At 66.8% G+C, this 47871-nt stretch carries 41 protein-coding genes and 2 tRNA genes (1 of these 43 cut by a window edge); 23 read left to right on the top strand and 20 right to left on the bottom strand.

Annotation, left to right across the window (positions count from 1 at the left end):
• Positions 1–81: 81 nt before the first annotated feature.
• Together AC13GF_RS19465 and crp are read right to left on the bottom strand one after the other, a co-directional pair.
• Complete coding sequence (locus tag AC13GF_RS19465) at positions 82–843, bottom strand: sulfite exporter TauE/SafE family protein (protein ID WP_054172646.1); 762 nt, start codon at positions 841–843, stop codon at positions 82–84.
• Positions 844–905: 62 nt separating this feature from the next.
• Entirely contained in the window at positions 906–1595 is a 690-nt protein-coding gene (gene crp / locus AC13GF_RS19460) for a cAMP-activated global transcriptional regulator CRP (protein WP_010482649.1), read from the bottom strand.
• Positions 1596–1744: 149 nt separating this feature from the next.
• Here crp and speD point away from each other — a divergent pair, with 149 nt between their 5' ends.
• Entirely contained in the window at positions 1745–2539 is a 795-nt protein-coding gene (gene speD, locus AC13GF_RS19455) for an adenosylmethionine decarboxylase (protein WP_006473908.1), read from the top strand.
• Positions 2540–2707: 168 nt separating this feature from the next.
• Positions 2708–3028, top strand: coding sequence for a DMT family transporter (locus tag AC13GF_RS19450; protein ID WP_005411314.1), 321 nt, complete (start codon positions 2708–2710; stop codon positions 3026–3028).
• Positions 3029–3113: 85 nt separating this feature from the next.
• Here the strand turns inward: AC13GF_RS19450 and coq7 are convergent, their stop codons facing one another.
• Positions 3114–3758 carry a 2-polyprenyl-3-methyl-6-methoxy-1,4-benzoquinone monooxygenase gene (gene coq7 / locus AC13GF_RS19445; protein ID WP_126929402.1) on the bottom strand — a complete coding sequence of 215 codons (645 nt, stop codon included), beginning with the start codon at positions 3756–3758 and terminating at the stop codon, positions 3114–3116.
• Between the two features lie 197 nt (positions 3759–3955).
• Between coq7 and rplM the strand changes: the two genes are divergently transcribed.
• On the top strand, positions 3956–4384 hold the full coding sequence (rplM, locus tag AC13GF_RS19440) for a 50S ribosomal protein L13 (protein WP_005414692.1): 429 nt from the start codon (positions 3956–3958) through the stop codon (positions 4382–4384).
• Between the two features lie 2 nt (positions 4385–4386).
• Entirely contained in the window at positions 4387–4779 is a 393-nt protein-coding gene (rpsI, locus tag AC13GF_RS19435; protein WP_005411311.1) for a 30S ribosomal protein S9, read from the top strand.
• A 324-nt stretch (positions 4780–5103) separates the two neighbouring features.
• Here the strand turns inward: rpsI and AC13GF_RS19430 are convergent.
• Both AC13GF_RS19430 and AC13GF_RS19425 read right to left on the bottom strand, forming a co-directional pair.
• Positions 5104–5178 (bottom strand) — tRNA-Gln (locus AC13GF_RS19430).
• Positions 5179–5233: 55 nt separating this feature from the next.
• Positions 5234–5310 (bottom strand) — tRNA-Met (locus AC13GF_RS19425).
• Positions 5311–5430: 120 nt separating this feature from the next.
• On the opposite strand from AC13GF_RS19425, the gene AC13GF_RS19420 reads away from it, so the two are divergent.
• The 3 genes from AC13GF_RS19420 to bfr all read left to right on the top strand — a co-directional run bounded on the left by AC13GF_RS19420 (position 5431) and on the right by bfr (position 7119).
• The gene (locus tag AC13GF_RS19420) at positions 5431–6054 is read left to right on the top strand and encodes an RNA pyrophosphohydrolase (RefSeq protein ID WP_010482644.1); all 624 of its coding nucleotides are present in this window, start codon (positions 5431–5433) and stop codon (positions 6052–6054) included.
• Positions 6055–6295: 241 nt separating this feature from the next.
• Positions 6296–6505 (top strand): (2Fe-2S)-binding protein, encoded by a 210-nt coding sequence (locus tag AC13GF_RS19415; protein WP_019336609.1) that lies wholly within the window; start codon positions 6296–6298, stop codon positions 6503–6505.
• 143 nt (positions 6506–6648) lie between these two features.
• Positions 6649–7119 carry a bacterioferritin gene (gene bfr, locus AC13GF_RS19410; protein WP_005419804.1) on the top strand — a complete coding sequence of 157 codons (471 nt, stop codon included), beginning with the start codon at positions 6649–6651 and terminating at the stop codon, positions 7117–7119.
• Between the two features lie 58 nt (positions 7120–7177).
• Here the strand turns inward: bfr and AC13GF_RS19405 are convergent, their stop codons facing one another.
• Genes AC13GF_RS19405 through AC13GF_RS19395 form a run of 3 tightly spaced genes read right to left on the bottom strand, consistent with a single transcriptional unit; the run spans position 7178 to position 11926 of the window.
• Positions 7178–9376 (bottom strand): ATP-binding protein, encoded by a 2199-nt coding sequence (locus AC13GF_RS19405; protein ID WP_483005705.1) that lies wholly within the window; start codon positions 9374–9376, stop codon positions 7178–7180.
• A gap of 1 nt (position 9377) precedes the next feature.
• Entirely contained in the window at positions 9378–11264 is a 1887-nt protein-coding gene (locus tag AC13GF_RS19400) for an EAL domain-containing protein (RefSeq protein ID WP_483005704.1), read from the bottom strand.
• Positions 11265–11308: 44 nt separating this feature from the next.
• Positions 11309–11926 (bottom strand): DUF4126 domain-containing protein, encoded by a 618-nt coding sequence (locus AC13GF_RS19395; RefSeq protein WP_005411305.1) that lies wholly within the window; start codon positions 11924–11926, stop codon positions 11309–11311.
• 179 nt (positions 11927–12105) lie between these two features.
• Here AC13GF_RS19395 and AC13GF_RS19390 point away from each other — a divergent pair, with 179 nt between their 5' ends.
• The 5 genes from AC13GF_RS19390 (at position 12106) to ampE (ending at position 15801) form a co-directional block, all read left to right on the top strand.
• A complete protein-coding gene (locus AC13GF_RS19390) occupies positions 12106–12849 on the top strand; it encodes a DUF6776 family protein (RefSeq protein WP_483005703.1) in 744 nt (247 codons plus the stop codon).
• 4 nt (positions 12850–12853) lie between these two features.
• The gene (locus AC13GF_RS19385; RefSeq protein ID WP_006398829.1) at positions 12854–13318 is read left to right on the top strand and encodes a bactofilin family protein; all 465 of its coding nucleotides are present in this window, start codon (positions 12854–12856) and stop codon (positions 13316–13318) included.
• Positions 13319–13349: 31 nt separating this feature from the next.
• The gene (erpA, locus tag AC13GF_RS19380; protein ID WP_483005702.1) at positions 13350–13742 is read left to right on the top strand and encodes an iron-sulfur cluster insertion protein ErpA; all 393 of its coding nucleotides are present in this window, start codon (positions 13350–13352) and stop codon (positions 13740–13742) included.
• A gap of 119 nt (positions 13743–13861) precedes the next feature.
• The gene (nudC, locus tag AC13GF_RS19375; RefSeq protein WP_483005701.1) at positions 13862–14767 is read left to right on the top strand and encodes an NAD(+) diphosphatase; all 906 of its coding nucleotides are present in this window, start codon (positions 13862–13864) and stop codon (positions 14765–14767) included.
• Positions 14768–14913: 146 nt separating this feature from the next.
• A complete protein-coding gene (gene ampE / locus AC13GF_RS19370; protein ID WP_483005700.1) occupies positions 14914–15801 on the top strand; it encodes a regulatory signaling modulator protein AmpE in 888 nt (295 codons plus the stop codon).
• Positions 15802–16329: 528 nt separating this feature from the next.
• Here ampE and AC13GF_RS19365 read toward each other — a convergent pair.
• From AC13GF_RS19365 to AC13GF_RS19320, 10 genes are all read right to left on the bottom strand, one after another.
• Positions 16330–16755 (bottom strand): DUF2752 domain-containing protein, encoded by a 426-nt coding sequence (locus AC13GF_RS19365; RefSeq protein ID WP_006473646.1) that lies wholly within the window; start codon positions 16753–16755, stop codon positions 16330–16332.
• 43 nt (positions 16756–16798) lie between these two features.
• Positions 16799–17077, bottom strand: a complete 279-nt coding sequence (locus AC13GF_RS19360; protein WP_483005699.1) for a CD225/dispanin family protein — start codon at positions 17075–17077, stop codon at positions 16799–16801.
• Positions 17078–17111: 34 nt separating this feature from the next.
• On the bottom strand, positions 17112–17399 hold the full coding sequence (locus tag AC13GF_RS19355; RefSeq protein ID WP_005419784.1) for a CD225/dispanin family protein: 288 nt from the start codon (positions 17397–17399) through the stop codon (positions 17112–17114).
• Positions 17400–17581: 182 nt separating this feature from the next.
• Entirely contained in the window at positions 17582–19471 is a 1890-nt protein-coding gene (locus tag AC13GF_RS19350; protein WP_483005698.1) for an MFS transporter, read from the bottom strand.
• A gap of 97 nt (positions 19472–19568) precedes the next feature.
• Positions 19569–20363: an SDR family NAD(P)-dependent oxidoreductase gene (locus AC13GF_RS19345; protein ID WP_071305944.1), complete on the bottom strand. Its 795-nt coding sequence runs from the start codon at positions 20361–20363 to the stop codon at positions 19569–19571.
• A gap of 155 nt (positions 20364–20518) precedes the next feature.
• On the bottom strand, positions 20519–22696 hold the full coding sequence (yccS, locus tag AC13GF_RS19340) for a YccS family putative transporter (protein WP_483005697.1): 2178 nt from the start codon (positions 22694–22696) through the stop codon (positions 20519–20521).
• 162 nt (positions 22697–22858) lie between these two features.
• Positions 22859–24916, bottom strand: a complete 2058-nt coding sequence (locus AC13GF_RS19335; RefSeq protein ID WP_483005696.1) for a TonB-dependent siderophore receptor — start codon at positions 24914–24916, stop codon at positions 22859–22861.
• A 336-nt stretch (positions 24917–25252) separates the two neighbouring features.
• Complete coding sequence (locus AC13GF_RS19330) at positions 25253–28375, bottom strand: efflux RND transporter permease subunit (RefSeq protein ID WP_483005695.1); 3123 nt, start codon at positions 28373–28375, stop codon at positions 25253–25255.
• Between the two features lie 31 nt (positions 28376–28406).
• The gene (locus AC13GF_RS19325) at positions 28407–31640 is read right to left on the bottom strand and encodes an efflux RND transporter permease subunit (RefSeq protein ID WP_483005694.1); all 3234 of its coding nucleotides are present in this window, start codon (positions 31638–31640) and stop codon (positions 28407–28409) included.
• 73 nt (positions 31641–31713) lie between these two features.
• On the bottom strand, positions 31714–32955 hold the full coding sequence (locus AC13GF_RS19320) for an efflux RND transporter periplasmic adaptor subunit (protein ID WP_483005693.1): 1242 nt from the start codon (positions 32953–32955) through the stop codon (positions 31714–31716).
• Between the two features lie 186 nt (positions 32956–33141).
• Here AC13GF_RS19320 and AC13GF_RS19315 point away from each other — a divergent pair, with 186 nt between their 5' ends.
• The 11 genes from AC13GF_RS19315 (at position 33142) to AC13GF_RS19265 (ending at position 44928) form a co-directional block, all read left to right on the top strand.
• The gene (locus AC13GF_RS19315) at positions 33142–34461 is read left to right on the top strand and encodes a M20 family metallopeptidase (RefSeq protein WP_126929675.1); all 1320 of its coding nucleotides are present in this window, start codon (positions 33142–33144) and stop codon (positions 34459–34461) included.
• 528 nt (positions 34462–34989) lie between these two features.
• The gene (gene queF, locus AC13GF_RS19310) at positions 34990–35808 is read left to right on the top strand and encodes an NADPH-dependent 7-cyano-7-deazaguanine reductase QueF (protein WP_483005692.1); all 819 of its coding nucleotides are present in this window, start codon (positions 34990–34992) and stop codon (positions 35806–35808) included.
• A gap of 219 nt (positions 35809–36027) precedes the next feature.
• A complete protein-coding gene (locus AC13GF_RS19305) occupies positions 36028–36321 on the top strand; it encodes a LysM peptidoglycan-binding domain-containing protein (RefSeq protein ID WP_005419771.1) in 294 nt (97 codons plus the stop codon).
• Between the two features lie 42 nt (positions 36322–36363).
• Positions 36364–36876, top strand: coding sequence for a hypothetical protein (locus AC13GF_RS19300; RefSeq protein ID WP_032130280.1), 513 nt, complete (start codon positions 36364–36366; stop codon positions 36874–36876).
• Positions 36877–37240: 364 nt separating this feature from the next.
• The gene (locus AC13GF_RS19295) at positions 37241–39463 is read left to right on the top strand and encodes an NADP-dependent isocitrate dehydrogenase (protein ID WP_483005691.1); all 2223 of its coding nucleotides are present in this window, start codon (positions 37241–37243) and stop codon (positions 39461–39463) included.
• Positions 39464–39771: 308 nt separating this feature from the next.
• The gene (locus AC13GF_RS19290) at positions 39772–40737 is read left to right on the top strand and encodes a hypothetical protein (RefSeq protein WP_483005690.1); all 966 of its coding nucleotides are present in this window, start codon (positions 39772–39774) and stop codon (positions 40735–40737) included.
• Entirely contained in the window at positions 40730–41278 is a 549-nt protein-coding gene (locus AC13GF_RS19285; protein ID WP_483005689.1) for a GTP-binding protein, read from the top strand. The genes AC13GF_RS19290 and AC13GF_RS19285 overlap by 8 nt, the downstream gene beginning before the upstream one ends.
• Complete coding sequence (locus tag AC13GF_RS19280; protein ID WP_483005688.1) at positions 41271–41687, top strand: roadblock/LC7 domain-containing protein; 417 nt, start codon at positions 41271–41273, stop codon at positions 41685–41687. Before AC13GF_RS19285 ends, AC13GF_RS19280 begins: the two co-directional genes overlap by 8 nt.
• A gap of 53 nt (positions 41688–41740) precedes the next feature.
• Entirely contained in the window at positions 41741–42100 is a 360-nt protein-coding gene (locus AC13GF_RS19275) for a hypothetical protein (RefSeq protein ID WP_005419760.1), read from the top strand.
• Between the two features lie 145 nt (positions 42101–42245).
• Complete coding sequence (aceK, locus tag AC13GF_RS19270) at positions 42246–43976, top strand: bifunctional isocitrate dehydrogenase kinase/phosphatase (RefSeq protein ID WP_483005687.1); 1731 nt, start codon at positions 42246–42248, stop codon at positions 43974–43976.
• Positions 43977–44037: 61 nt separating this feature from the next.
• A complete protein-coding gene (locus AC13GF_RS19265; protein WP_483005686.1) occupies positions 44038–44928 on the top strand; it encodes an energy transducer TonB in 891 nt (296 codons plus the stop codon).
• 34 nt (positions 44929–44962) lie between these two features.
• Here the strand turns inward: AC13GF_RS19265 and AC13GF_RS19260 are convergent, their stop codons facing one another.
• On the bottom strand, positions 44963–46537 hold the full coding sequence (locus AC13GF_RS19260; protein WP_483005685.1) for a sensor domain-containing diguanylate cyclase: 1575 nt from the start codon (positions 46535–46537) through the stop codon (positions 44963–44965).
• 210 nt (positions 46538–46747) lie between these two features.
• A protein-coding gene (rho, locus tag AC13GF_RS19255; protein WP_029379723.1) for a transcription termination factor Rho crosses the window boundary here: on the bottom strand, positions 46748–47871 show its 3' portion. 619 nt of this gene lie beyond the right edge of the window; 1124 of the gene's 1743 nt are visible here — the last part of the coding sequence; the start codon falls outside the window, past its right edge; the stop codon is at positions 46748–46750.

Here is a 47871-nt window from a genome sequence, read left to right as displayed (position 1 = left end):
TAACGCGCGGAATCCGCCGGGGATGGGATGACGGAGTGCCGGGCTGCGACCCGGTAGTGCCGGGCCATGCTCGGCAAACGCTCAGCGGTACAGGTGCCCGTATACCGCGTGGCCGATCTGGAACAGGCTGATCCCCAGCACCAGCACGCCAACGGCCACCAGCACCCAGCGCTCCTTCACCCGCTTGACCAGGATCGCCGCCACCGGCGCGGCCATCATGCCGCCGATCAGCAGGCCGGCGACGATCTGCAGGTGCTGCACGCCCATCGACAGCAGGAACGTGGCCGAGATGGTCAGGGTGACGATGAACTCGGCCGCGTTGACCGTTCCGATGGTGGTGCGGGCCTGGCCGCCACGGGCGAGCAGGGTGGAGGTGGCCACCGGGCCCCAGCCGCCGCCGCCGCTGGCGTCGAGCAGGCCGGCAAAGAAGCCCAGCACCGGCACCCGGCGGATCTCGCCCTTGGGCATCCAGCGCCCCGCGGCGCGGGCCAGGATGATGATCGCCAGCACCAGCAGGTACAGGTAGATGAGGGGGCGGATGATGTCGCCCGGGATCTGCGTGAGCACATAGGCGCCCACTGCGCCGCCCACCGCACCGGGCAGGGCCAGACGCAGGAACAGGCGTTTATCGACATTTCCGGCTGCCAGGTGCGACACGCCCGAGGCACCGGTGGTGAACACTTCAGCGGTGTGGATGCTGGCGCTGACCTGCGCCGGGGGCAGGCCCATGCTCAGCATCACCGACGAGGACACCAGGCCGAAGGCCATGCCCAACGCGCCGTCCACCAGCTGTGCGCCGAGGCCGATGAGGATGAACCACCAGAATTCGCTGCTCAGTTCCATGCACCGAGCCTAGCGCGCGAAGGAGTGCGGACCAAGGTCCGCACCCACCGGGTGCTCAACGATCAACGGGTGCCGTACAGCACCACGGTCTTGCCGCGGGCATGCAGCAGGCCGTCGGTCTGCAGCTTCTTCAGCACGCGGCCAGCCATTTCGCGCGAGCAACCCACCAGGCGTGCCAGCTCCTGGCGCGAGACGCGCAGCTGGCTGCCCTGCGGATGGCTCATGGCCTCCGGCTCCTGCGCCAGGTCGTGCAGGGTGCGCACGATCCGGTCGGTAACGTCCAGGAATGCCAGGCGGCTGGCCTTGCGGCTGGTGTCGAGCAGGCGCTTGGAGATCTGCTGGCCCAGCGCGTACAGCAGGCGCGGGGCATCGGCCGACAGCGGGCCGAGGAACAGCTGGTGCAGGCGCTCGTAGCTGATTTCGGCCAGCTCGCAGGCGGTACGGGTCCTCAGGATCACCTCGCGGCGGTCCGATTCAACGAACAGGCCCATCTCGCCGACGAACTCGCCGGCACCGAAGTAGCCCAGCACCAGCTCGCGATCGTCATCTTCCTCGGCCATGATCGAGACCGAGCCGCTGATGACGTAATACAGGGTTCCCGCCGGGTCTCCGGGGCGGAAGACGTCGGTACGGGTGGGGTATCGCCGCCTGTGGCTGTGCGCCAGGAAACGATCGATTGTGGCGATATCCAGGGCCAGTGGACTGCTAGCTAGGCGCACGGTTGACACGATAGGAGCGCTCCCTCTGCGCATGAACGGATTCACGGGGTCGATAGCGGAGCTTAACCAGCGCAATTGTTAAGGGCAAACAGTGTGCCAGATGTGAGCGATCTTCACGTTCCCCCCGGGGACAGTTTGCCCCATAATTCCCCCTTTCCCTTCTTACACAGGAATCGACCGCCGTGGTCAAGCCGTTGCCTCGCCTGAGGCTGCAGGGTTTCAACAACCTCACCAAGGCGCTGAGCTTCAACATCTATGACGTGTGTTACGCGCGCACCGAAGAGGAGCGTCAGCGTTACATTGAATACATCGATGAAGAGTACAACGCCGACAGGCTGACTCAAATCTTGACCGATGTCGCCGAGATCATCGGCGCCAACATCCTGAACGTGGCCCGCCAGGACTACGACCCGCAGGGTGCCTCGGTGACCATCCTGATCTCCGAAGAACCAGTGATCGACAAGAAGCAGGCCGGCAAGGAGCTGATCTCCGACGCCGTGGTCGCGCACATGGACAAGTCGCACATCACCGTGCACACCTATCCGGAAACGCACCCGCAGGAAGGTATCGCCACCTTCCGCGCCGACATCGACGTGGCCACCTGCGGCGTCATTTCGCCGTTGAAGGCGTTGAACTACCTGATCGAAAGCCTCGAGTCGGACATCGTGATCATGGACTACCGCGTCCGTGGCTTCACCCGCGATGTGAAGGGCAAGAAGCACTACATCGATCACAAGATCAACTCGATCCAGAACTTCCTGGCCAAGAACATCAAGTCGCGTTACGAGATGTTCGACGTCAACGTCTACCAGGAAAACATCTTCCACACGAAGATGCACCTGAAGGACTTCGACCTGGACCAGTACCTGTTCGAGGAAAAGGCGAAGAACCTGTCGTTCAAGGAACGCATGAAGATCGAAGCGCTGCTCAAGCGCGAGATCGAAGAGCTGTTCCACGGCCGCAACCTGTCCGAGTAAGCCCCGTGTGCGATGCCCGCAGGCATCGCCACCCTGGCGGGACGACCCGCCCCACGGAACTGGCATCGCGCAGGCGATATGGTTCCACGGTGATGTACCGACTCACGGCCCGGTGTGAAAACACCGGGCCGTTTCGTTTTTCTCAAAAAAGGTAAGGAGCCCCCACCCATGCCCTGGATCTACCTGCTGCTGGCCGGCCTGTTCGAGATCGGTTTTGCCCTCGGAATGAAGTACTCCGAAGGCTTCAGCAAACCCCTTCCCACCGCTGCCACGGTCGTTTCCGCGCTGATCAGCCTGTACCTGATGAGCCAGGCGATGAAGAGCATCCCGGTCGGCACGGCCTACGCGATCTGGACCGGTATCGGCGCCATGGGCGTGGCGGTGCTGGGCATCTACCTGTTCAACGACAGCGCATCGCCGGCCCGCCTGGCCTGCGTGGGCCTGATCGTGGCCGGTGTGATCGGCCTGAAGCTGGTCTCGCCGAACTGATTGGTGGCCCGACCAACGGTCGGGCCCCACCGTCGGACCCCACCGCACCTCCTGGTGGGCCCGCACCGTTGGTGCGGGCGACCCTTCAAAGGCGGTAGGCGATGGTCTTCATCACCTTGGAGGCCAGTGCCATCGCGCCCGGGATCGGGAACGGCAGGCGGCGTGCGCCGGCCTGCTCGGCGTGCTCCGCATGGCGGGCCTCGTCTTCCTTCATCACCTGGATGACCGCGCGGCTGCGCAGGTCGCCGGCCGGCAGGTCGACCAGGTGCTCGTCCAGGTGCGCCTCCACCTGGCGCTCGGTCTCGACCACGAAGCCCAGGTTCCAGCCATCGCCCCGCAGCCCGGCCAGGGTGCCGATGGTGTAGCTGCCGGCATACCACAGCGGATTGAACAGGCTCGGACGGCTGTCCAGCTCGCCCAGGCGGGTGGCGCACCAGGCCAGGTGGTCGGTTTCTTCCTGGGCCGCTTCCAGCAGGTGTTCACGCGTGGCCGGGTCGCGGGCCACGGCGGCCTGGCCGAAGTACAGGCCCTGCGCGCACACCTCGCCAACATGGTTGATCCGCATCAGGCCGGCCGCGTGGCGGCGTTCGGTACTGTCCATGCCCGGCTCGTCGGTGTCCGCAGCCGGGTAGGGGCGGGCCGCCGGCGGGTTGCCGAACACCGTGTCCAGGGCGCGCTGCGCCTCGGTCAGCAGGTGGTCCAGCGGGGTGATCTGGCGGAGCACGGTCATGGCGGTACACGGTGGGGCGGAAGACCCCGCGATTCTCGCCCGGCCCCGTCCCCCTGCCAACCCGGTCAGGGGCCGGCTTGCAACGGGGGGCTGACCTGCGTACAATCCCGCCTCTTACGCTTCACCTTTTCACAACGCGTGGCAGAGTTCCGGTGAGCCTTTCGCCGCAATGAGCCCGACCTAACCTAGAGTTCTTCATGAGCACTTTCACTGCCAAGAACGAGACCGTCCAGCGCGACTGGTACCTCGTCGACGCCGAGGGCAAGACCCTGGGCCGTCTCGCCACCGAGCTGGCCCGCCGTCTGCGCGGCAAGCACAAGCCGGTCTACACCCCGCACGTTGATACCGGCGACTACCTGGTCGTCATCAATGCAGAAAAGATTGCCGTCACCGGCAAGAAGCTGCAGGACAAGATGTATCACCGTTTCACCGGTTACATCGGCAACCTGAAGACCGAATCCCTGGCACAGGCGCTGGAGCGCCACCCGGAGCGCGTGATCGAGATCGCCGTGAAGGGCATGCTGCCGAAGGGCCCGCTGGGTCGCCAGATGTACCGCAAGCTCAAGGTCTACGCCGGCACTGAGCATCCGCACGCCGCACAGCAGCCGCAGGTTCTGGATATCTAATCATGGCTATCACTCAAAACTACGGCACTGGCCGCCGCAAGTCCTCCACCGCTCGCGTGTTCCTGCGCAAGGGTTCGGGCAACATCACCGTCAACGGCCGTCCGCTGGACGAGTTCTTCGGTCGTGAGACTGCGCGCATGATCGTGCGCCAGCCGCTCGAGCTGACCAAGAACACCGAAAGCTTCGACATCCTGGTCACCGCCGCTGGCGGCGGCACCACCGGCCAGGCCGGTGCGATCCGTCTGGGCATCGCCCGTGCTCTGGTCGAGTACGACGAAACCCTGAAGTCCGAGCTGCGCAAGGCTGGCTTCATGACCCGTGACGCCCGTGAAGTCGAGCGTAAGAAGGTCGGTCTGCACAAGGCCCGCCGCGCCACCCAGTTCTCCAAGCGCTGATTTACCGCGCCTGGTTGGGCTCCTTCGGGAGCCCGCTGGATGGAAAAGCAAAAGCCCGGCTTCGGCCGGGCTTTTGTCGTTCTGGGGTCGTGGATTTCCTGGTTGCCGGCCAGCGGCCGGCACTACCCGGGGCGTCGCATGTCAGCAGGGTGGGGTCAGAGCCTTTCCCTGCGGAAAAGGATCCGACCCCGGGGTTCTCTCTGGGGAAGAGCCCCCTTGTTGTTCAAGGGGGCGCGCCGACAGGCGCGGGGATAAGGTGGGATGCGTGACCAAACAAAAAAGAAAAAAGCCTGATCTTTCGATCAGGCTTTTTTCTTTTTTGTTTGGCTGCCCCGGATGGATTCGAACCACCGAATGCCTGAGTCAGAGTCAGGTGCCTTACCGCTTGGCGACGGGGCAAAACGTGTAACTATTTTCTCACTTTTCACACTGAAAAACAACTTGATTTTCAGTGTGGTGGCTATGGGTGGACTCGAACCACCGACCCCAGCATTATGAGTGCTGTGCTCTAACCGGCTGAGCTACATAGCCTTGGTGAGCCCGCTATTCTGCGGATGTGTATCGCCCCTGTCAACACTTTTGTATCGTGCTTGTGGGCCGACAGGCGGCATGGGATAGTCCCGACCAGTAGATTTTTTAGGAGTCCGCATCGTGATCGATCCGGACGGCTATCGACCGAACGTCGGCATTGTGCTGATGCGGCAGGACGGCCAGGTGTTCTGGGCACGACGTGTGCGCCGGGACGGCTGGCAGTTCCCGCAGGGTGGCATGAATACCGACGAGACGCCTGTCGAGGCCATGTATCGTGAACTGCAGGAAGAGACCGGCCTGCTGCCTGAGCACGTGGAAGTGCTCGGGGCAACGCCCGGCTGGCTGCGCTACAAGCTGCCGGCGCGGGCCATCCGCCGCAATGAACGGCAGGTCTGCATCGGCCAGAAGCAGGTCTGGTTCCTGCTGCGCCTGACCGGCGACGAATCGCATGTGCAGCTGGACCATACCGATTCGCCCGAGTTCGACCACTGGCGCTGGGTGGACTTCTGGTACCCGGTGGAGCACGTGGTGATGTTCAAGCGTGGCGTCTATGCGCGCGCTCTGCGACATCTGGCGCCGTTGGCGCGCGGGGTGGCCGGGCAGGGCGTCACCGCCATGCCCAAGAGCGCTGCAGAGGCCTGGATGCCGGGTCACGCGGCCGGCCACGACAGACCCCGCAAGCGCACGCCCAAGCGCGGTGGCTACTGGCCGCGCAAGGCCAAGGGTGAGCCGGGGGCGGTTTGACGGGGACGCCGCGCAGGCTGCGGGTCGATCCGTCACAACGCGCCCCCGCCGGGTGTTCACAGCAGGCCTTGGCTGTCCGACCGGCCGCCCTGCCCTGGATGGCGATGGGCGCTGCCCCTGCTGTATTCCACCGCACTCTGAACCGTATCGAGAATGGTTCAGGTCTTTGATTGACAACCATTCTCGTTTCCATTGGAATAGCCAACAGGCCACTCTTGGCCTGTCAGCCCGGTTCACGCCTGTGTACGTCTGCATCTGCAACGGAGTCACCGACCACCAGATCCGCGAAGCCGCCAGCAATGGCGTCAGCACGGTGGCCGAACTGACCATGCGTACCGGTTGTGGCGCGACCTGCGGTTCCTGCCTGGACATGGCCGGCGATCTGCTGGCCAAGGCGCGTGCCACCCACGATCTGCCGCTGCCGGTCCTCGGTCTGGCCCAGGTCGCCTGATCGTCTCTTTCGCGGCGCGTTGACGCCGCACTTTCGCATCCTTCACGCGTGGCCGCACAGGCCAATGCGCACGATTCGCGTTCCTTCACGGCCGCACGCAAGGCGTTAAAGTGCCTGCGTTTTCAGCGTGCAGGAGCACCCCCATGAAGGGCGACACCAAGGTCATCGAATTCCTCAACAAGGTCCTCTACAACGAGCTGACCGCGATCAACCAGTACTTCCTGCACGCCAAGATGCTGAAGAACTGGGGCATCAAGGAGCTGGCCGAACACGAGTACAAGGAATCGATCGACGAGATGAAGCATGCCGATATGCTCGCCGACCGCATCCTGTTCCTCGAAGGCCTGCCGAACTTCCAGGCGCTGGGCAAGCTGCGCATCGGCGAGAATCCGACCGAGATCCTGCAGTGCGACCTGTCGCTGGAACGCGACGGCGTGGTGACCCTGCGCGAGGCCGTGGCCTATTCCGATTCGGTCGGTGACTACGTCAGCCGCCAGCTGTTCGTGAAGATCCTCGACTCGGAAGAAGAACACATCGACTGGCTGGAAACCCAGCTCGACCTGATCGAGCGCATCGGCGAGCCGAAGTACCTGCTCAGCAAGCTGGAAGAGTGACGTAGGGTCGAGCGTGCTCGACTGTGACCAGCATGGCGATGGTCGAGCAAGCCCGACGCTACCGATGCTGTGCCAGGTAGCCCGTCAGCGCCACGCGCGCACGGGCGAATTCGGCCACCAGCAGCGCCACCGCCACCGCGGGGCGCTGCAGGCTGCCACTCCGGGCTTCGTGCTCGATCCGCTGCGCGATTGCCGACAGCGACAAGGCCCCCACGTTCGCGCTTGATGATTTCAGGCTGTGCGCGACCGCCTGCAGGCGAGGTTCGTCGCCGCTCTGCGCGGCCTGCTGCAGCTGCTGCACCATCGCCGGTGCATCCTCCAGGAACACCGAGACGATCTGGAGGGCGGTTTCGCCGATCACCGCGTGCAGTTCGTCCAGCACATCACGGTCCAGCACCGGTTGCGTCACCGCTTGGCTTTTCGTCTCTTGTAGAGCCGGGCCATGCTCGGTTGGCGGGATTCGACTGGCCCCGGATGCATCGCCGTCGAGCAAGCGCGACGCTACGACATCGCGTGATCGCTGCCCCCAGCGCTGCAACAGCGCATGCAGCGTGGCACGTGCGATCGGCTTGGACAGGTAGTCGTCCATGCCGGCCTGCAGGCAGCGCTCGCGGTCACCGGCCATGGCGTTGGCCGTCATCGCGATGATCGGCAGCCGCGTGCGCCCGCTTTCCGTTTCCTCCGCACGCCAGTGGCGCGTGGCGGCGTAGCCGTCCAGCACCGGCATCTGGCAATCCATCAGCACCACGTCCATGCCGCCTTCGCGAAGGGCGGCCAGCGCCTGCTCGCCATCGGCGGCGTTGCACACCTCGCATTGGAACACGCGCAGCAGATGCTCGGCCACCATCCGGTTGACCGTGTTGTCTTCCACCAGCAGCACGCGCAGGTGCAGTGGCGGTAGCGCAGGTGCGGGCAATCCATCTTCGGCATTGGCCAGCAGGGCGGTAGGGCGGGCAGGCGTGGCAGGCGCCGCCAGCAGAGCATGCAGGGCTGCATCATCGAAATGCGGGGGCAGCTGGCGTTGGCGCGCGCGTTGCGCAGGCGCGTCTTCCTGCAGCCACAGCACCTGCAGTGCATCATCGTCGCCGCGCTCGGCCAGTGCCTGCTGCAGCGTGACCTCGCCGTTGCGGCGCGTGCGGGAATCGACCAGCAGCCACGCTGGTGCCGGTTGCCCTGGCCGTGGCATCGCGCGCAGGCGTTCGACCACAACGTCCAGCTGGCTCAGCATCTGTACCAGCAGCCCATGGTGGGCGGCGATGCGCTCGATGCGTGCCTGCAGCGTTGCATCGGCGCTGAACAACAGCAGCGCTGCGGGCGCGCGCGCCATTGCAGGCAGGTCGCCGGGTACCTTCAGCAGCGGGATCTCGAACCAGAACGTTGCGCCCTGGCCGGGCGTGGACTGCACGCCGATATGCCCGTGCATCAGGTCGATGATGCGCTTGCAGATGGCCAGGCCCAGGCCGGTGCCACCGTAGATGCGCGTGGTCGAGGCATCGGCCTGGCTGAAGGACTGGAACAGGCGTGCCTGCAGTGCCTCATCGATGCCGATGCCGGTGTCGATGATCTCGAAGCGCAGCTGGTGCTGGGCCGCGCCTTCGCCCAGCCGCTGCACGCGCAGCTGCACCTGGCCGCGGGCGGTGAACTTGATCGCATTGGCCAGAAGATTGCTCAGCACCTGGCGCAGGCGTACCGGGTCGCCGCGCACCGGCAGGCGCACCGATGGGTCAAGCTGCAGGGTCAGGGACAGGCCCTTGGCGTCGGCGGCGCGCTGCATCAGCTGCACCACGCCATCGAGCAGGTCGCGCAGGTTGAAGCTGGTGATCTCCAGTTCCAGCGCCTGTGCCTCCAGCCGGGAGTAGTCGAGGATGTCGTCGACGATGCGCAGCAGCTGCTGTGAACTGGCCGAAGCGGTGGCCAGCATCTGCCGCTGGTCCTCGCCCAGCGGGCCGCGCGCGATCAGCTCCAGCATCGGCAGGATGCCGTTGAGCGGCGTGCGGATCTCGTGGCTCATCGTGGCCAGGAACTCGCCCTTGGCCAGCACGGCCGCTTCGGCGGCCTGCTTGGCCTGCAGCAGCTGCTGTTCCAGCTGGCCCTGGCGTTCGGTGGTGTGGCGCAGCTGGTCGCGGTCGGCGGCCAGCGCGCTGTGCTCGCGCTGCAGCTGGGCCAATGCGCGGCTGCGCGTGCGCAGGCGCAGGCCCAACAACAGCGCCATGGCGGCCGCGGCAAGGGCAACCAGCAGCACGCCCCACAGCGGCACGTCAGAGCACCGCGTTGTGGAAGTCGAAGTTCAGATCGCTGCCGGCCGACTGCACCATGTTGCCCTGGATGTAATCGACGCCGCCGACCCACATCGCTGCCGCGGCCTGCGGGTCCTCGATCTGCTGGCCGATGATCTGCAGCCCGGCCGCATGCGCCTGTTCGATCGCCTTGCGCAGTTCCTCGCGCGTGGCCGGGTTGGAATGGCTGCTGGAGAAGCGCGCGGCCATGCGCACGAACGACAGCGGCAGCTGGGTCAGCAGTGCATCGGCTTCGCCACTGGGCTCGAACTGGCTGAGGCAGAAGCGCACGCCGGCGCCGGCCATGCGCTGGCAGAACTGCTGCAGCGGCACGGTGTGGATCAGCGCGTCGGGCAGGCGTACGTCGATCACCAGCGCACTGCCGGGCAGGTCACGCTGCTGCAGCGATTCCAGCAGCCAGTCGCCAAAGGCATCGCGCTGCAGGGTGCGCAGCGACTGCGAGACGAACAGGTTCAGCGGCTGTGTGGCGTGACGGTACAGGTCCAGCAGGCCCAGCGCATGGTCCATCACCTGCTGGTCGAGGTCGGCGATGCGGCCTGCCGCTTCGGCGGCCGGAATCACCTGGCCGGCCGCCAGCACCGTGCCATCGGCCTGGCGCAGGCGCAGCAGCAGCTGGTACTGCGCGGTGTTGCCACCGGCGACGGCGACGATCGGCTGATAGGCCAGCTCCAGCTGGCCTTCCAGCAGTGCCAGGTGTTCCTGTTCGGTGACCGCCTGGCGGTGCACATGGCCCGCTACGCCGGCGCTGAGCAGGCGTGCCTGCAGGGTGGTGCGCTCGACTGCTTCCAGTGCAGCGTTGGCATCGTCGAAGCCCGGCGACAGCGGCGCGTAACCCACCACGCCGCGCAGGTGCACCGATTCATCGTCGCGGATCACGAAGGCGCGCGCCGAGAGCTGCTCACGCAGGGTCGCGGCGATGCTTTCCAGGCTGTCTTCATCGGTATTGCGGGCCAGCAGGAGGAAGCTGTTGTCGTTCAGGCGTGCCAGCAGGTGTGGATGGCCGGCCTCGGCCAGGCGCTGCCCGGCCTGCACCATCAGGCGCTCGAAGGCGGCGTAGCCATAGCGTTCGCGCAGGCCCAGCGCGCTGGCTACTTCAATGAAGAATACGCCGCCCCGGTCGCGATGGGCGAGGGTGGCATTGAGCTGCTGCAGCACGTGGTGACGCGTCGGCAGGCCGGTTTCCGGATTGCTGGTGGCCGGTGCGCCGGCCGCACCGGGCAGGGTTGCGGCCTGCGCACGTGCGCGACGGATGCGGTTGGCCACGGCGGCGATCAGGTGGCGTGGGCGGATCGGCTTGCTCAGGTAGTCGTCGGCGCCGCTGTCGAGCACTTCGAACTGGCGCTCCGGGTCCGGATCGCCGCTCAGGAATACGATCGGCAGCAACTGCAGGCCAGGCTGCTGGCGGATCAGCGCGGTCAGGCGCATGCCGTCCAGGCCGGGCAGGTGCAGGTCCATCAGGATCAGGTCGGGGCGATGCTCCTTGATCGCCTGCAGCGCACCGTCGGCATCGCTGTGCACGATGGCCTGCATGCCGGCGCCATGCAGCACGCTCTGTGCGAACAGGGCCTGTGCGCGGTCATCCTCGACGATCAGCACGCGGTAGGGCGAATCGGAGGGCGGCGGCGCCTGGTCGTTGTTGCCAGCCTCGGCCAGCATGGCCGGGCCCGGCAACGGCGGCGGTGCGCTGCCGATCGATGCGGGCGCGTCGGAGGCGGCCAGCGGCGCAACCGCCGCCGGTGCTGCGGCGACGGCGCTCGCCGGTTCAGCGGTCCAGCGTTGCCAATGATCGGCCGGAGGGGTTTCAGCGCGTCCCGGGCGGGCGCCCGCGGGGGATTCGTTTGCGGCCATCGGTGCTCCTGGTGTTCGCGTCCATTATGCGACAAGCCCGGCGATCAACCGGTGCCGGGCTGGCGTGGACTGTCGGGCGACGCACTGCGTGCCAGCCAGCGCACGCCCTTCCACAGGGTGCGCCAGACCAGCCACACCAGCAGCGCGCCCGCCAGGCTGCAGGCCAGCACCACGATCAGCGCGATCCATGGGTGTGCCAGGGCCAGGGCCAGGCCACCGACCACCACGGTGTCCTCGGCGGCGGAGGCCACCCAGTTGCTGGCAGGCTCGGGCGAGGTGTTGAGCAGGGCGCGGGTGCCGGCCTTCAGGCCGTGGCTGGCCAGCGCGACACCTGCACCGGCAGCAAGTGCGCCGGTGCCCAGCTGCCCATCCGGCGACAGCGTGGCGGCGGCAAGGAAGGCACCTGCGGGTACGCGTGCCAGGGTCTGCACCAGATCCCACGCCGAGTCGACGCCGGGAATCTTGTCGGCGAAGAATTCGGTCACCGCCAGCGCCGCCGAGGTGCCCAGCACCCACCACGATTCAGTGGCCTGCAGGGCCGGTGGCAGGTCGACCCAGCCGAGCAGGCCGGCCAGGCCGACACCGAACACGGTGAGGTAGACGCGGATGCCGGCCAGCCAGGCCAGCAGGATGCCGATCACGAACAGGTGGGCTTCGGTCATGGCGATGCTCCGGCGACGGAACTGTGCAGGGGACCACACTATCGACGATGGCATGCCTGAACGCCACAGACCGTGGCTCGCCACTGCGCAGGAAACCCACCCGTCCTGTCATACACTAGCCCGTCGTTTGCCACAGGGGCCGTACCGGTGTCGCCCTCGCGATGCCCCGGAATCCACCCATGACCAACCGTCCTCCCATGCGCGTGCAGGTCCGCCTGCCCGGCGCGCCGCAACCGCCGGCCGACCGTCGCCGCCTGCTGGTGATCGGCGGCATCTGGCTGCTCAGCCTGATGCTGGCCGTGCTGGGTGGCTGCTGGATGGCCACGCCGCGCGATGCACAGGGCCAGCGCCTGCAGGCTGCCGAGAAGCGCGCCGAGACGTTGCAGGTGCAGCTGACCGAACTGCGCCAGAAGCAGGCCACGCTGGAAGCCTCCGACCGTATCAGCCGCGCCGCCAACACCGAGGTGCAGTCCTCGCTGGCCGAGCGCGATGAGGAAATCGCCGGCCTGCGTGCCGACGTTGCCTTCTATGAGCGCCTGGTGGGTTCGACCAGCCAGCGCAAGGGCCTGAACACCCATTCGATCGAGTTCAGCCCGGAAGCGGCCGGTACCTGGCAGTACACCGCCGTGCTGACCCAGAACCTCAACCGTGGTGCCATCAGCCAGGGGCAGATGCGCTTCACCGTGGAAGGCGTCAAGAACGGCAAGCTGGCCACGATCAGCTGGGATGATCTGCACCAGCGCAGCAAGGTACCGGGACAGGATTACTCGTTCCGGTACTTCCAGCAGCTCACCGGCAGCGTGATGCTGCCGGCTGACTTCACCCCGCAACGCGTGCGGGTGACATTGGGGAGTGGTACGGGGGGTACCACCCAGGTATTCGACTGGAAACAGGCCGGTGCGCCGGCCGCAAAAGGGGAGTAGGCAGATGTTCGGAAGCAGCAAATCCAACCGTGAAGGCCAGCTGGTGGTGGATGCCCTGATCGGCAACCAGGTGGTGATCCGCGGTGATGTGGAATTCAGTGGGGGCCTGTATGTCGAAGGCCGCATCCATGGCAAGGTGATCGCCGCCGAAGGCGCCAGTGGCGCGACCCTGACGGTTGCCGAGCATGGCGTGATTGAGGGCGAGATCCGTGCCCAGGTGGTGGTCATCAGCGGCCGCCTGGATGGCGACGTGCACGCCACCGAGAAGGTCGAACTGACCCCGAGCGCGCGGGTCAACGGCAACGTCCACTACCAGGTGGTGGAGATGAATGCGGGTGCCCAGCTGAACGGTCGCCTGATCCATGCCAGCGCCCCGATGGCCGCCCTGCCGGCCCCGGAAGGTGATGAGGCCAATGGCGGCAAGGGTGACACCGCCGCACGCCGCAAGCTGGCCGAGGCGATGGCTTGAAAGCCATCGTCGGCACCCCCATGCTGACACCATGAGCACGCTAGTCTCCCTGCCCGGCGCCACCCCGGTTGCCGCGCCCGATTACCAGTCGCTGGAGCGCCCGCTGAACTTCACCGAGTCGGCGGCCTCCAAGGTCAAATGCCTGATCCAGGAAGAGGGCAACCCCGACCTGGCCCTGCGCGTGTACATCGAAGGCGGTGGCTGTTCGGGCTTCCAGTACGGGTTCGAGTTCGACGAGAACCGTGCCGAGGACGACCTGGCGGTACAGACCAGCGGGGTGACCCTGCTGGTCGACCCGCTGAGCCTGCAGTACCTGATGGGCGCCGAGGTGGACTACACCGAGAGCCTGACCGGTGCCCAGTTCGTGATCCGCAACCCGAACGCGAAGACCACCTGCGGCTGCGGCAGCAGTTTCAGCATGTAGGCGGGGCGCGGGGCCTGCGTCCCGCGCGACAAGGTGTGTGGAGCAAGCTCCACACCCACAGACGGCTTCGGCAAAGCCCGCGGCTTGCCACCCGCATCGATTGGCGGCACGCTTGCCGGATGCCCAATACTTCTTCGCCGCTTTCCGGTTTCGCCTTCGTTGGCGAACCGCTGGAGCGCGCCGATGCCCTGCGCGACGATGCCGATGCACTGGCGCGCCTGTGGCCGGGCGCGCGCATTCTCGTGCTCGATCAGGACGGCAGCGCCTTCACCGGCGATGACGACCAGCCGCTGGCGCTGACCGGCGCCGACATCGGGGGTGGCCCGGGGGCCGCGATCTTCCTCGGCCTGCGTGGCGAACAGGCCTGGTTCTCGGTCGAAGCCGCCAATATCACCGTCAGCGCACCGCGCCGCCTCGACCTGCGCCAGGCCGCTCTGCTGTGGCCGATGGCCGATGCGACCGCCTTCAGCTATGCCCGCGGCATGTCCTACTGGCACTCGCGCACCCGCTTCTGTGGCGTGTGCGGCGGCGCCGTGGCGTTTGCCCGTGGCGGCTTCGTCGGTCGTTGCGCGCAGTGCTCCACCGAGCACTACCCGCGTGTCGATCCCGCCGTGATCGTCGCCGTGGAAAACCAGGGCCGGCTGCTGCTGGGCCGGCAGTCGAACTGGGCGCCGCGGCGTTACTCGGTCCTGGCCGGCTTCGTCGAACCCGGCGAGACCTTCGAGCAGACCGTGGTGCGTGAAGTGCACGAGGAGAGCAAGGTACGGGTGACCGCCTGCCAGTACCTCGGTTCGCAGCCGTGGCCGTTCCCGGGCGCGCTGATGATCGGTTTCCGAGCACAGGCGCAGGATGACCTGCCGACCGTGGACGGTGAGCTGGAAGACGCGCGCTGGTTCAGTGCCGACGAGGTGGGCGCGGCACTGGCACGCGATGTGGAGGACGATGGCCAGGGCATCCGCCTGTCGCCGCCGATCTCGATTTCGCGCGGCCTGATCGAACACTGGTACCGCCAGCAGAAGGGCTGAACCCGATCCGCTGCCGGTCCGGTCGTGGCAGCTGTATTGCCGCCACCTGAACACGGCCCGGGTTACAGTCCGGTTCACCGCTGAGGGCGCCGCTGCGACAGGTAAGGTAGCGGCGCCGAGCGTTCTGTTTCGTAGGGAGACCTGCCATGTTCACCACTCTGGCCGCCGTGCTGGTGGCACTGGCCCTGGGCCATGTTGCCCCGGCCGCTGCCGCCTCGCTGCGCCGTTTCGACGGCTTCCGGCGTTGGCTGGGCTGGCTGGATGCGCGGGGGGGCAAGGCCTGGCAGGGACCGGCCGGCGTTGCCTTGGCACTGTTGCCGCCGCTGTTGCTGATGGCGCTGCTGGCGTGGCTGTTGCGCGGGGTGCTGTTCGGCCTGCCGTCGCTGCTGCTGGGCGTGGCGGTGGTGGCGTGGTGCTGGGGCCCGCGCGATCTGGACCGCGATATCGAGGCCATCATCGATGCCGATGACGCGGCGACGCGCCAGGCCGCGGTGCGCAATCTGCAGGCGGCCGGTGGCAGCCTGCGCGAGGACATTCCGTCACTGGTCGAGGCAACCGTGCTCAACGCCTTGCGGCGCTGGTTCGCGGTGCTGTTCTGGTTCCTGTTGCTGGGCCCGGCCGGTGCGCTCGGTTACCGGCTGTTGGCGCTGATGGCGGAAAGCCCGATGCGCGCACGCGTGCCGGTGGAGCCGCTGGCGCTGGCGCAGCGCCTGCTGGGCTGGATCGAGTGGCCGGTGGCGCAGCTGATGGCGTTCTCGATGGCGCTGGTGGGCAACTTCGATACGGCGTGGAAGGCCTGGCGCCAGGCCCATGGCGAGCGCCTGGCCGGCAACATCGGGTTCCTCGGCGCGGTGGCGCGCGCCAGCGTCAACGCCGAACTGCGCGAGGATGCGCACGATTACACCGAGGCGGGATTGTTGCCGGTGTGGCAGCGGCTGCCGGACCTGCGTGATGCGATGAGCCTGGTGTGGCGGATGCTGCTGCTGTGGCTGGCGATCCTCGCCCTGCTGGTGATTGCAGGCTGGGTGACGTAGGTGTTCTGGCAGGGCTTGCAGCGCTGCACCTGCAGAGGCCAAAGCCAAAGCCAAAGCCAAAGCCAAAGCGGCTCTGGGTTGCTGAGGGTTGGGCGGGGCGGTGTGGGGCTGCAGGACACGCCGTAAACCCGTCCCTGGGGGCTCGATGGCGCCATCCATGGCGCCAACGGTCCTGCGGCCCCACACCGCCCCACCCCCGACAGTTTCCCGGTGACGGTGGGTCAACTGCGACTGCCGGTGGGTGTCGACCTTGGTCGACACGGTAGATCCACGCCATGCGTGGATGCAGAGCGAAGCGATCCGCTTCCGCTTTTGATCTTCTCTTTCTTTTCCGTGGTGGACGCGCACGGAAACTGTCCGTGGCCGGGCGGGTGGGCTGCGCAGGGGCGTGAGCCGCATGGATGCGGCGACCGAGCTTACATGGACGTACTTGCAGCGCCCCCTGCGCAGCCCACCCGTCCGGCCAACCCCAAGGCTTCTGCCTTCAAACGCCGCCCACCACGAGGGGCTGCGCCGTTGGCTGGAAACCTAGATCGGTGCCAGTGCAGTGAACGGTGCCCACGGCAGGTTGCGCAGCAGCGCATACCCGGGCAGCACCCAGAGCCAGAACACGGGATTGGCCAGCACCCGCATCAGCGGGTCGAGCACACGGGGGCGGATGCCGGCGATGTTCAGCAGCATCAGCAACAGGAACGGCAGGCTGATGACCAGCAGCGGGTTCATCGCCATCGCACCGGGCAGGTCGAAGTGGACCAGGGAATACAGGCAGCGCGTGCTGCCACAGCCCGGGCAGTACAGGCCGGTCAGGGCGTACAGCGGGCAGCTCGGCAGTGGATTGCCGGCGACATACGGATTGACGTTGCGCAGGACCACAGTGGCACCCACGGCCAGGCCGGCGGAAACCAGTAGCGGTGCCCAGCGGGCGAGTCGGGAACGAGCGGGAAGCGCGGACATGCAACAACGGATCCGGCGCAGGCGCCGGATCCGTCCAGGCGTATCAGTAGCTGCCGTTGCTCATCGCGCCCATGCCGCCGAGCACAACGAAGAACAGCACGTACAGCACGACAACGACGACCCAGGCAATGGCCGACCACATGGCCCACTTCTTGGCCTTGGCGGCGGAGTCCTGGGCGCCGGCGATGTCGCCAGCGGCCAGCTTGCCGTTGACCTGGGCGGCGTAGACGATCGACACGATGCCGGCCGGCAGGCAGCAGAACAGGGTGGACAGGATTGCCCAGACCAGGTTGTTCGGGACCTGCGGAGTAGCGGTATTCATGGGTTCAAGCTCCTTGATGGGTGGTGGTGGTGAATCATTGGTCGGAAAGAGCGCCCAGTACGGCCAAGCCGCCGAACAGCCCGAACCACAACAGCAACAGGACCGGCAGGGCCACGGCCGAAGCCACCGCCCACCAGCCCGCCTTGCGCGACGCACTGTAGGCCCCCGGAAGATCGCCGGCCGCGCGGCGGCCATCGACCTGGGAGGCATAGACGATCGACACCACGCCCAACGGCAGGCAGCAGAACAGCGTCGTCAGGATCGCCCAGACCAGATGGTTGGGGATGTAGACCGGACGGCTGAGCGGTGGCGGTTGATTCAAAGCAAGACTCCATTCCTTGGTGGCCAGCCGTGATGTACCGGCCGGACCTCCCCCCTGTGGGTGCGTAATCTACCGCAACCGACGTTGCATGTATGCGTTTACATTCACGACATGCCGCGTACGCCACTGGACGGTGACGTATGCGGGGGAGGTTGCCGGGCCCGCCTGGCGGGCCGGTTGCGTCAGGCGTGATCGCCGCGCAGGGCCCGCACCTGGGCCTCCAACACCGGGGCGCTGGTGGTGTGGCCATCCACGGCCGGTGCCGCCACCACCTCGACGGTGGCACGGAAACGGCGCGGCACGCGCATGCGGCCAAGGCGGCTGTCGCGGCGGCTCCACATGCTGGACCACATGCCGCGCAGCGCCATCGGCACCACCGGCACCGGCCGCCGTTCGAGGATCTTCTCGACACCGGACTTGAACGGTGCCATCGCACCATCCTTGGTCAGCGCGCCTTCCGGGAAGATGCAGACCAGCTCGCCTTCGGCCAGCGCGGCGTCGATCTCGTCGAACGCGCGCTGCATCAACGCCGGGTCTTCGCGCGCACCGGCGATCGGGATCGCCTTGGCGGTACGGAAGATCCAGCGCATCACCGGGATGTTGAAGATCTTGTAGTACATGACGAAGCGCACCGGGCGCGGAATCGTCGCCGACAGGATCAGTGCGTCCATGTAGCTGACATGGTTGCAGACCAGCAGCGCGGCGCCCTCGTCGGGAACGTTCGCTTCGATGCCGTGCGGGCGCAGGCGGTACAGGGTGCGCACCATCAGCCAGCTGAGGAAGCGCATCAGGAATTCGGGGACGATGGTGAAGATGTAGATCGCCACCAGGGCATTGGCGATGGCCAGCGCCAGGAACTGCTGCGGAATGGTCCAGTGCAGCAGCTTGTGCGCGGCCAGCGACAGCATGGCTGCGCCGACGATGAAGCCGGAATTCTGGATGTTCAGCGCGGCGAACACGCGCGACATCTGCGCCTTCGGCGTGCGGCTCTGGATCAGCGCGAACAGCGGCACCACGAAGATGCCGGTGAACAGGCCGATGCCGATCAGGTCGATGACGATGCGGATGCTGCCCGGCTGCTGCAGGAACGTTCCGATGGTCAGCCCGTGCACCGTCGCTTCGCCACTGCGGGCGAAGTACAGGTCGAGCAGGAACGCGGTCATGCCGAACGCGCCCAACGGCACCAGGCCGATTTCCACCGTCCGTGCCGACAGCTTCTCGCACAGCAGCGAGCCGATGCCGGTGCCGACCGAGAACAGGGCCAGCGCAAAGATGTACAGAGTCGGCTCACCGCCGAGGTTGGTCACGGCATAGGCCGGCAGCTGCGAGGTCAGCACGGTGCCGACGAACCAGAACCAGGACACGCCCAGGATTGAATTGCGCACCGCCTTCTGCTGGCGCGCCATGCGCAGCACCGCCAGTGACTCCGGCAGCGGGTTCCAGTTGATCTTCAGGCTAGGGTCGCCGGCATCGACCTTGGGAATCAGGCGCGCGGCGATGTTGCCGCAGATCGCCAGGCCGATGATCGCGCAGGCGGCCACCACCGTGCCGTGGCTGCCGGCCACGGTGAACACCAGGCCGCCGACGATCATGCCGGAGAGGATCGACATCGAGGTGCCCATTTCAACCAGACCGTTGCCGCCGGTCAGCTCTTCGGGCTTGAGCACCGAGGGCAGCACCGAGTACTTCACCGGGCCGAACAGGGTTGACTGCATGCCGGTACAGAACAGGGCGACCAGCAGCACCGGCAGGCTCTGGGTGAGGAAGCCGGTGGCCGCCAGCGACATGATCACGATCTCCATGGTGGTGGTGATCACGATCAGTCGCGATTTTTCCAGTTTGTCGGCGATCTGCCCGGCCAGTGCCGAGAACAGGAAGTACGGCAGGATGAAGATGGCAGGTGCCAGCGTGGCATACAGCCCCAGTTCTTCCTCCGGCACGGCCATGAACAGCAACATGCTGATGATCGCCTGCCGGTACACGTTGTCGTTGAACGCTCCGAGCGCCTGGACGACGAAGAACGGCAGGAAACGGCGCTGGCGCAGCAGGGCGAACTGGTTGTGACCGGACATGGAGCCTCCTTGACCGGCGCAGCCTAGCATTCCTGCCTATCCGCTGTGGGTGCGGACCTGTGGGTGCGGACCGTTGGTCCGCACACTTTGAAAGATCTCAGACGATATCGTCGACCACGCCGCCATCCACGCGCAGTGCCGCACCGGAGGTGGCGGAGGCCTGCGGCGAGGCCAGGTACACCACCATGTTGGCTACTTCCTCGACCGTGGCGGTGCGCTGGATCACCGAAGACGGCCGGTGTGCCATCACGAACTCGCGGCCGATCTGCTCCAGTGGCTTGCCGCTGCGCTGGCGTTCATCTTCGAACATTGCCGCGAAGCCATCGGACAGGGTCGGGCCGGGCAGCACTGCGTTGACGGTGACGCCGCTGCCGGCCACACGCTTGGCCAGGCCGCGCGACAGCGACAGCTGCGCGGTCTTGCTGACACCGTAATGGATCATGTCGGCCGGAATGTTGCGTGCCGATTCGGAGGAGATGAACAGCACGCGACCCCAGCCGGCATCGACCATCGCCGGCAGCAGTGCCCGTGACAGGCGCACGCCGGACATCACATTGGTCTGCCAGTAGCGCTCCCAGGTTGCGTCTTCGGTCTCGAAGAAGTCCTCGGGGCCGAAAATGCCGGCGTTGTTGACCAGGATGTCGACCTTGGGCAGGCCCGCCAGCAGCGTGTCAACGCCGGCCGCATCGGAGAGGTCGGCGGCCACGCCGAGCACGTCGGCACCCGGAACGGCGGCGAGCAGGCGCTGGCGGGCGCGTTCGACGCTGTCGGTGCTGCGGCCGTTGAGAATGACCCGCGCACCCGCGGTGGCCAGGCCCTGGGCGATCGCCAGGCCGATGCCGGCGGTGGAGGCGGTGACCAGCGCGGTACGGCCGGCGAGTTCGATCTTCATGGGGAGTCCGGGAGCAGGGGGGCACCCAGTATCCGCGCGGGAACGTGACCGGGGCGCATCGCCAGGCGCAACACACGGTTGCACACGGTGCAGTAGATCCACGCCACGCGTGGATGGACTGCGGGTCGCGCCAGGCGATGCCCGGCGCCGGCCTGTCAGGTGAGCGTGCGCACCGCCTCATTCGCCGCCGCCCGCACCTTCGGCAGCATCCGCAGCACCAGCGCCATCTGCGTGCGGATCAGCTGCAGCTTCGGCGGCATTGCCTCGTCAATCTGCTCCAGCTCGGCCGCCACCGCGCGGTCGGCGTCGTTGTCGTCCTCACTGACCGGCTGCCGTGCGGTCAGGGCCGAGGCCAGCTGCTGCAGCGCCTTGCGTACGCGCTCACCGGCGGCCAGCGCCAGCGGATCGCCGGCGTAACTGTCCACCTGGTCGCGGTGCGCACCCAGCGCCGAAAGATGGCCGAGCAGCATGTTGGACAACGCCAGGAAATGGAAACCGGCATCCAGGTTGCGGCGCACGTGGCCCGGCTCGCGCAGCATGTTCGACAGCGCGGTGGACAGCGCGGCATCGGCGTTGTGCATGTCGCGGCGGGCGATGCGGTAGGCCAGGTCATCGCGCATGCCACTGCGGTACTGGCCCAGCACCGAATCCAGGTAGCGCGCGGCGGTGTCCAGCACGCGCGCCAGCACGAGGTGCAGCTGGCGGCCCTGCCAGTCGGGCAGGATCAGGAACGCAGCGGCGGCGGCGATCGCGCAGCCCAGCAGCGTATCGACCATGCGCGGCACGATCAGCACGAAGCCATCGCCGATCAGGTTGAAGCAGGTCAGGGCCATCACCGTGATCGCCGCCGATGCCACCAGGTAGCGGTCGGTGCGGGTGAAGAAGAACAACAGCGCCGACAGCAGCGCGATGAGCAGTTGCACGTGCAGCTGCGGGAACAGCTGCAGCAGCGCCCAGGTCAGTACCAGGCCGGCCACGGTGCCGACGATGCGTTGCGCCAGGCGCTGGCGGGTGGCACCGAAGTTGGGGCGGCACACGAACACGATGGTCAGCAGCACCCATGAGCCGTTCTGGGCATTGAACAGGCGGATTGCCGCGAAACCGACGATCAGCGCCAATGCCATGCGCAGGCCGTGGCGGAACAGGACCGAGCCGGGCGTGAGCTGCTGACGCACGCGCACGCCCATCTCGCGAAGGGTGTGCGGGTTGCTGTCGCGCAGGCGCGTATCGACGTTGTCCAGGCTGGCTTCGGAGCGCTCCGCATCCAGCAGGCGGCGCTCGATGCTGCGCAGGTTGTGCACCAGCAGATCGAGCGAGCCGAGCAGTCGCTGCCACTGCGGCCGCTGCTGATCGCGCAGGTAGGCCAGCGCATCGGCCAGGTCGCGTCCGGCCTGCTGGTTGCTTTCGCCATACACGAACGGACGGCGCAGGCGGATCGCCTCGCCCAGCCGCGCGCAGGCCTGGCCCTGCAGGTCGAGCAGGCGCTGGCAGCGGTACAGCACATCGCTGTGGAAGAAAGCATCGACCAGCGCACCGTACGGGTAGTGCGAGGAGCTGGCACGCTCGTGGAAATCCTGTGCCATGTAATAGAGGCGCAGGTACAGGCCGGAGTTCACGCCCGGCCGCCCGGAACGGCCGAAGCGGGCGAGGATCGCGGTCTTGGCCTCGTTCAACGCACCGACGACGCGCCGGTTCTGCTCGGCCAGGTCGAGTTGGCGGCGTTGCAGGTCGGCCTCGCGTACCGGTTCGAACAGTGTTGCCTTCAACTGCAGGTAGCGGCCCAGTTCAACGTACAGGCGCGCCACGCGTTCGCGTACCGGGCGGTTGGCGAACAGCGCGGTCCACAGGATCGACAACAGGCCGTACCAGACCGCACCGGCCAGCAGGTGGCTGACTGCGTCCAGCGCGCTGTGCAGGTCGCTGGCGCCATGCTGCTCCAGCCCGATCATGGTGTAGATCGCCAGCGTTACCGTGGCCTGGGCGATCGACGCGTAGCGCTCGCCGAGCGCACCCAGCAGGGTCAGCCCGAACGTGGACAGCGCCAGCGCACCGATGAAGACCCATGGCCATGGAAACAGCCAGATCACCGAGGCGGCGGCGAGGCAGAAGCACAGCAGCGACAGCAATACCGCCTTGGTCCGGCCCCACCAGTTGTCATCGGTCTCGGCGATGGCGCTGGCGATGATGCCGAGGAACACGCCGGGCAGGGCGGTGAGCGCATCCAGCTGCCAGCACACGGCAAGCGCTGCGGTCAGGGCGATGAACACACGCAGGCCGTAACTGGCCTTTTCGTGGGCCCACAGGCGGCTGAGGCGGGATTCGCGGGCGGACATGCAGGCTCGGTGGAAGGGTCTTCCACCATTATTGCGGGTGCGGGGTGAAGGGGACAGCCCGCGCAGAAATACCCGGTAGTGCCGGCCGCTGGCCGGCTCTCATGCGCCCGGACGAAGGTGCGGGGAGCCGGCCGGCGGCCGGCACTACCGGTTTGCCGGGCCTTACATGTCGAACCGCACGCTCACCGCGAACGTGCGCGGCAGGCCGGCGCCGGCGTTGGACCAGTACTTCCGGTTGGCCAGGTTCTCGACGCTGGCGCGCACGGTCACCGGGTGGCCGGAGGCGAGCAGGCGATAGCCGATGCCTGCATTGACCAGCGTGTAGTCGGGCAGCTTCAGGGTGTTGTCGGCGTCATACCAGACATCGCCGTAGTAGCGCACGGCGGCGTAGGTCTCCAGCCCATCCACCCAGGGCAGCTGGTAGGTGGCATGCAGTACCCCGCTCCAGCGTGCAGCACCGGCGGTACGGTTGCCTTCCTGTGCGGCGCTGGTCGGGGACAGCTTGTCGTAGGTCGGGTCCAGCCAGGTGATGCCACCGCCGATGCTCAGTGCATCGGTGAGGTGCAGGTCGGCACTGGCTTCGATGCCTTCGTACAGCGTGATGCCGTCCTGTACCAGGCGCTTGCCGGCAGGCGTGAGTTCATCAATGTTGGCGCCACGCTCCAGCCGGAACGCCGCCAGGTTCGCATTCCAGCGTGCCGCCTCGACCTTTGCGCCGATCTCGTACTGCTTGCTGATGGTCGGGTCCAGCACGTCGCCCGCGTTGACGTAGCTGTTGCCCACGCGGCTGCCCGCTTCCAGCGATTCGATGTAGCTGGCGTAGAGGGTGACCGCCTCGCTGGGCTTGAACATCACCGCGTAGGTCGGTGTCACCGGGTAGGTGTGGTAGCGGCCCTTGGTCTCAAAGTCGTTGTAGCGCCAGCCCGCCAGTACCGACCAGCCGCTGCCGAGATCGACGGTATCGCTTGCGAACACCGCCTGCTGCACGGTCTCGTCGCCGCGGGTCATCACCCGTGAACCAACGGCGTCATGGCGGATGGCGTGGCGCTGGTACAGGTTGGCGCGGCCGATCAGATTCCATTCGTAGGGGCGGTCCCAGCCCAGCCCGGTCTGGTGGCTGATGCCCGCCACCACCTGATGCTGCAGGGGGCCGGTGCGGAAGTTGCCCTGCAGCATCGCCTGCGCCAGCTTCCACTCGCTCTTGCCGCCCAGTTCGTAGACGTTGACGTCGTAGTCGCCGTTGGGATTGTCGATGTAGGCGAAGATCTTGTTGACGTCATTCCACGAGGTGGTGACGCCGTAACTCAGGCTGGCTTTCCAGTCGCTGTTGATCTGCCAGTTCAAGCCGGTCGACAGCAGGCTGGATCGGGTGTCGTAGTAGGTGCCGGGTACGCTGTTGTCGGTATCCCCGGCAATCGGTCGCGGCAACGACGTCAGGCCACGGAAGTAGTACTGCGGCGATTCTTCGCGCAGGTCGCGCGACTGGAACACACCGTCGAAGGTCCAGGTCAGTACATCGCTCAGGCGCGCATCCAGCGACAGTGCGCCTACCTTGCGGTCGACGTGCCCACCATTGAAGGTCTCGCCCTTTTCCTGGAACGCATTGAAGCGGTAGCCGAACATCTGCTCGTTGCCGAAGCGGCCGCCAACGTCGATGCCGCCGCTGACGATGCCCTGTTCGCGCCAGCCCAGCTGGGCGGAGAAGGTGGGTGTGTCCGTCGGCTTCTTGGTGATGTAGTTGACGATGCCGCCGGGTGCACCGAACCCGTACAGGAACCCGCCCGGGCCTTTCAGCAGATCGACTTGTTCCATCACTTCCAGCGGCCATTCGGTGCCCCAGGAAGAGACCTGCAGGCCATTGACCCGGTAGCTGTCGTAGTTCAGCTCCAGACCGCGGTTGCGGATGGGGGAGCTCCAGCCACTGGCATAGGCGCTGACCTGGGTGGTGACCGAGGGATCGAGCAGGAAGGCTTCGCCCAGCGATACCACCTGGCGTTGCTCGATCTGCTCGCGGCCAACGGCGGTGATCGCGAACGGCGTGTCGCGCAGGGCGCGGTCGCCCAGTGCGCCGGCGTTGGTATGGGTGCGTTCGGCGGTGACCTTCACCGCATCCAGATCGGTGGCGTTACGGCTGACGGCCGGCGCTTCGGCATGGGCAGCGCAGGCGGCGGACAGGGCGACGGCCAGCAGGGCCAGGCGGGGGAGACGGGAAGGCAGCATCGATGGTGGTCCTCGACGGACGGCCACAGGCCATCCGCCCACGGGTGGGGGGAAGGGGCAGTGGCTGGGATCACACAGGCTGGCCGGAGATGGCAGCGGGGCGCCGCGAAGGGGCGCAGGACCATGGCTGGATGAGAATTGTTCTCTTTTCGTTACGGCACGTCAAACCTAGAGGTGTGCGGACCAACGGTCCGCACCCACCATTCGCACGGTCCGCACCCACCATTCGTGCCCACGGTAGTGCCGGCCGCTGGCCGGCAGATTCGCTGTACGGAGAAAGCCGGCCAGCGGCCGGCTCTACCCCCGTAGATCCACGCCATGCGTGGATGGGCCGTTCTACGCCCGCTGCGCGCGCTTGAGCAGCTTCGCTTCGCGCTTGCGCGCGCGACGTGCCCGCCAGCGCTCGGCCAGGCAGGAGAAGATCACGTACAGTGCCGGCGTGCTGAGCAGGGTCAGGCTCTGCGAGAACAGCAGGCCGCCGATCATCGCGATGCCCAGCGGACGACGCAGCTCGGACCCTTCGCCCAGGCCGATCGCCAACGGAACCGCCGCCAGGATCGCCACCATGGTGGTCATCATGATCGGGCGGAAGCGCACGATGCTGGCCTCACGTGCCGCCTCGCGCGGTGCCAGCCCATGTTCGCGCTGCGCCACCAGCGCGAAGTCGATCATCATGATCGCGTTCTTCTTGACGATGCCGATCAACAGCACCAGCGCGATCATCGAGATCACCGACAACTCGGTGTTGGTGCCGAACAACGCCAGCAGCGCACCCACGCCCGCCGCCGGCAGCGTGGACAGGATGGTGACCGGGTGGATCAGGCTCTCGTAGAGCATGCCCAGCACCAGGTACACGGTCAGGATCGCAGCAAACACCAGGATCAGCATGTCGCTGGGGTCGGAGTTGAACCCGAAGCCGGCGTCATCAGCCAGACGGATGTCGCCGGGCATGCGCATGCCGGCCACGGTCGCGTCGATGATCGCCTTGGCCTCGCCCATGCTCACGTTCGGCGCCAGGTTGTAGCTGAGGTCCATCGTCGTGTACTGGTTTTCATGGGTGATCTGCGAAGGCGCCAGCCCCGGCACCTGCCTGGCCACCGCCGTGAGCGGCACCATGTCACCGTTGCGCGCACGCACATGCACCTCGTCCAGCGCCGCCGGCGTAGCGGTCTGCGAAGGCAGGGCGTTGACCACCACGCTGTACTGGTTGATGTCCGAATAGATGGTGGAGATCTGGCGCTGGCCGAACGCGCCGTACAGCGCGCCGTCGATGGCGCCGACCGAAACGCCCAGGCGGGCCGCCTTGGCACGGTCGATCTCGATGTTCTGGCGCAGCCCGGCATTGTCCACGTCGGTGCCGACGTCGCGCAGCTTCGGGTTCTTCTTCAGCTCCGCCTGCAGCTTGGGCAGCCATTCCTGCAGTGACGCCAGGTCATTGCCCTGCAGCGAGATGCGGTACTGCGCGCCCTGGCTGGAGCCACCGCCATCGTTGCTGGGCAGATCCTGGATCGCGCGCAGGCGCAGCTGCAGGTCGGGGTAGCGGTCGGCCTTGGCGCTCAGTCGCGCCAGGGCATGGGCGGTGGTTTCGCGGCGGCCTTCCTTGCGCGACTTCAGCTCGACGTTGAACTGTGCGCTGGAGCCCTGGCGGCCGCTGCCCAGGCGCACGCCCACCGTCTTCACCGCCGGGTCGGCCATCAGCATGTCGGTGATGCGGCGCTGGCGGCTGACCATGTCCTCGAAGGAGACCGTGGCGCTGGAGTTGGCGCGGCCCCAGATCAGGCCGGTGTCCTGCGGCGGGAACGCGCCCTTCTTCACTGCACCGAACAGGAAGACGGTGGCACCGATCAGCAGCAGCGGCGTCAGCGACAGCAGCAGCGCGTGGCGCAGCGAGAAATCGAGGAACACGGTGTAGATGCGCAACATGCGCTCATGGCCTGCGTCCAGCCAGCGGCCGAAACGCGACGGCGGTGCGCTGTGGTCGTGCGCACTGAGGAAGCGGCTGCACAGCGCCGGGGTCAACGTCAGCGAGACGATCATCGAGACCACGATCGCTGCCACCAGGGTGACGGTGAACTCGCGGAAGAACGCGCCCATCATGCCGCTGGCGAACAGCAGCGGAATGAACACCGCCACCAGCGAGGCGGTGATCGAGACGATGGTGAAGCCGATCTCGCGCGCGCCGGTCAGCGCCGCCTGCATCCGCGGCATGCCTTCGTCGAGGTGGCGCATGATGTTTTCGATCACCACGATCGCATCGTCGACCACGAAGCCGATCGCAATCACCAGCGCCAGCAGGCTCAGGTTGTTCAGGGTGAAGCCCATCACGTACATCACCAGCGCGGCACCGGCCAGCGATAGCGGCACGGTCACGGCGGCGATCAACGTGGGTGCCAGACGGCGCAGGAACAGCGCCATGGTCAGCACCACCATCGCCAGGCTGATCAGCAGGGTGATCTGCACTTCATGCAGCGACGAGCGGATGGTTGGCGTACGGTCGAAGTACGGCGTCATCGTGGTGCCCGGCTGCAGGTAGTCGCGCAGCGCGGGGATCTGCGCCTTGACCCGGTCCACGGTCTCCACGATGTTGGCGCCGGCGCGGGTGAACACGTACATCACCACCGCCGGCTTGCGATCGAACCAGGCTGCCTGGTAGGCGTCCTGCTGGCCGTCGTAGACGTTGGCGATGTCCTTCAGGCGGATTACCCGGCCATCGCCCTGGGTCTTGACCACCAGGTCGGCGAAGTCGGCGGCGCGGGCGACCGAATCGTTGGCGATGATCGCGGTGGTGGTGTTGCCATCGCTGAGGAAGCCGGTGGGCGAGGTCACATTGGCCGCACGCACGGCGTTGCGCAGGTCGTCGGCGGTCAGGCCGAGTGCGTTCATCAGGCGCAGGTTGACGTCCACGCGTACCGCCGGCGTCGAAGCACCGGCGATGTCGACCGAGGCGACGCCGCTAATCTGCCGGATGCGCTGCGCCAGCAGCGAGTCGGCGACGTTGTACAGCTCATCGGCCGACTGCGTCTGCGAGGTCAGCGCGATGGCGATCACCGGGTCGTCGTTCGGGTTCGCCTTCTGGTACATCGGCGAACCCATGCCCGAGGGCAGGTCGGCCTGCGCCGAGTTGATCGCGGTCTGTACGTCCAGCGCGGCCGAATCGATGTTGCGGCCACTCTGGAAGATCATGAACACCAGCGAGCTGCCTTCCGAGCTCGACGAGCGCATGCGGTCGATGCCCGGCAGCTGGCCGAGGTGGCGTTCCAGCGGCGCGGTGACCGTGGAGGCCATGGTTGCCGCATCTGCACCGGACTGGCTGGCGTGCACGAAGATCACCGGGATCTCGATGTTCGGCAGTGCCGACACGCCCAGGCGCAGGTAGCAGATCAGACCGACCATGAACAGGCCGATGGCCAGCAGCGCGGTGCCGATCGGGCGGCGGATGAAGGGGCCGGACAGGTTCACCGTGCGGCCCCCCGCGGCAGCGGGGCGTGGATCATGCCTGTGGCTCCTGCAGCGAACCGTCGCGCAGTGCGCGCTGCTCGCGGCGGCGGGCAAGCCATTCGGAGAAGCGCTCCATGTACAGGTAGATCACCGGCGTGGTGTACAGGGTCACCAGCTGCGACAGCAGCAGGCCACCGACGATGGCGATGCCCAGCGGGCGGCGCAGTTCCGAACCGATGCCGGTGCCCAGTGCCAGCGGCAGCGCGCCGAGCATGGCTGCGGCGGTGGTCATCATGATCGGGCGGAAGCGCAGCAGGCAGGCCCGGCGGATCGCTTCATGCGCATTGGCACCGGCGCGGCGCGCCTCGATCGCGAAGTCCACCATCATGATGCCGTTCTTCTTGACGATGCCGATCAGCAGCACGATGCCGACGATGCCGTCCACCGACAGGCTCAGCCCGCACAGCATCAGCGCCAGCAGCGCGCCGACACCGGCCGGCGGCAGCGTGGAGATGATCGTGATCGGGTGGATGTAGCTCTCGTAGAGCACGCCCAGCACGATGTAGATCACCACCAGCGAGGCCAGCAGCAGCCACACCACATCGGTCTGGCTGCCGGTGAATTCGGCGGCCTTGCCGATGAATTCGGCATGCAGGTGCGCCGGCATGTCCAGGCTGTCCTTGGTCTCCTGGATCGCACGCACGGCTTCGGACAGCGAATAGCCCGGCGCCACGTTGAACGAGACCGTCACCGCCGGCAGCTGCTGCTGGTGGCTGACCACCAGCGGCGCACTGCTGACCTTGCCTTCGGCCAGTGCCGACAGCGGAATGATGCTGCCGGCGCCGACGGTGATGCCGGTGTTCTGCGCGCCGATGCCGGTGGCGGTGGACGAGTTGGACGAGGTGACCTGGCCGAAGCTGGTGGCATTGGTGCCGGTGAGGGCGCCTGCACCGTTGGAGGCCACGGCCAGCTGTTCCATCAGCGCGGTGCTGGTGCGGAACTCCGGCGCCACTTCCAGCACAACCCGATACTGGTTGAGTTCGGTGAAGATGGTCGAGATCTGGCGCTGGCCGAACGCATCGTAGAGCGTGTCGTCGATGGTCTGCATCGGCACGCCCAGCACGCTGGCCTTGTCGCGGTCGATGTTCAGTTCAAGCGCGCGGCCCTGGTTGGACAGGTTGTTGTCGACGTCGGCCAGTTCCGGGCGCTTGCGCAGCGCTTCGGTCAGGCGCGTGGCCTGGGTCGCCACCGTCGCCGAATCCACGTCCGACAGCGAGTACTGGTACTCGGTGGCAGCCACGCGGGTGTCCAGGGTCACGTCCTGTACCGGCTTCAGGTACAGCGCCACGCCCGGAATACCGGCCACCGCCTTCTGCAGGCGCGGCAGGATCTCATCCAGGCCATCGCGCTCGCCGCGCTCCTTCAGCACGATCGACAGCTGGCCCTGGTTGAGCGTGGGGTTCATGCTGCCCGCGCCAATGAAGGCCGATACGCCGGTCACATCCGGATCCTGGCGGAGTGCCTCAGCGACCTGCCGGGTGCGCTGCTCCATCTGCGGGAAGGCGATGTTCTGGTCGGCCTGGACCACGCCGGTGATCAGGCCGGTGTCCTGTTCGGGCAGCAGGCCCTTGGGAATCAGCACGTACAACAGCACGGTCAGCACCAGTGCGCCGCCGGCCACGGCCAGGGTCAGGCGCTGGTGGCCCAGCACCCAGTCCAGGCTGTGCTCGTACAGGCCGACGGTGCGCGTCCACAGATTCTGCTTGCCTGCCGCTGCCGCGCGCTCATGCGCGTCCTCGCCCTCGGGCAGGGCGTCGGGCTTGAGCAGGTAGGCGCACATCATCGGGGTGAGCGTCAGCGAGATCAGCATCGACAGCACAACGGCGATGCTCAGCACCCACGCGAACTCGTGGAACAGGCGGCCGGTGACGCCGGGCATCAGCAGCAGCGGCAGGAACACCGCCACCAGTGAAACGGTCAGCGACAGCACGGTAAAGCCGATCTGGCGTGCACCGATCTCGGCCGCTTCCTTGCCACTCTTGCCCTGTTCGATGTAGCGCACGATGTTCTCGATCATCACGATCGCATCGTCGACCACGAAACCGGTGGCCACCACCAGCGCCATCAGCGACAGGTTGTCCAGCGACATGCCGGTGAAGGCCATCACCGCGAAGGTGCCTGCAAGCGACAACGGCACGGCCACCGAGGGAATGATCGTGGCCCACAGGCGGCGCAGGAACACGAAGATCACCGCTACCACCAGGCCGATGGTCAGGATCAGGGTGAACTGCACCTCATGCACCGAGGCGCGGATGGTCTCGGTACGGTCGTTGAAGATCTCCAGGTGCACGTCGGCTGGCAGCACGCCCTGCAGCTGCGGCAGGATCGCGCGGATGCGCTCGACGGTCTGCACGATGTTGGCGCCCGGCTGGCGGCGCACTTCCAGCAGCACCGCCGGCTTGCCATCGGCCCAGGCGGCCAGCTGGTCGTTCTCCACGCCATCAACCACCTCGGCCACGTCGGACAGCCGCACCGGGCGGCCGTTCTTGTAGCTGATGATGGTGTCGCGGTACTCGGCGGCACTGGTGAGCTGGTCGTTGGTCCCGATGCTGTAGGACTGGGTCTTGCCGTTCAGCGAACCCTTCGGCGCGTTGACGTTGGCCTGGGTCAGCGCGCTGCGCAGCTGCTCCAGGGTCAGGCCCATGTTCGAAAGCTGTGCCGGATTGACCTGGATGCGCACGGCCGGGCGCACGTTGCCGGCGATCGAGACCAGGCCCACGCCCTGCACCTGCGACAGGCGCTGGGCCAGGATCGAGTCGGCGTAGTTGTTGACGTCGCGCAGCGGGCGCGTGTCAGAGGTCAGTTTCAGGGTGACGATGGCCGCGTCGGCCGGATTCACCCGGTTGTAGACCGGCTGGTAGGGCAGCGACGAGGGCAGGGTGGCCTGGCGTATCGCCGCCTGTACGTCCTGCGCGGCGATGTCGATGTTCCGGTCCATCGAGAACTGCAGGATGATCGTGGACAACCCGGCCGACGAGTCGGACGTCATCAGCTCCAGCCCGGAGATCTGCCCGAACTGGCGCTCCAGCGGCGTGGTGACCAGCGAGGCCATGGTGGTGGCGTTGGCGCCGGGGTACTGGGTGGTGACCACCAGGCTGGGCGCATCGATTTCCGGCAGCGCCGAAACCGGCAGCTTGCGGTAACCGAGGATGCCCAGCAGCAACAGGCCCGCCATCAACAGCGAGGTGGCGATGGGGCGGCGGATGAAGATCGTCGAAAAGCCCACGGACTGATCCTTGCTGGCACTTCAATGGCAGCGCCGGCAGGCTTGCCGGCGCGGGAAGGTCAGTGGCCTGCGCTCAGCGCGGGCCACCACCGCGACGGCCACCGCCGCCGTTCTTCTGCTCGGCGGCCTTCAGTTCGGCCTCGGTCGGTGCGACCGGGGTCTCGCCCGGCTTCAGCGCGGTGACCTTGCTGCCCGGCTTCAGGCGGAACTGGCCTTCACTGACCACCCGCTCGCCGCCCTTCAGGCCTTCGGCGATCTGCACCTGGCTGTCGCCCACTTCCACGCCGCTGCGCACGGTCTGCATCTTCACCGTGTTGTCGCCCTGCACGACATAGACGTACTCGCCATCCGGCCCACGCAGTACGGCCTGGGTCGGAATGACCACGCCGCCGGTGATCGTGCGCAGCTGCATGCGCACGTTGACGAACTGGCCCGGCCACAGGCCGTTGTCGGTGTTGTCGAAGATCGCGCGCGCCTTGAACGTGCCGCTGTCGGCACTGATCAGGTTGTCGACCACGTCGAGCTTGCCGTCGCCGGACAGCACGTGCGAATCGGCGCGGTCCAGCGCCGCGACGGGTACCGCACCGGCGGCCTGCGCCTGGCGCACATCGCCGAGCTGGCGCTCGGGCAGGTTGAACAGCACGTGGATCGGATGGATCTGGGTCAGGGTGACCAGCGCGGTGCCGGCGTTGACCACATTGCCGGCGTCGACCGCACGGATGCCGGCGATGCCGGTGATCGGCGCGGTGACCTTGGTGTACTGCAGCTGCACCTGCGCCGAGCGCATGCTGGCCTCGTTGGCGGCCACGGCGCTTTCGTACTGTGCCACTTGGTTTCGTTGTGTATCCAGATCGGTCTTGGCGACGAACTGGCGGTACTCCGGCGCGTTCGAGCGCTGGTAGTTGGAACGCGCGGTGGCCAGCAGCGCCTCGTTCTGGCGCTTGGATGCCACCGCCTGGTCATAGCTGGCCTGGGCGGTGCGCGGGTCGATCACCGCCAGCACATCGCCCTTCTTCACTTCCTGGCCTTCGCGGAAGTTCAGGCTCATCAGCTGTCCGCCGACCTGCGGGCTGACGGTGACGGTGTTCATTGCCGTCACCGTACCCAGCGCGCTGGCATAGACCGGCACGTCCTGGCGCGCCGCATCCACCACAGTTACCGGCACCGGGCCGGCATCCGGGTCTTCACCGCCCTGGCGCGCCGCTGTTGCCGCGCCACCGGCCTTGTCCTTGCCCCCGCCGAGTACGCGCAGGCCGACCACGGCCAGCACCAGTACCGCCACGACCAGCAGCACGATCTTCCAAACACGTGACATTCAAGGACTCCAAGAGGGCTGGACGGGGCGCGGCCCCGGTTGGCAATGCGCAAAGCATACCTGCGCCACATCACGTTTCCTGCATGACGGATGGGACGGGCGCTATGACCGGATCTGGCCGCGGAGGTTCCCGTGGCGGCGGCGTTGCCCTACATTCAGCTGGAACCCCCTGCCGTGGAGATCGCGATGCGCCGTTCGCTGTTGCTGTCCGCCCTGCTGCTGGCCCTGCCGGCCCTTGCCCATGCCCAGGACGGGCAACGCCCCGAAGTGACCGCCGCCGCCCAGCGCCTGCAGGCCAAGGTGGTCGAATGGCGCCGTGACTTCCATCAGCACCCGGAACTGTCCAACCGCGAGGTGCGAACCTCGGCCGAGGTCGCCAAGCGCCTGCGTGCGATGGGCCTGAAGCCGAAGACCGGCATCGCCCACCACGGCGTGGTGGCGATCATCGAAGGCGGCAAGCCCGGCCCGAAGATCGCCCTGCGCGCCGACATGGACGCGCTGCCGGTGACCGAGCAGACCGGCCTGCCGTTCGCCTCCAAGGCCACCGACCAGTACCGCGGCCAGACCGTGGGCGTGATGCATGCCTGCGGCCATGACGCGCACACCGCCACCCTGCTGGGCGTGGCCGAAGCGTTGGTCGCGATGAAGAAGGACCTGCCGGGCCAGGTGATGCTGATCTTCCAGCCGGCCGAGGAAGGCGCGCCGCCACCGGAGGAGGGTGGCGCCGCACTCATGTTGAAGGAAGGCCTGTTCGCCGACTTCAAGCCGGAAGCCGTGTTTGGCCTGCATGTGTTCTCCAGCGTGCAGGCCGGGCAGATTGCCGTGCGTGGCGGCCCGTTGATGGCGGCTTCGGATCGGTTCGGGATCAAGGTGACCGGTCGCCAGACGCACGGTTCTGCACCGTGGAACGGCATTGACCCGATCGTCGCCACCGCCGATCTGGTGGGAACCGCGCAGACCATCGTCAGCCGCCGTGCCAACCTGTCCAAGCAGCCGGCGGTGCTGACCTTCGGCGCGATCAACGGCGGCATCCGCTACAACATCATTCCCGATGAAGTGGAGATGGTCGGCACCATCCGCACCTTCGATGAAGGCATGCGCCAGCAGATCTTTGCCGACCTGCGCAACGTGGCCGAGCACACCGCCGCCGCGCATGGTGCGAAAGCGGTGACCGAGATCTACGAGGCCGACGGCAATCCGGCCACGGTGAACGACCCGGCATTGACCGCGAAGATGCTGCCGAGCCTGCAGGCGGTGGTAGGCAAGGACAACGTGTACGAGCCGCCGCTGCAGATGGGTGCGGAGGATTTCTCGCTGTACGCGAAGGAAGTGCCGGGGATGTTCTTCTTCGTCGGCTCCACCAGCGTGGGCATCGACCCGGCGACGGCGCCGGCGAACCATTCGCCGAAGTTCCTGTTGGATGAGAAGGCGCTGGACGTGGGACTGCGCGCGCTGCTGCAGGTGAGCCTGGATTACCTGCACGGTGCCGGCACTCCGGCGGGATGAGGGTTTCCGGCAGGGCTGCGCCCTGCACCCGCTTGGATCAACGGCAACGTCAACGTCAAAAGCGGGCATTCCGTGGGATGGCGGGGTGGGTCCGGTTGAGGGGGACGCCGTAAACCCATCCCTGGGGGCTTGGCCGCGGCATCCATGCCGCGGACACCCCCTCAACCGGACCCACCCCGCCTTCGACAGTTTCCCGCGGCTGTCGGAACGACACTCTGCTTCTGGTGGGTGTCGACCTTGGTCGACACGGCAGGCGACATGAATGTCTGAAGCATCTGCTTTTGATTCTGATTTTTCTGATCTTTCCCGTGGTGGCGCGGGAAATTGTCCATGGCCGGGAGGGTGGGTTGGCTGGGGGCGTGAGCCGCATGGATGCGGCGACCGAGCTTACATGGACGTACTTGCAGCGGCCCCCAGCCAACCCACCCTCCCGGCCGACCCCGAGATCCTGCCCTGAACCACCACGGAGGGGCTCCGCCGTTGGCCAGCCCGGCCGAAGGCCCGCCCCGCCCGCGATACAATGCCCCCATGAACACCCCACAGGATTCCAGCCTCGGTCGCGAGGTCAGTTACCCGTCGCAGTACGATCCCGGCCTGCTGTTTCCCATCCCCCGCAGCGGCGCGCGCGCCGAGATCGGCCTCGACGATGCCGCGCTGCCGTTCGTAGGCCACGACCGCTGGCACGCCTTCGAGCTGAGCTGGCTCGACCCGCGTGGCAAGCCGCAGGTCGCCGTCGCCACCGTGCAGGTGCCGTGCACCTCGCCGCGGCTGATCGAATCGAAGTCGTTCAAGCTGTACCTCAACTCCCTCAACAGCACCCGCATCGACAGCGCCGAGGCACTGCGCGAGCGTCTGGTGGCCGACCTGTCGGCCTGCGCCGGTGCGCCGGTCCAGGTCGAGTTCGGCCTGCCGGGCCTGCGCGAGACGCCGCTCGGTGAGTCCATCGACGGGCTGGACGTGGAGATCGACTGCTACGGCCCGCCGCAGGCGGACTTCCTCGCCGCCGATGCGGGCGAGGTGGTGGAGGAGACCCTGGTCTCATCGCTGCTGAAGTCCAACTGCCCGGTCACCGGCCAGCCGGACTGGGCCACGGTCAGCCTGCGTTACCGCGGGCCGAAAATCGACCGTGCCGGCCTGCTGCGCTACCTGGTCAGCTACCGCGAGCATGCCGAGTTCCACGAACAGTGCGTTGAGCGGATCTTCAGCGAGGTGTCTGCGCGCTGCCAGCCGCAATGGCTGGAAGTGGAGGCCCGCTATACCCGCCGTGGTGGCCTGGACATCAATCCCTGGCGTGCCAGCCCCGGCATCGCGGCTCCGGCTGCGACCTACCGCGAACTGCGGCAGTAACCGCCGCAGGCGGTTACGGGTAGTGCCGGCCGCTGGCCGGCAACCGCAGGGAACCCGCATCCAGGGCCAGGGCAAGCCGGCCAGCGGCCGGCACTATCGGGCACCGTCTCTCCCGATTGTTCAGCCGCGCCCGGGGCCGGCTTCACATCTGCACCATCCCCATTTAACAACCTCCATGGCACCGTGCGAATCACGTAGTCATGCAGACGGGAGTTGTGGATGAGTACCGAGAAGAAAGCCGATTTCTCCGGCGTCAGTGGCAGTGTCGACAGTACCGCCGAGCAGGTGCCGAAGGCAGACTTCTCTGGCGTCAGCGCTTCGGTGGACAGCACCGCAGACGTCGTCAGCGGCGGCACCTACACCGTGCAGAAGGGTGACTCGCTGTCGAAGATCGCCAAGCAGCATCTGGGCGACGCCAATGCCTGGAAGAAGATCTTCGAAGCCAACCGCGATGTGCTTGATGACCCGGACAAGATCTTCCCGGGCCAGACCCTGAAGCTGCCGCCGAAGTAAGCCGGCAGAACGCCGTCCGACAATCCCTGGGAGGAACCCCGAATGATCAAGACCACCCCGCTCCAGACCGCCCTGATCGCCGCCCTGCTGGGCAGCGTTGCCTTGGTCGGTTGCAAGAAGAAAGAAGAATCGACCGACAGCAACGCCGCTCCCGCAGCGACCGCTCCGGCCGAACCGGCAGCACCTGCACCGATGACCGGCGCACCGCCGCCGATGGCCGAAGCCGCTGCAGTCAGCGTCTCGGCGGTCACCGTCGGCAAGACCGCAGCCGCCGACAAGTCGGTTGCGACGACGGCATTGTTCGCACCGAAGGATGACGTCATCGTCTCGGTCAAGACCGACGGTGCCGCCAACAACGTCACCGTTGGCGCGAAGCTGACCTACCAGGACGGCCAGGTGGCCGGCGAGCAGAACGCCACCCTGAACACCAGTGGTGCGGAAACCACCAACGTCACCTTCAAGAATGCAAAGGGCTGGCCGGCCGGCAAGTACCGCGCCGAGGTCACCGTCGATGGCAAGGCGGCCGGAACGCCGCAGGAGTTCGAGGTCAAGTAAGTCCTGCCGACTCTCTCCCGGCAGGGCTCACGATGGACGCAGCCGCGAGGCTGCGTCCTTTTTTATTGGGCGGCGGCTGGCCCCATCCACGCATGGCGTGGATCTACTGACAGCGCGGGCCGCGCTTCACCCACGCCGTGCGTGGATGGATCACAGCGTTGCCGGCATGCAGTACCGCCGCGTATGGCGCGGCTTTGCCCCGCGCGGCTGAAAACGCGACAATGCAGGGGTTTCCCCGCCGCGCGCCCACCCTGACGGCGACGGGGGAAAGCGTGGGGCCCGGCCCCGCGCGCGACACGGTTGCACGTGGCCCGGCGCTGGCGCCGGCCTTCCCCTGAGCACTGCTACAGAGTCCAAGTCCCCCATGTCCAAGATCCTCTACACGCTGACCGACGAAGCCCCGTTCCTGGCCACCCAGTCGCTGCTGCCGATCGTCGGCGCCTACACCGCCACCGCAGGCATCGTGGTGGAAACCCGTGACATCTCGCTGTCCGGCCGCATCCTGTCGCTGTTCCCGGAACTGCTCAGCGACGCGCAGAAGGTCAGCGACGACCTGGCCGAGCTGGGCCAGCTGGCGACCACGCCGGACGCCAACATCATCAAGCTGCCGAACATCTCCGCCTCGGTGCCGCAGCTGAAGGCGGCCATCAAGGAACTGCAGGATCAGGGCTATCCGCTGCCGGATTACCCGGAAACCCCGGCCGACGACCAGCAGCGCGACTACAAGGCGCGCTACGACAAGGTCAAGGGCAGTGCGGTGAACCCGGTGCTGCGCGAAGGCAATTCGGACCGCCGCGCGCCGCTGTCGGTGAAGAACTACGCGCGCAAGCACCCGCACCGCATGGGCGCCTGGGCGTCGGATTCGAAGTCGCACGTCGCGCACATGGCCGCCGGTGATTTCTACGGCAGCGAGAAGTCGGCCACCCTGGCCAACGCCGGTGCGCTGAAGATCACCTTCCACGGCAAGGACGGCAGCACCGTCGTGCTGAAGGAAAAGACCGCGGTCAAGGCCGGCGAGATCGTCGATGCCGCCGTCATGAGCCGCAAGGCGCTGGCCGCGTTCATCGCTGAGCAGATTGCCGATGCCAAGGCCCAGGGCGTGCTGTTCTCGCTGCATCTGAAGGCGACCATGATGAAGGTCTCCGACCCGATCATGTTCGGCGTGGCGGTCAACGAGTTCTACAAGGACGTGCTGGCCAAGCATGCCGACGTGCTGAAGCAGGCCGGTTTCGATGCCAACAACGGCATCGGTGACCTGGCTGCGCGCCTGCCGTCGCTGCCCGAAGCCACCCGCGCTGCGATCGAAGCCGACCTGGCTGCCGAGTACGCACAGCGTCCAGGCGTGGCCATGGTCAACTCGGACAAGGGCATCACCAACCTGCACGTGCCGAGCGACGTGATCGTCGACGCCTCGATGCCGGCGATGATCCGCGACTCCGGCAAGATGTGGAATGCCGAAGGCAAGCTGCAGGACACCAAGGCCGTCATTCCGGACCGCTGCTACGCCGGCGTGTACCAGGCCGTCATCGACGACTGCAAGGCGCACGGTGCGTTCAATCCGGCCACCATGGGCTCGGTGCCGAACGTCGGCCTGATGGCGCAGAAGGCCGAAGAGTACGGCTCGCACGACAAGACCTTCCAGATCGCTGCCGATGGCGTGGTCAAGGTCACCGACGACGCGGGCACCGTGGTGTTCGAACACACCGTGGAAGCCGGTGACATCTGGCGCATGTGCCAGACCAAGGACGCGCCGATCCAGGACTGGGTGAAGCTGGCCGTCGAACGCGCGCGTCTGAGCAGCACCCCGGCCGTGTTCTGGCTGGATGCCGCCCGCGCCCACGACGCGCAGGTCATCGCCAAGGTCGAGCAGTACCTGAAGGACCACGACACCAACGGCCTGGACATCCGCATCCTGCCGCCGGTGGAAGCCACCGCGTTCTCGCTGGACCGCATCCGCAAGGGCGAGGACACCATTTCGGTGACCGGCAACGTGCTGCGCGACTACCTGACCGACCTGTTCCCGATCATGGAGCTGGGCACCAGCGCCAAGATGCTGTCGATCGTGCCGCTGATGGCCGGTGGTGGCCTGTTCGAGACCGGTGCCGGTGGTTCGGCCCCGAAGCACGTGCAGCAGTTCGTTGAAGAGGACTACCTGCGCTGGGATTCGCTGGGTGAGTTCCTGGCCCTGGCCGCGTCGCTGGAACACCTCGGCAACCGCTACGACAACGCTGCCGCCCGCGTGCTGGCCAAGGCGCTGGACGAAGCCAACGGCCAGTTCCTGGACAACGACAAGTCGCCGTCGCGCAAGCTGGGTGGCATCGACAACCGTGGCAGCCACTTCTACATCGCGCTGTACTGGGCCCAGGCCCTGGCCGCGCAGGACGAAGACGCCGCACTGAAGGCGCGCTTCGCCCCGCTGGCCAAGGCGCTGACCGACAACGAGCAGAAGATCGTCGAAGAGCTGATCGCGGTGCAGGGCAAGGCCGTGGACATCGGTGGCTACTACCGCCCGGACGTGGCCAAGGCCAGCAAGGCGATGCGCCCGAGCGCGACCTTCAACGCCGCGCTGGAGCAGCTGCGCGGCTGATCCATCGCCGTTCGGTCGTGACACTGGAACCCGCGCTTCGGCGCGGGTTTCTTTTTTGGCTCTGGGGTCAGATCCCTTTTGCCATGCAAAAGGGATCTGACCCCAGGCGATGAAACCGTGACATCCGTCGGCTGTCGGAATGCCGTCAAAGGGGCATGAAACTTGCCCGCGATGGCCGTCGCAGAACCGATCGGACACCGTCTGCAACTGCCTTCGATCTGAGCAGTCGATCACGACGGCCGCCGCTGGCGATGCCCTAGCCTTGGCGACGCGAGGCCACCGGGGAGGTGGCCGCACGGGGAACACGGATGGCACGCGTGCTGGTAGTGGGAACCGACATCCAGGGCGAGCAGGCCCTGCTGCAGCGGCTGCGCGTGGCATCGGCCCTGCCGGACGGCCAGATCCGCCGCAGCCAGGACCTGGACGATTGCGATCTGCTGGTCATCCGCGATACGCCGGCGCTGCGCAACGCGGCCCAGCGCATGCGCCAGCAGCGTCCGCGACTGCAGTGCTGGATCGAAGACCTGGGCGGCCAGCTGCGTGACGGCGACGGGCACCAGGACGTGCTCGACGATGGTGCCATCGGCCGCGCGCTGCGCCGCATGCAGTTGATACCGGAGCCCCTGGCCATGCATGCACCTGCACCGATCCGCCTGGCCGATGGTGCACATGCCATCACCCGCCTGCTGCGCGAGCGGCTGCCCCTGCGCCAGGGGCAGGCACTGCTGAGTGATGCGGGTGAACCCGTCCTGCTGATGGACCTTGAGCATGATCAGGCCGTGCTGCTGCAGGAACCCGCGAGTGCGCTGGTGGAGCGCCTGGCCGATGCCTTCGAACGCCTGCAACTGGATGCGCTGTCACCCGCACGCCTGCAGGCGCTGGCCGGCGAGCGGCCACGCCAGCCACTGCGGCCGCTGCTGTGGCAATGGGCGCAACGCAGCCGCCATTGGCAGGCACTGGACGAACGCCTGCGTGGCGCCTCGGTGAAGCTGCTGCGCTGGCCGGACTTCCGTGTGCTGGGCCACGACCACGATGGCTTCCGCCTGTGCTCGCTGCTGCTCAAGCGCGCGTGCACGGTTGAAGAATGCGCGATGCTGCTCGAGTTGCCGGCTGCGGCGGTGCGCGATTTCATCCATGCAGCCTATCTTTGCGGTTACGCGCAGTTGCAGAGCGCCCCGGCGGCACCGATGACGGCGCTACGCGGCAGCGGCACCGACACCGGCCTGCTTGCCCGCCTGTGGCGCCACCTGCGCGGGAGCGAGCGCAATGCGTGAGCACAAGGTGGTGGTGCTCGGTGGTATGGGCAGCGGCAAGTCGACCCTGGTGCGCAGCATCGCGGCCGGCGCGGTGATCGACACCGATGTGGCCAACAGTGATCGCCTCGGTGCCGACAAGGCCTCCACCACCGTCGCGCTGGACTACGCAGACATCGACCTGCCCAACGGCGAACGCCTGCGGCTCTACGGAACGCCCGGCCAGCAACGCTTTGATTTCCTGTGGCCGATCCTGCTGCAGGGCGCACGTGGCGCGGTGCTGCTGCTGGACGCGCGCCGTGCCGGGTTGGCCACCGAACTGCAGGACTACCTGCAGGTGCTGCGGCCGTTCGCATCGTCATTGGCGCTGGTGGTGGCGGTCACCCATCTGGACCTGGCACCACAGGCCGCACTGGATGACTGGGCCGCACGTGCCCACCTCGATGACCAACCACTGCCGCTGCTGGCGGTGGATGCCCGTGACCGCGAACAGGGACTGTTGCTGATGGATGTACTGATGAGCGAAATGGAAGCGCACGCACTGGTGGCGGCGCATGGCTGACGGGCAGATGGCGGTGCTGCCCGATGCCGGCCAGCGTGAGCGCCTGCAGCCCTTGCTGCAGGACCTGCAACAGCGGGTGGAAGGCGTGCGCACGGTGGTGCTGGCCAGTGTCGACGGCTTTGCCCTGGTCAGTGCCGGGGCCGAAGGGCGCGGCGAACGGCTGGCAGCGATGACCAGCGCGATGCTGGCGCTGGCCGCAGCGGTCGGGCGCGAACTGGTGCTTGGGGATCTGCAGACGCTGATGCTGGAGGCCGCAGGCGGCAAGGTGCTGATGCTGGCGATCCAGGCCGAGGCGCGCGCACCGCTGCTGCTGATGGCGGCCTGCGACCAGCGCAGCGTGATCGGCCAGGTGCTGTGGCAGAGCAGGGAATGTGGCCAGGCGATCCTGGCCGAACTCGGCGGATCGTGAGCCCGGCCGCAGGGGAACGAGGGGCTCGAACCAACATCGACAAGGGGTGCGACGTGGCTGGATTGAATGAATCGTTGAACGCACTGATGGGCATCGACGGCGCGCAGGCAGTGGCGCTGGTCGACTACGAAAGCGGCATGCTGCTGGGCGAAGCCGGTGCCGGCATGGACATGGAAGTGGCCGCCGCCGGCAACACCGAAGTGATCCGCGCCAAGATGAAGACCGCCGCGTCGCTGAACCTCAACGACAGCATCGAGGACATCCTGATCTCGCTGGGCAAGGCGTACCACATCATGCGCCCGGTGGCGAAGAAGAAGGGCCTCTTCTTCTACATCGTGCTGGACCGGACCAAATCCAACCTGGCGCTGGCGCGGCGCAAGGTACAGGACGTGGAGGCCGAACTGGCGATCTGAGCCGGTAGGCCGGCCGCTGGCCGGCATCTGCATCAATCCATCGACGGTCCAGGTGCTGCCGGCCAGCGGCCGGCACTACCTTCGCGCTCGACGGCATCGCACACGCCAGCGTATGGTGAAGCCGGTCCTCCCGGGTGAGCCATGCATGTCCAAGCCTGACATCGCTGCCGAGCTGGCGCCGCGTATCGCCGGTGCCATCCGCGATGGTTTCGAGCAGTACCATGCCCGCTTCGCGGCGATCACCGCGCGGGCGCGGCAGCGCTTCGAGCAGCGCGACTGGGCAGGCGCGCGACAGGATGCGGTCGAGCGCATCGCCCTGTACGACCTGTGCATCGCCGAGCAGATGGATGCGTTGCGTCGCCTCGCCGGTGACGCGATCGGCGAGCGCGCGCTGTGGTTGCAGGTGCACGCCCGCTACAGCGCGCTGCTGCAGGGCCTGATCGATGCCGAGCTGTACAAGACCTTCTACAACACGCTGTCGCGGCGCCTGTTCGCTACCCGCGGCGTGGACCCGGCGCTGGAATTCATTGCTTTCGACGTCGAGCCCTCCGATGCAATCACCCATCCGGTCGCGCGGCATACTTATGCCGTCTCGCCGACGCGGCCGGTGGAGGCCCTGCAACGCGTGTTGGCCGACTATCGCTTCGACATTCCGTACGCGCACCAGCTGCGCTGCGCGGCGGCCATCGCCGTGCGCCTGCAGGACGACCTCGCCCATTGGGGTGACACGCCGGTACGCAGCATCGAACTGCTCGACACCGTGTTCTACCGTGAGCGCCGCGCCTACCTGGTCGGCCGCGTGTTCGGCGAGCATCGCTTCTCGCCATGCGTGATTGCCCTGGTCAACGATGAGCGCGGCCTGCGTGCCGATGCGGTGCTGACCCGGCGCCGTGATGTCGCCCATCTGTTCGGCGTGTCGCGCAGCTACTTCCAGGCCGATCTGGGCACGGTGGGCGACGCCGTGGTGTTCCTGCGCAGCCTGCTGCCAGGCAAGCCCATCGATGAGATCTACACGGTGCTGGGTCGCGCCAAACAGGGCAAGACCGAGCGCTACCGCACCTTCTTCCGCCACTTCAACGAGCACCCGCAGGAACGCCTGGTGCGCGCCGAAGGCACGCCGGGCATGGTCATGGCGGTGTTCACGCTGCCCAGTTATCCGTTGGTGTTCAAGCTGATCCGTGACCGTTTCGCCTGGCCCAAGGCAATGTCGCGGCAGCAGGTGGAAGAGAAGTACGCGCTGGTGTTCAATCTCGATCGTGTCGGCCGCCTGCTCGATGCGCAGCCCTATCGTCATCTGCGTTTTCCGCGCGAGCGCTTCGCGCCGGCCTTGCTGGAAGAGCTGCTGCAGCAGTGCGCGCAGAGCGTACGTGTCGATGGCGACGAGGTCGAAGTCGCACTGTGCTATGTGCAGCGTCGTTTCCGTCCTTTGAACCTGTACCTGCGCGAGCAGTCCGGGGAGGCGGTGCGCGCGGCGGTGCTCGACTACGCCCAGGCGATCACCGACATGGCGCGCAACAACATCTTCCCCGGTGACATGCTGCCGAAGAACTTCGGCGTATCGCGTCACGGCAGGGCCGTGTTCTATGACTATGACGAGCTGTGCCTGGTCAGCGACTGCGTGTTCCGCGCCTGGCCGCAGCCACGTACGCCGGAGGAAGCAATGGCCGACGAGCCATGGTTCCATGTCGGCCCGCGCGATGTGTTTCCCGAGCGCTTCGGCCCGTTCATGGGCCTGCCGGCTGCGGAGCTGGCAGCCGTGCGCGAGCACTACCGGCACCTGTTCGACCCGGACTGGTGGCAGGGCCTGCAGGAACGCTTCGCCCGTGGTGATTATCCGGACACGCCGCCCTACGCGGGCGCACACCGGTTGGCGTGAACCGGCTGTCATCGCGGCCGGGACTGAGATAGGCTCGCCGTTCATCACCAAGGATCCGGCAATGATGCGTTCCCCACTGTTTCTCGCCCTGGCGCTGGCCGTAGGTGCCGGCGCCCCCCTGCTTGCAGGCGACGCCACTGCGCAGACCGCACGTGCCGTACGTGCGACTGCGGAAATGAGCATGGTGCTGTCCGGCCATATCGAGGTCACGCCGGAGGGCGCGGTCGGTTCGCTGGTGCTGGACCAGAAGGCCATGGTGGCCCCGAGCATCGCCTCCTTCGTGGAAGGCACCATCGGTGGCTGGCGCTTCGAGCCCACGCTGCGCGATGGCCAGGCGGTGGCCACGCGGGCCCCTTTGCGCGTTCGCCTGCGCGGCAAGGCTGCGGCCGATGGCGGTTACGAAATCAGCATGACCAGTGTCGACTTCAGCGAGTACGATCCGAAGGCCACTGATTCGGTGACCCAGCTGCACATGACGCCGCCGCGCTACCCGGAAGCGGCCTACCGTAACGGTGGCCAGGGTGAGGTGCTGCTGTTGGTCAAGGTGGCCCGTGACGGAACAGTGGCCGACGTGGCCGCCGAGCAGGTGAACATGGCCGTGGTCGCATCCGAGCGGACCCTGGCCAAGATGCGCGACATCCTGGCCAGAGCCAGCGTCAGCACCGCCCGCACGTGGACCTTCAAGCCGCCGACCACCGGCGAGGACAGCACCCGGGACAGCTGGACGGTTCGCATCCCGGTGAACTTCGCCCTGAACAATGATCCCAATGCAGAGGCGGAACGCTATGGCCGCTGGCGCGCTTTCATTCCGGGGCCGCGGCAGGCCGTGCCGTGGCGCGAGGCGGACCCGGTCGAGCAGGCCGGCAGCGATCTGCTGCCGGAAGGCGGTGTCTACATGGTGGACGGCGCCAAGCGCGGCCTGCGCCTGCTGACCCCGCTGGCGCAGGGCTGAGACCCGCTGCGGAGCCGGGCAGCCCGGTTCCGCGTCAGTCGGCGTAAGGGTAGACCACCACCCGGTTGCGGCCCTGTTCCTTGGCCATGTACAGCGCCTTGTCGGCCAGCCGCAAGGCCTGCTCGGCGTCGACATGGAAGCTGGGGAAGTGGGCCACGCCCAGCGATACGGTGATGGCGCCGACCGGTTCGAACGGATGGTCGGCGATGTGCTGGCGCAGGCGTTCACCGGCCTGGCGGGCCGATTCAGTACTGATGCCCGGCAACAGCAGCAGGAATTCCTCGCCGCCGGCGCGGCAGAGGATGTCGCTGTCGCGCGAGTAGCGGCGCATCTGGTCGGCGATGTGGACGATGGCGTTGTCGCCGACGTCATGCCCGTAACTGTCGTTGATCGACTTGAAGCGATCGATGTCCAGCGCCAGGATCGCGAACGGAATGCCCTGTACCTGCAGCGCATCCAGCGCCTGCTGCAGCCCGCGGCGGTTGAGCAGGCCGGTCAGCGGGTCGGTACGGCTGGCACGGTTGAGCGTGCCGATACGATCCTGCAGGGCATTGAAGCTGTGCAGCACCGCCTGCTTGAGCTGGGCGACCTCGAAGTACCAGGCGCGAATGCCGCTGACATGGTTGATCGCATTGCCGGTGTCCTCGCCGCCCTGCACATTGCGCGCCAGCTGCCACAGCGGCATCGAAATGCGGCGCGCGAACCACCATGTGACCAGCAGCGACAGCAGGCCGAGCGGAATCGCATTCCAGATCACCGCGGTCATCAGCCGTGACAGCGGCTGCAGGGTGGCCTCGGTCGGGCGCTGGGCGATGATGCCCCAGCCGGTGGCCGCCACCGGCGCATAGCCGGCCAGCATCGACACGCCGCGGTTGTTGCGTACCTGCTGTGCGCCACGCTCTCCGCGCACCACGGCCTTCACCGCCGGGTTGCCGACCACGTAGTCACCCACCCGCTTGCCATCGGCGTGGTACAGCAGGCGGCCATTGCGGTCCACCACGTACAGATAGGAACCGTCGCGGTAGTAGTGCTTGCCCAGCAGCGTGTGCAGTGCGCTGCGCTGGCGCAGGTACAGGGTGCCGCTTACATAGCCGCGATAGCGGCCCTGGCGGTCGAAGATCGGGTGCGACAGCGACACCAGCAGCTTGCCGGTGGCCGACTGGTAGGGATCGCTGATCATCGGCTGGCGCGCCGCCAGTGCCGCGTTGTTGCCGACACTGTGCAGCACCTCACCCTGCAGCTGCAGGGTCTGCGGCGAGGTGGCGATCACCAGGCCGTCGGCGTCCACCACCAGCGAGGAGTTGAAGCTGCTGGACTGCAGCTGCAGGCGGCTGGCTTCATCCTGGGCCTGCTTCGGATCGAGGTCGTCCTCGCCCAGGCGGGTCGCGGCATAGGCCAGCTGCTGCTGCGCGGCCAGCAGGAAGTTCTGGGTGGTCTCGGCCAGTTTGGTGGCATAGACGCGGTTGGCTTCCAGGGTGTTGCCGACCAGCTGGTCGCGCTGCACCCGGTAGCTGGCCAGCAGGGTGTTGGCCAGGGCGATGATGGCGCTGAGCAGTGCCAGGGCGAGGATCAGCTTGCCCAGGTTGAGGCGGGGAGACAGCGTTCGCATGCGTCGACGGATCCGGCAGGAGGCTGGACCCGACCGGTTCTCCGGAAGGGGCGACAGCGGGAATCGGTGGCAGGGCCCACAGGGGCCGGGCAGGGTATCGCGCGGATTATCGCCAAAAGCGGGCGGCGGCGAAGTGAAGTGCGTCGCCCTGCAGGCAAAAAAAAACCTGCCGCAGCGAGCGGCAGGTTCTTTTCGATGCAATGCCGTGGATCAGCGCTTCATCGAACCGAAGAACTCGTCGTTGGACTTGGTGTTCTTCATCTTGTCCAGCAGGAATTCCATCGCGGCCATTTCATCCATCGGATGCAGCAGCTTGCGCAGGATCCAGATCTTCTGCAGCAGTTCCGGTTCGATCAGCAGGTCTTCGCGGCGGGTGCCGGAACGATTGATGTCGATGGCCGGGAATACGCGCTTCTCAGCGATGCGACGGCTCAGGTGCACTTCGCTGTTGCCGGTGCCCTTGAACTCTTCGTAGATCACCTCGTCCATCTTCGAGCCAGTATCGACCAGCGCGGTGGCGATGATGGTCAGGCTGCCGCCTTCTTCCACGTTGCGCGCGGCACCGAAGAAGCGCTTCGGGCGGTGCAGGGCGTTGGCGTCCACACCACCGGTCAGCACCTTACCCGAGCTCGGCACCACGTTGTTGTAGGCGCGGGCCAGGCGGGTGATCGAGTCGAGCAGGATCACCACGTCCTTCTTGTGCTCGACCAGGCGCTTGGCGCGCTCGATGACCATTTCGGCCACCTGCACGTGGCGTGCGGCCGGCTCGTCGAAGGTCGAGCTGATGACCTCGCCGCGCACGGTGCGCTGCATTTCGGTCACTTCTTCCGGGCGCTCGTCGATCAGCAGCACGATCAGGTGCACGTCCGGGTGGTTGGTGGTGATGGCAGTAGCGACCTGCTGCATCATCATGGTCTTGCCGGCCTTCGGCTGCGACACGATGAGCGAGCGCTGGCCCTTGCCCTGCGGGGCCATCAGGTCGAGGATGCGGCCGGTGATGTCTTCCGACGAACCGTTGCCACGCTCCAGGGTGAAGCGGCGGCGCGGGAACAGGGCGGTCAGGTTCTCGAACAGCACCTTGTTCTTCGACGCTTCGATCGGCTCACCGTTGATGGTGTCGACGATGTTCAGCGCGAAGTAGCGCTCGCCGTCCTTCGGGAAGCGGATGCGGCCGGAGATGTGGTCGCCGGTGCGCAGGTTGAAGCGGCGGATCTGGCTGGGCGAGATGTAGGTGTCGTCCGGGCCGGCCAGGTAGCTGGCTTCGGCCGCGCGTAGGAAGCCGAAGCCGTCCGGCAGGATTTCCAGCACACCGTCGGCGGCGACGCCGTCACCGT

The sequence above is a fragment of the Stenotrophomonas sp. 22LJNL06-5-1 genome, assembly GCF_056861455.1.
This window is presented reverse-complemented; position numbering and strand designations above follow the sequence as displayed.

Bases quoted from the DNA above. Each gene is read 5' to 3' on its own strand.
- AC13GF_RS19465 (WP_054172646.1), bottom strand. From the start codon at position 843: ATGGAACTGAGCAGCGAATTCTGGTGGTTCATCCTCATCGGCCTCGGC.
- rpsI (WP_005411311.1), top strand. From the start codon at position 4,387: ATGGCTATCACTCAAAACTACGGCACTGGCCGCCGCAAGTCCTCCACC.
- AC13GF_RS19300 (WP_032130280.1), top strand. From the start codon at position 36,364: ATGATCAAGACCACCCCGCTCCAGACCGCCCTGATCGCCGCCCTGCTG.
- AC13GF_RS19285 (WP_483005689.1), top strand. From the start codon at position 40,730: ATGCGTGAGCACAAGGTGGTGGTGCTCGGTGGTATGGGCAGCGGCAAG.
- AC13GF_RS19335 (WP_483005696.1), bottom strand. From the start codon at position 24,916: ATGCTGCCTTCCCGTCTCCCCCGCCTGGCCCTGCTGGCCGTCGCCCTG.
- AC13GF_RS19385 (WP_006398829.1), top strand. From the start codon at position 12,854: ATGTTCGGAAGCAGCAAATCCAACCGTGAAGGCCAGCTGGTGGTGGAT.
- AC13GF_RS19395 (WP_005411305.1), bottom strand. From the start codon at position 11,926: ATGACCGAAGCCCACCTGTTCGTGATCGGCATCCTGCTGGCCTGGCTG.
- coq7 (WP_126929402.1), bottom strand. From the start codon at position 3,758: ATGACCGTGCTCCGCCAGATCACCCCGCTGGACCACCTGCTGACCGAG.
- AC13GF_RS19280 (WP_483005688.1), top strand. From the start codon at position 41,271: ATGGCTGACGGGCAGATGGCGGTGCTGCCCGATGCCGGCCAGCGTGAG.
- AC13GF_RS19320 (WP_483005693.1), bottom strand. From the start codon at position 32,955: ATGTCACGTGTTTGGAAGATCGTGCTGCTGGTCGTGGCGGTACTGGTG.
- AC13GF_RS19265 (WP_483005686.1), top strand. From the start codon at position 44,038: ATGATGCGTTCCCCACTGTTTCTCGCCCTGGCGCTGGCCGTAGGTGCC.
- AC13GF_RS19450 (WP_005411314.1), top strand. From the start codon at position 2,708: ATGCCCTGGATCTACCTGCTGCTGGCCGGCCTGTTCGAGATCGGTTTT.
- AC13GF_RS19345 (WP_071305944.1), bottom strand. From the start codon at position 20,363: ATGAAGATCGAACTCGCCGGCCGTACCGCGCTGGTCACCGCCTCCACC.
- yccS (WP_483005697.1), bottom strand. From the start codon at position 22,696: ATGTCCGCCCGCGAATCCCGCCTCAGCCGCCTGTGGGCCCACGAAAAG.
- AC13GF_RS19290 (WP_483005690.1), top strand. From the start codon at position 39,772: ATGGCACGCGTGCTGGTAGTGGGAACCGACATCCAGGGCGAGCAGGCC.
- AC13GF_RS19260 (WP_483005685.1), bottom strand. From the start codon at position 46,537: ATGCGAACGCTGTCTCCCCGCCTCAACCTGGGCAAGCTGATCCTCGCC.
- bfr (WP_005419804.1), top strand. From the start codon at position 6,649: ATGAAGGGCGACACCAAGGTCATCGAATTCCTCAACAAGGTCCTCTAC.
- nudC (WP_483005701.1), top strand. From the start codon at position 13,862: ATGCCCAATACTTCTTCGCCGCTTTCCGGTTTCGCCTTCGTTGGCGAA.
- erpA (WP_483005702.1), top strand. From the start codon at position 13,350: ATGAGCACGCTAGTCTCCCTGCCCGGCGCCACCCCGGTTGCCGCGCCC.
- AC13GF_RS19365 (WP_006473646.1), bottom strand. From the start codon at position 16,755: ATGTCCGCGCTTCCCGCTCGTTCCCGACTCGCCCGCTGGGCACCGCTA.
- AC13GF_RS19400 (WP_483005704.1), bottom strand. From the start codon at position 11,264: ATGGCCGCAAACGAATCCCCCGCGGGCGCCCGCCCGGGACGCGCTGAA.
- AC13GF_RS19305 (WP_005419771.1), top strand. From the start codon at position 36,028: ATGAGTACCGAGAAGAAAGCCGATTTCTCCGGCGTCAGTGGCAGTGTC.
- aceK (WP_483005687.1), top strand. From the start codon at position 42,246: ATGTCCAAGCCTGACATCGCTGCCGAGCTGGCGCCGCGTATCGCCGGT.
- AC13GF_RS19295 (WP_483005691.1), top strand. From the start codon at position 37,241: ATGTCCAAGATCCTCTACACGCTGACCGACGAAGCCCCGTTCCTGGCC.
- AC13GF_RS19360 (WP_483005699.1), bottom strand. From the start codon at position 17,077: ATGAATACCGCTACTCCGCAGGTCCCGAACAACCTGGTCTGGGCAATC.
- crp (WP_010482649.1), bottom strand. From the start codon at position 1,595: ATGCGCAGAGGGAGCGCTCCTATCGTGTCAACCGTGCGCCTAGCTAGC.
- AC13GF_RS19350 (WP_483005698.1), bottom strand. From the start codon at position 19,471: ATGTCCGGTCACAACCAGTTCGCCCTGCTGCGCCAGCGCCGTTTCCTG.
- queF (WP_483005692.1), top strand. From the start codon at position 34,990: ATGAACACCCCACAGGATTCCAGCCTCGGTCGCGAGGTCAGTTACCCG.
- AC13GF_RS19390 (WP_483005703.1), top strand. From the start codon at position 12,106: ATGACCAACCGTCCTCCCATGCGCGTGCAGGTCCGCCTGCCCGGCGCG.
- ampE (WP_483005700.1), top strand. From the start codon at position 14,914: ATGTTCACCACTCTGGCCGCCGTGCTGGTGGCACTGGCCCTGGGCCAT.
- AC13GF_RS19315 (WP_126929675.1), top strand. From the start codon at position 33,142: ATGCGCCGTTCGCTGTTGCTGTCCGCCCTGCTGCTGGCCCTGCCGGCC.
- rplM (WP_005414692.1), top strand. From the start codon at position 3,956: ATGAGCACTTTCACTGCCAAGAACGAGACCGTCCAGCGCGACTGGTAC.